The following is a 44382-nucleotide window of genomic DNA, read 5'->3' as shown; positions in this document are numbered from 1 at the left end:
AACACTAAGCGACTTCACGAAGCATTGGACTACGCCACCCCACAGGAAGTAGAAACCGAGTACTATCTCACCCAGCCCATCAACACAGGGCCGTAAAAGAAGCGGAACTAAACCCAGGACGCTTCATAGGAGTCGCCGAGTGCTACGTATTTGTCTCCAGGCTGGAGGGCTTGTGCGGTGGGGGCTAGGAGTGTGGTTGTTAGTGCTGCGGCGGCGAACGCTGTGCTGATTTTTGTGGTTTTCATAGGTGTTTTCCTTGTTAGACGAGAAATTCCCGTGCATTTTAGGGTTGCACGGGAAACTTTGTTGTTTGGGTTACTTAGCGAGGTTGTGTCCGATGAATTGGCCGTAGGCATGAGTGCCGTGAGCATTGAGGTGGAGAGGAAGATTGCCTGGTGCTGGTGGCATAATGTCGACGAGGTTTACCCACCAGCGGTCGGGGGAGCATGCGTCGTGGCCTTCGGACATTGGCCACGCGTCGAGGAAGGTGGCGTTGTTTTGTTGTGCTACTTCGCGGAGTGTGTTCTGTAGGCGCTGCTCGGTACCTGCAGTGTTGCCGGCCGGGATGGGGAAGGGGTTGGATGAGCCGAGTCCGCTGTTGTAGCAGGACATGTTGTTGAAAGAGATGTGGGGGTAGCCGACTACCATGACTTTGGCGTTGGGTGCGTGGTGGTGGGCGATGTTGATGGCATTGCGGAGGCCGTCGCGGATTGCGCGGTCTGATGCTTGGACGTCGGGGCCGTAGGGATAGGTGTCATTGGCTCCTGCGACGATGACCACGTTTTTTGTTTGTGGGTTGAGGTCACCGTGTTGAGCTGCGGTGCGCAGGGCATTGTCGATATGTACACCGCCGGTGGAAAAGGAGGCACCTGCGCATTGGTACTGGTCGACGTGTGCGCCGCCGGATGCGTTGGCGATTTCGTCGGCGATGGCCCCGTCTGTAACACAGCCGACACCGGTGTTTACTTTGATGTTTGCTTTATTCTTCCAGTAGTCAGGCACGGTTGGGTTGGCTACTACGCTGTCACCGGTGAGGACGGTGTTGCCTGGTGTTGCGGCGAGGGCGGAGGTCTGTCCTGCGATGAGAGCTGCGGTTGCGGCGGCTACTGCAGAGATTTTGGTGTAAGTTTTCATTTTCCGTTTCCGTTTAAATGCAGATGTTCCCTGCCAGATTTCTAGTTGGTCTGATAGGGAACCGTGCCTGATCTGCTAGTGGTTTTGGAGTTCTTGGGTGATGATTCGGGCCATGCCGTCGTGTCCTACATCTGTTGGATGCATGGGCATGACAGATGGCGCAGTTGGTGTTTGAACTGCTACAGCCCAGCGTTGGGAGGTGTCTGGCTGGCAAGTGTCATGGGTTTTGGCTTGGTCATGGAGATTAATGAAGTTAGCGCCGAGTGCGTGCGCAGCGCGTCCAATCTCTCGGTTGAATTCTTCTTCTGCGAGGGTGGCTCCTGGGAAGGAAATGGGAAGGATGTAATTGCCATGGTTAATGGCGCATAAAGTGTCATTCACGGTCATGGGGGTGTAGTTAACCATGGTGATGCGTGCGTTGGGGGCTACTTTGCGGATCTTGTTGAACTGGTAGCCGAGTAGTCCGCGGTAGTTTGATCCCTTGGGAATGTTAGGGAGAGTGGCATTAGCAAGGGCATCTACATAAGTGTCAGGTTGGAGGCCACCGTACATGAAGACAACTTCTTTGGTGTTTTGGCCAATGTTTCCAGTTTCGATGGCATTGTTGACGTAAGCGTCGAGCCAGTAGCTGGTCCCGTTGCAAGAATAGTCCGCAATAGAGTGGTTGAGGTTCTTGGCGGTTTGGTGTGCCCAGTTTCGCTTGTCGTTAAAACAAGGGTGGATGTTGATATACGGTTTGTAGGGGCTTGGGGCTCCGCGGTCGCCTGGAGCGCCTCCATTGGCGGTGAAAGAATCACCGAAAGTGACCATCTCTTGTCCCTGAGCAGCGTTAGCACTCTGGGCCATTGTTAGGCCGGTGGTGAGGGTAAAGAAGGCGGCGGCAATTTTTGTTTTTAAATGTTTCATATCTTCCGAGGGTAGGGGAACTTAGTTGGTGAAGTTCGTCGGGATCGAACTTTTACTGTAAGAATAATGAGTACCTGGGAATAGTACAAATTGAGCGGTTTGAAAAGTGTACAATATTAGTGTTATTAGTGTTATCGGAGTGACAATCGATCGTCATGTGGCTGGAGCGTCTCCTGTTTTGGGGTGAGGCTCGGCCGAGGGTGTCGTGTTTCTTTCACTGGGCTCTCAAATGGATGGTGCTAGGGCTTTCGTGAGGATGGCGCTAAATGGAATGGCGTTTCACTGTTATCTATTACGGTGGCATAGAAGAAATCCATTTCTCGGCAGGAGTTGACGAAGACAGTAGGAAATTTAGGAGTAGTTCCGCGGTTGCCAGTTCCATTTGGAAGTTGTAGATTTCTGCTCTCGATGCCAGTGACTTCGGAGAGAGGCTAGCGCGGGCGCCAAATAGTGCTGGAGCAGAGGTGTTAGCGTATAGCTGCTGAAGATACCAAGTATCCTGGGTTTGGTTTAGCTTCGTTTCTTTTCCCGCCCTGAGCTGACTGGCTGGGTGAGATTGTGCTCGGTTTCTAACGCTTTGGGGTGGCCTAATCCAATGTTTCGTGAAGGCCCGGGGCGTCCGATTGTTTGTGTGCGAGGGTTTGCTTTACGCTTAATCTGAGAAACGGCTGGGTTCGCCACTGCTAGTTGGTTAATGGCTTTTTCCATACGGCGGCTTTCGCCCCATTCAAAATTGCCCGGATCTAACGGGACAGATCCCGTCTCCTGATGCCGTTGCAGCCGAGTTGTCGCTGAACTCGAAAAAGTGCGTCTATGCTTGGTCTCAACGATTCCATGAGGAAGGAAAGTGGGGTTTGATGAGCGCTACTGAACGCAAACAGCCGAGCGTCTCAAGTTGTTTGTGTGTGGGGTTAGGTTTATAGGTATTGGACCTGACCCCTGTTTGGTAGACACCTGACATTTAGCTCGGTTGAGTTGGGAAGAAAGGTAATCGACCGCCCTGCCTAGGTTTTCCGAACAGTTCAAAGGTCATGCTGTGGCCCTCTATGAGAGTAATGGAGACTTCTCACTTCACGCGGCTTCAATAGAGCTTGGAGTCAATCGTTTCTCACGATATTTTTGGGTTGGATCGGTAAACGAGCCTGCACGAAGACCATGCACGATGAAGCCGGACCTGACAAGATTAGTGATCCGTTCCGATCGGGGTTGTCACTATCGAGGTAATAGTTGGTTCCAAGCCTCCCGAGACATCGGTTTTGCTCGTTCAATGTCGAAGAAAGGGTGCTCACCCGACAATTCGGTGTGCGAGGGGTTGTTCGGCCGAATGAAAAATGCGATGTTCTATGGGCGTGAGTGGCGCCATCGTGAAGAATTAGAGAAAGCGATTCATGAATATGTCGGCTCCTACAACGAACGAAGAACCAAGCTTGAGTTCGACAGATTAAGCATCAACTAACGCCGACGCAAGCTATTACTCTGAATATTCCTAAAAATGTCCGCATCCTCTTCTGCCCGTTAGCGCGCGAGTAGGAATCCTCATTAAAGGAAAACAAAAGTTGGGATAGAATCTAAAATTCTATCCCAACTAGAAAACTTGTCTCAGCAGCTTTTGGTGCAAATCACATATTTCGAAAGGACTGCTGATTACGTCGGTGGAATTTAGCCACCCAGGATGCTGCCTAGGGCGCTCAAGTCCAGTTCGGAGGACTGGAAATCATTCAGCAGTTCGGAAGAGCCGTTTTCGTTGAAGAAATCCGACGATCCGGTGCCGTTGAGCAGTTCCGAAGAGCCGGTTTCATTCAGGAACTCGGAGGAACCGTTATCGTTGAGGAACTCCGAGGAGCCCAGATCTCCGAAGGAGGATCCGCCTACTTCGACGTTAACTTCTTCTGGGTAGGTCGGAGAAGACATTGGAGGCAGTTCAGGGAGGCTTACCTCTGGCAAGGAAATATTAGGCAGTTTTATGTCAGGGAAGCTTCCTCCCGAGATGTGAACCAGAAGATCCTTGATGGGACCGGAAACAATTTCATTGATTTGGAGCAGTACGTCCATTGCAATTCCTTCAAATGCGTGGGTAATGACTCTGGTATATTAACAAGGGATTCATATGCTCGCAATAGCTGTAGGTACATATTCCACCGCCGTTGGGGCGGATTGGTTTTGCTTCTGAGTGGAAACGGACGGGCTAGCTAGAATCAGGGGCATTCTGCCAAAGTTTTGCCTAGTAAACATTTTGCTTCCAAGGTAAGGCGCTTTGGTATGCAAAAGGTGGGGTCGCACTCTCTGCGGACCACAGTCATAGTTCTGACGTGTTCATTCAAATTTGGAAAGACCCGAAGTAAAGCATTGCGGGAAGTGTGTTTTGAAGTTAAAAAGGGACCATGTTCGCTATTGAGAATCCAAACACAGGCAAAAGTGAAGACCAGTTTGAACGTATCGATGATTCACAGCGCGATGACATCCTAGACCGCTCCACCGCGGCCTACGAGGCATGGCGCCGCACTCGCATCGAAGAGCGCGCTGCGGTTTTGTCCCGCGCAGCTGATCTTTATGAAGAGCGCATTGATGAATTGGCCGATCATATCGGCCGCGAGATGGGCAAGCTGACCCGTTGGGCCAAGGCCGAGGTACAGATTGTTGCCGATATTTACCGCTATTACTCCGAGCACGCGCACGAGCTGCTTGCCGATGAGTACCTGCCGGCACAGAATGCCGACAAGACCGTAGTGCGCAAGGAGCCGATCGGCCCGTTGCTCGGCATCATGCCGTGGAACTTCCCGTACTACCAGGTAGCCCGCTTCGCGGCGCCTAATCTGCTGCTGGGTAACACCATTGTCCTCAAGCACGCTTCCATCTGCCCGCTTTCTTCCCAGGCATGTCAGGACATCCTGGAAGAGGCTGGTCTGCCGAAGGATGCGTACATCAACATCTACGCTTCCGGTTCCCAGATGGATGCTTTTGTAGCGGATAAGCGCATCAAGGGTGTTTCGCTGACCGGTTCGGAGGGTGCGGGCTCTGCCGTGGCCAAGACCGCCGGTGAAAATTACAAGAAGTCCGTGCTGGAGCTGGGCGGCAACGACCCGTTCCTGGTTATTGATGATGAGAACTTGGAGTGGGTACTGGATCAGTACAACCTGATCCGCATGTACAACACCGGCCAGGCCTGCAACGCGCCAAAGCGCCTTATCGTTCTGGAGGACTTCTACGACCGCACCGTGGAGTACCTGGAAAAGAAGATTGAGGCCATGAAGGTTGGCACTTATGACGACGAGAATGCCGACATTGGTCCGCTGTCCTCCATCGATGCTCGCGATGAGATTGTGGAGCGCCTGGAAAAGGCTACGGCCAATGGTGACGCCAAGATTCGCGTAGGCGGCAAGAAGATCGATCGCGAGGGCGCCTACATGGAGCCTGCGCTGCTTACCGACGTCGACCCATCCACCGACGTTGGCTGCAACGAGATCTTCGGCCCTGTGGCCATTGTCTACAAGGCCAAGGATGTTGAAGAGGCTATCGAGATCGCCAATAACTCGGAGTATGGTCTGTCCAGCTCCGTGTGGGGCACCGACCTGGATGCCGCATTCGAGGTGGCAAACCAGCTCAACGATTGCATGACGTTTGTCAACGAGGCGTCGGTAACCGCAGCAGGCCTGCCATTCGGTGGCGTGAACCGCTCCGGCTACGGCCGCGAGCTGGCACGCTGGGGCGTCGGCGAGTTTGTCAACGAGCACCTGTACCGTGTGAGCGGACAGGACACCCCGGGCAACTCCCCGGCAATGTAGCGGCGTGTCAGTCTAGCGTAAGTCTCAAGTTCAACTTAAACTTGAGCACACGATAGACAGCTCACGCCGCAGGCATCGGTCCGGGGGAGGGGAACCCTCGGAAAGGTACCGCGGCAAATCTTCAAGGACGTTTACCTATGCGCAAAAGCACTTCCCCGAGCAAAGCTCGCAAGGGCCTTGCAGTGGCCGCAGTACCTACCGCTATCGCCGTGGGTTTGGCGCTGCTGCCAAACGCCACCGCACAATCTTCCGTAGGCGATCTCTCTTCCGCAATCGGCGGCGATTCCAGCCTGTCCGACCACTTCGCACCGAAGGATCCGCCCGCTCGCACCCCGCTGAACACTGAATACCCGGATGTTAAGGGCCTGCCGGAGGGCGTGAAGATCAACCGTGTGGAGTACCTGACCAACCGCCACCTGATGGTCTACATCAACTCCGCAGCCATGCCGGATAAAGAGCAGAAGGTGCAAATCCAGCTGGCTCGTGACTGGTACTCCCACCCGGAAAAGAAGTTCCCAGAAGTATGGGCTCTGGATGGCCTACGTGCACGTGACGATGAGTCCGGCTGGACCATCGAGACCAATATTTTGAACCAGTACGCTGACCGTAACGTCAACCTAGTTATGCCGGTAGGCGGCGAATCTTCCTTTTACTCGGACTGGGAGCAGGCAGACCGCGGTAAGCACTACATGTGGGAGACCTTCCTGACCAAGGAATTGATCCCCATTTTGGACAATGAGTACCGCTCGAACCACAAGCGTGCGGTCACTGGCCTGTCCATGGGCGGCACCGCCGCGATGAACTTGGCTGAGCGTAACCCGCACCTGTTTAACTTCGTGGGCTCCTTCTCCGGCTACTTGGACACCACTACGCGCGGCATGCCGGAAGCCATCATGGCTTCGCAGCTTGATGCCGGCGGTTATGATTCCCGCAAGATGTGGGGCGAGCCGGGCTCTCAAAACTGGATTGACCATGATCCAAAGCTGGGCATTGAAAACCTGAAGGACATGAAGGTATACGTCTCTGCGGGTTCGGGCAAGGATGACTTTGGCAACGCCAACTCCGTGGCCAAGGGTCAAGCAAACCTCGCCGGCATGGGCCTAGAGGTCATCTCCCGTATGTCGACCCAGACTTTTGTTGATTATGCGAAGCGCGTCAAGATTGACCCCGTGACTAAGTTCCGCCCATCCGGTGTGCACAGCTGGGAATACTGGCAGTTTGAGATGCAGCAGGCATGGCCCTACATCGCAGATGCCCTCGAGATGGACAAGGCTGATCGCGGTGCGGACTGCGAGGCTATCGGTGCTATCGCCAAGGAAACCAAGAGCGGCATCATTGGCTCTTGCTTGAATAACGAGTACGACGTCGCCAAGAAGGGCAAGGCCCAGGACTTCGAGTCTGGTACCGCTTACTGGTCCCCGGATACCGGTGCGCACGCCCTCTTCGGCCGCATTGGTGCCCGCTACGCCGAAATCGGCGGGCCTACCTCCTGGCTGGGCTTCCCTAAGACCGGCGAGTCTAAGACCCCGGACGGCAAGGGTCGCTTCGTGCACTTCGAGCACGGCTCCATCTACTGGTCCCCGGAGACCGGTGCTTGGGAGATTACCGGCGATATGTTCCAGGCTTGGGGCAAGAACGGCTACGAAAAGGGCGACCTGAAGTACCCGACCGGCCCGGTTAAGAAGGTTGGTGAGGGCTACATGCAGGAATTCCAGAATGGCGTCCTGACCCGTAATCCGGACGGCTCCAACCAAGTAGTCCATGGTGCTATCGGCGCCAAGTACAAGGACATGGGCGGCGCTGAATCTGCGCTTGGTTTCCCGAAGTCCGGCGAGAACGCCGTTAATGGCGGCTTCTTCCAGGCCTTTGAAAAAGGCAACATCTACTGGTCCCCGAAGTCGGGCGCGCACTACATCATCAAGGGCAAGATCATGGACCGCTGGGGCCAGGCTGGCTGGGAGCAGGGCGAGTTCGGCTGGCCTACTTCTGACTACTCCGAGATTGCCGCTGGCGGCCTGAGCCAGGAATTCCAGCACGGCAAGATTAGCGAGGTCCTCGGCCAGGTTCGAACCGAGAAGAAGTAGCTATGCGCAAGCTAGTAGTTGCGGGCGCGGCGCTGTGCTTGGGTCTTGCGGGCTGCGATTCCGCCACGGTGGATAGCGAACCGTCGCAAGAGACCGAGGTCGCGCCTCTCGAGCGGGAGTCCGATGTCCCTTCCTCTTCGGAGAGTGCCACCTCTAAGTCGCAAGAAGACCGCGGTGCGCGTGAGATCTCTGAAATCCCGTCCGCTGAGATGCCGGAACCGGACGCCAAGTACTTGGACAAGCTCAAGGACGGCGGTGTTAACGTCGATGGCGTAGAGGATCAGCTCCTTGGAGCCGGCAAAGCGGCCTGTGACGAGAATGAGGTCACCATTTCTGCGGTTGCCGGCCAGCTCATCGAGCAGCAGCGCACCACGCAGAGTTTTGAGGAGCTTTCCCAGCTCATCAAGGATTCCGCACGTTCAGGGATTTGCTAGGTTTACCTGGTACAACTAATCCATGCGAAAAATTATTACCGTTGTCGCGGCCCTCGTCGTCTTAGCTGTCATTGGCGTGGGCGCGTCGCGTTACCTTAACCAAGGCACTGATTCCCCGGCTCCGCACACCACGGAGCAGGCTGCGCCGCCGCAACCGCAGCAGCCTGAGTGGTGCCCGCGTGTGGAGTTCATTTCTGCCCCGGGTACTTGGGAGTCAGCGGCTGACGACGACCCCATTAATCCTTCTGCCAACCCGCGCTCGTTCATGCTGTCTATTACGAAGCCGTTGCAGGAGGCCTACGGGGACGACGTAAAGGTCTGGACCCTGCCCTATACCGCGCAATTTAAAAACATTAATGCGCGACATGAGATGAGCTACGACGATTCCCGCAATGAGGGAACCGCCAAGATGAATGACGAGCTACGTAGCGTTCACCAAAGCTGCCCAGCTACCAAGTTCATTGTGAGCGGCTTTTCTCAGGGCGCCGTGATTGCTGGCGACGTTGCCGATGAGATTGGTGGCGGCCAGGGCGTGGTTCCGGCGGAATCAATCGCAGGCGTGGCCCTTATCGCAGACGGCCGCCGCCAAAATGGCGTCGGGCAAAACCCGGGTCGCAAGGTGGGTGGCGTCGGCGCTGAAATTGCCCTTCAGCCGGTATCCGGATTGGTTCAGCCCATCGTGCCGGGTGCTTCCATGCGTGGTGCGCGCCAGAATGGGTTCGGTAGCCTCGCGGATCGCACCTTCCAGATTTGCGCGCCCAATGATTCGGTGTGTGATGCCCCGCCAAACGTGACCAATGCACTTGAGCGCGCGCAGGGTTTGATTGCCGCGAATGGCGTGCATGCGCAGTACGCCTCCAATAGTGGCGTTATCGATGGCACGACTGCGAACCAATGGGTAGTGGGCTGGGCCCGCCAGCTTATCGACGCCGCGTAACAACCATTCCCCCAACTCCGATAGTTTTATTACCGAAACCATTTACCTAAGGAGAATCGATGGATCTGAAAGCGCAGATGGGGCAGTTTTTAGCGCCCGAGTTCACCTTGGCCCAGTTGGCAGAGAAGCTCTTTCAAGCGGAGACCGAACCAGACCGCGTGGTGATGCGCCAGTGGATCTACGGTGAGGAGGAAACCTGCCGGGAGCTTAGCCGCGCACAGGTCAATAACCGCATCAAGGTGGTGGCGGCGCGCCTGCAGCAGGTGGCAGAGCCCGGTACCCGCGTGGCCATCTTGGCGGGTAATTCGCCGGAATACGTCTTCGGCTTCTTGGGTGCTCTTTATGCGGGCATGGTGCCGATTCCGCTGTATGACCCCAACGAACCAGGGCACTCGGACCACCTTAATGCCGTATTTGGTGACTGTGAACCGTCTATTGTGGTAACTAACCGCGTATCGGCGGCGGCAGTGCGCACGTACTTTTCCGCTCAACGCGACCGCCCGCGCATCATTTCCCTCGACGCCCTTCCTGATTCTTTGGCGTCCTCCTGGACTCCTGTGGAGGGAACCGCAGAGGACACTGCCTTCCTGCAGTACACCTCCGGTTCCACCCGTACCCCGGCCGGCGTGGAGCTCACCAATCGCGCGATTATTACCAACGTGGCACAGATCTTCCAGGCACTGCAGCTGCAGATGCCTGCCCGCATCGTTTCATGGCTGCCGATGCACCATGATATGGGCATTATCCTGGCCGTATTCGTTACCATCTTGGGCCTCGACTTCGAGATGATGACCCCGCGCGATTTCATCCAGCACCCAGATCGCTGGGTCCGGCGCCTTACCGCCGGCAAGCAGGCTACCTATGCCGCCATCCCGAACTTTGCCTTGGAACTCGCCGCTCGCCATGCCGAGGATGCAGATTTCTCGCACGTGGTCGGCATCATTATCGGTTCCGAGCCGGTTACCGAATCTGCCGTGGATTCCTTCCTCGAAGCCTTCAGCGTGGACCGTTCCGTACTGCGCCCGTCCTATGGTCTGGCAGAAGCGGCGCTTCTTGTGTCTACCCCGCAAACTGACAAGCGCCCGGTCATCGCGCACTTTAACCGCGCGGAGCTAGCTGCAGGTCGCGCCGTCATCGAGGATAAATCCGAAGAGACCGTTGCCTACGCCTCCAATGGACAGTGCGTGCCGCATCAGCACCTCGCCATTGTGGATCCGGAAACTCGCGCCGAGGTGAAGGACGGCGTTATCGGAGAAATCTGGGTCCACGGTCCCAATATGGCCACCGGCTACCTCAACCGCCCAGAGGAAACTGCTGCGACCTTCCGAAATACGCTGGGTGAGCGTCAACAAGATGGCCTGCCGGAAGACGATCACTGGATGGCCACCGGAGACTTGGCAACCATCGTGGATGGGGAACTGTATATCACCGGCCGCCTGAAGGATCTCATCGTCATTGCTGGGCGCAACCATTATCCGCAGGATATTGAGGGCACGGTGCAAGCAGCTTCCGCGCAGGTTCGCCCGAATTCCGTCGCAGCCTTCTCCGTGGAAGGTAACGACTCTGAGTCCCTCGTCCTGCTGGTGGAGCGCGCCGATGATGCGCAGCCGTCCGACGATGCCGAGGCAACCGAGGCCATTCGCACCGCGGTCACTGCCCACCACGGCATCACTCCGGATGACATCGTGTGGAAGGCACCTGGCGAAATCAACCGCACGTCCTCCGGCAAGATTGCGCGCCGCGTAGCCAAGAAGAATTATGTGGGATTCTGATATATCGCTAACAAAGTGACAAAATATAGCGATATACCCCTTTGCTATTTAGTATTTTTCCGTAACGAAAGACCTTTTTATGACCATCGAGCAACTGCGAGCATGGCTGCGTGACTGGGTCGCCCAGGCCACCGGTGTTTCCGCCGAAGAGATCCTAGATTCCAAGCCTTTGGAAAATTATGGCCTCTCCTCGCGGGATGCTGTAGTGCTATCCGGCGAGCTGGAAAACCTTCTGGGCACCCGCCTCGATGCCACCGTGGCATATGAGTATCCCACCATCGAGCTGCTGGCGGACCGCCTGCTGAACGCACCGGCGGCGTCCCAGCCGGAAGAGCGCGCCCCGCGGATCGCGCAGGGATCCGACATTGCGGTCATTGGTCTTTCCGGCCGCTTCCCGGGCGCCAAGAATGCCCAGGAGTTCTGGTCTATGTTGGCGGAATCCCGCGCAGGCACCGGCCCGTTGCCAGTGGGTCGGTGGTCCGAATACTCCGCCGATCCAGTAATGAGCGAGAAGATCGCTCAGCAAAATACCGATGGCGGTTACCTTGAAGACATCGCCTCCTTTGATGCGGAATTTTTCGGGCTATCCCCGCTTGAGGCTGCCAACATGGATCCCCAGCAGCGCATCCTGTTGGAGCTGGTGTGGGAAGCGCTAGAAAACGCTGGTGTTCCCGCCAATGAGCTGCGGGGAACGCAGACCGGTGTGTACATGGGCTCGACCAATAATGACTACGGCATGCTCATCGGCGCCGATTCCGCCGAGATGCACCCGTATGCGCTGACCGGAATTTCCTCGGCTGTGGTTGCCAACCGCATTTCTTACGCCCTGGATTTCCGTGGCCCCTCCATCAACGTGGATACGGCCTGCTCTTCCTCCCTCGTAGCGGTGAACCAGGCGATGAAGGATTTGCGCACGGGGAGCGCGGACGTGGCGCTGGCCGGTGGCGTGAATATCTTGGCCGCCCCGCATGCGTCCACGGCTTTCTCGGAGTTGGGCGTTACCTCTCCAACGAGCGCCATTCACGCTTTTTCCGACGACGCCGATGGCATCGTGCGCGCCGACGCCGCCGGTGTCCTCGTGCTCAAGCGCTTGGAGGATGCGGAAGCCGATGGCGACGATATCTTGGCCGTCATCAAGGGCTCTGCCGTCAACTCCGATGGCCACTCCAATGGTCTGACCGCCCCGAACCCGGAGGCACAGGAGGACGTGCTGCGCCGCGCCTATGCTGATGCGGGCGTAAATCCACAGGACGTGGACTATATTGAGGCCCACGGCACCGGCACCATTCTGGGCGATCCGATCGAGGCCTCCGCCTTGGGCCGCGTGCTCGGTGCGGGCCGCGGGGTCGAAACTCCTATTTTGCTCGGCTCTGCCAAGACCAATATCGGCCACTCTGAATCCGCCGCAGGCGTGGTCGGCCTCATCAAGGTCATCCAGGCCATGCGCAATGACGTAATTCCGGCCAATATCAACTATTCGGCGCCGAATCGTTATATCGATTTCGAGGCCGAGCACCTCGAGGTAGTCGAGGATCCGCGCGAGTGGCCCGAGTACTCCGGGCGCAAAATCGCGGGTGTATCTGGCTTTGGTTTCGGCGGCACCAATGCGCACGTCGTACTCACCGATTACCGCGGTACCCCGGCCGAACGCGCGCCGCAGCTTTCCACCGAAACGGTCGCGTTGCCGGTCTCTGGCCTTTTGCCTTCGCGCCGGGCACGCGCTGCGGCCCTGTTGGCAGACTTCATTGAGGCGGAAAAGCCCGCGCTTGTCGACGTCGCCCGAACCGTCGCCCGCCGCAACCACTCCCGCTCCCGCGCCGTCGTGACTGCTAGCTCCACCGAGGAAGCGGTCAAGCGCCTGCGCCAGGTAGCTGAGGGAAAGGTTTCCGTTGGCATCGCCGCTGCGGATTCCCCGCAGGTTCCGGGACCCGTATTTGTTTACTCCGGTTTCGGATCCCAGTACCGCAAGATGGCTAAAGACATGATTGCGATCTCGCCGCAGTTCAAGGCTCGCTTGGAAGAGCTGGATGCCATCGTGGACTTTGAGTCCGGCTGGTCCATCCTGGATATCGTCAACGACGATGCCCAAACCTATGACACCGAGACCGCCCAGGTAGCCATTACCGCTATCCAGATTGCATTGACGGACCTGCTCGCTTCCTTTGGCGTGCACCCGGCCGGCGTCATGGGCATGTCCATGGGCGAGATTGCCGCGGCCTATGCCGCAGGCGGCATCTCCGCAGAGGACGCCATGGTCATTGCCTGCCACCGTGCGCGGTTGATGGGTGAGGGCGAGGCGTCGCTAAGCGATGCCGAGCAAGGAGCCATGGCCGTCGTAGAGCTCTCGGCCGAGGATATTGCCGCGCTCGACGGCAATATCGAACCCGCCGTGTATACCGGACCCGGTATGACCACCGTGGGCGGCCCCCGCCAAGAGGTGCTGGACCTGGTGGAAAAGCTCGACGGCGAGGGCAAGTTCGCCCGTGCGCTCAATGTGAAGGCCGCCGGGCATACCTCGGCCGTGGACCCCATCCTGGGCGAGCTGCATGCAGCCATCGCCGGCATGGAAGCCAAGCCGCTGCACACTCCGCTGTTTTCCTCCGTAGATAAGGGCGAGGTTTATCGTCCTGGTACCACCGTGCACGATGAGGACTATTGGCTGCGCATGACCCGCCACTCGGTCTACCTGCAGGATGCCACCGAGGCAGCCTTCAACGCCGGCCACACCCAGCTGGTAGAAATCTCGCCGAACCCGGTGGCGCTGATGGGCCTTATGTCCACCGCCTTCGCCGTGGGCAAGGCCGATGCGCAGCTGCTGTATGCCCTGAAGCGCAAGGTGGATGCCACCGAGTCGTTGCTGGACCTGCTCAGCAAGCTCTATGTCGCCGGCATGCCGGTGGATTTTGGAGCGGTCTTTGGCTCTGGCGCGCGCGTGGAGGCGCCCTATACCCAGTTCAACCGCCAGCGCTTCTGGACCAACGCGCGTCCGTCGGCCGGCGTATCCGGCCTGCCGGGCGCACGCGTCAATCTGCCAGAGGGCAAGGTTGCCTTCTCTACCAATGCGGATCAGGCGCCATCTGCGCTGGCCATCGTGGAGGCGGCGGCCGAGGCCGTCAAGCCTGGGGCGCGCATCATTGCCACCGAGGAACATGCCGACCTGCCACCGCGCGGTGAGGTCACCACGGTGGTAAGCCAGTCCATCGGTGGTATGTCCGTAGCCGTCTACGCCGTCCGTGGCGCACAGACGGAGCTCCTGGCGGAAGGCTTTGCCTCCGCCTTGGACTTGGGCGCGGCGCCTATCCCGGGCGTAGCCGATGTACCTGAAAGCGAGCCTGCAGTAACCGCAGAAGTTGATGCTGTGCGCTGGGATCCTGCGGAGGAAACCGTGGAAGACCGCCTCGCACTCATCGTGTCGGAATCCATGGGCTATGACGTCTCTGACCTGCCGCGCGAGCTGCCGCTCATTGACTTGGGCCTGGATTCCCTAATGGGCATGCGCATTAAGAACCGCGTGGAAAATGACTTCCAGATCCCGCCGCTGCAGGTGCAGGCGCTACGTGATGCCTCTTTGGCTGACGTCATTGCCATGGTGGAAGAGGCCGTCGCCGGCGGCAGCGTGGATACCAGCGACATTGCTTCTGCGGATACGCCTGCACCAGAAGAAGACGAACCCGGCCAGGGCGTCGGCGTTGCCCCGCGTGATGCCTCGGAGCGCATGGTCTTTGGCACCTGGGCCACCTTCACTGGAAAGGCAGCTGCGGGCGTTACCTCGGCGCTGCCTGAGGTAAGCGACGAGGTTGCCACCCAGATTGCCGAGCGCCTCACCGAGCGTGCCGGCATCGAGGTCACCGCCCAGCAGGTCCACGAGGCCGAGGCGCTAGAGACTTTGGCCGACCTCGTCCGCGAAGGACTGGAGACCGAGGTAGAAGGCAATATCCGCGTCCTGCGTGAGGCTGATGGCCCGGCCGTATTCATGTTCCACCCAGCCGGCGGCACCACTGTGGTCTACCAGCCACTGACTCGCCGCCTGCCCGAGGACGTGGCGGTCTACGGCGTAGAGCGCATTGAGGGCTCGCTGGAGGAACGCGCCGAGGCTTATATCGAGGACATTCTGCACTACGCGCGCGGCCGCAATGTCGTGCTCGGCGGGTGGTCCTTCGGTGGCGCGCTGGCCTACGAGGTGGCCTATCAGCTGCATCAGCGCACCCAGCGTGGCCAGGATTCGGCGGACGTGGCGTTCATCGCGCTGCTGGATACCACTCAGCCGTCGAACCCAGCGCCGGATACCCCGGAAGAAACCCGTGCCCGGTGGGAGCGCTACGCGGCCTTTGCCAAGAAGACCTACGGCCTGGATTTCGAGCCGCCGTACGAGATGCTGGAGACCATGGGCGAAGATGCGCTCATGACCATGTTGGCGGAGTTCCTCGCTACTACCGACGCCTCCGAGCACGGCCTTGCCGCCGGCGTACTGGAGCACCAGCGCGCTTCCTTCGTGGATAACCAGATTCTGGCTAAGATCGACTTCCATCGCTGGGCCGATGTCACCGTGCCGGTTCTGCTTTTCCGTTCTGAGCGCATGCACGACGGTGCGATTGAGCTGGAGCCGCGCTACGCTGAGATTGACCCCGACGGCGGTTGGGGAGTTATCGTTAAGGATCTAGAAATTGTGCAGCTGCAAGGCGATCACCTTGCAGTGCCAGACGAGCCGGCCATCGGCATCGTGGGCAAGCATATGGACGAATGGATCGAGGAGAAGATACGTGGCGGCCAAGCAGACAACCGCTGAGAAACTCGCTGACCTGCGCGAGCGTCTAGAAAAGGCGCAGGACCCAGGCAGTGAGCGCTCCCGCAAGCGCCGCGACGAGGCTGGGCGCACCACGCCTCGTCAACGCATCAATGAATTGCTAGATGAGGGTTCCTTCGTCGAAACCGGCTCCTTGGGTAAGACCCCAGGTGACCCTGACGCCATCTATTCCGATGGCGTGGTCACCGGCTATGGCCGCATCTCCGGCCGTCCCGTGTGTATCTACGCTCACGATAAAACCGTCTACGGCGGCTCTGTCGGTGTGACCTTTGGCAAGAAGGTCACCGAGGTCATGGACATGGCCATCAAGATCGGCTGCCCGGTCATCGGTATCCAGGATTCCGGCGGCGCCCGCATCCAAGATGCGGTGACCTCGCTGGCCATGTACTCCGAGATCGCCCGCCGTCAGTTGCCGCTGTCCGGCCGCAGCCCGCAGATTTCCATCATGATGGGCAAGTCGGCCGGTGGTGCCGTCTATGCTCCTGTGACCACGGACTTTGTCATTGCCGTGGACAAGGAAGCGGAAATGTATGTCACCGGACCGAACGTCATCCGCGAGGTTACCGGCGAGGACATTACCTCCGCCGAGCTCGGCGGCGCTCGCCAGCAGGAGCTTAACGGTAACGTCTCGGCGGTCGTCCCTACTGAGGATGACGCCTTTGATATGGTCCGCGATCTCCTCGACCACCTGCCGCTGACCTGCTTTGATGAGTCACCGGAGTTTGCTGCGCCTGCCGACGCCGAAGTGGCCGAAGACGAAGAGCTCAATGCCTTCATGCCGGATGACACTAATGCTGGCTACGACATGATGGACTTGTTGACCCAGTTGGGCGATGACGAGGATCTCATTGAGATTCAAGAGAACTTCGCCCCCAATATGATCACTGCCTTTGGCCGCATCGATGGCAAGACCGTTGGCTTTGTGGCCAATAACCCCATGCACCTTGCGGGCTGCATTGATGCCGACGCCGCCGATAAGGGCGCGCGTTTCATCCGCATCTGCGATGCCTATAATATTCCGCTGGTCTTCGTAGTGGATACCCCGGGCTACCTGCCGGGCGTGGAGCAGGAAAAGGTGGGACTTATCCACCGCGGCGCCAAGTTTGCCTTCGCCGTGGTGGAAGCCACCGTGCCGAAGGTCTCGCTCATCGTGCGCAAAGCCTACGGCGGTGCCTATGCCGTGATGGGTTCGAAGAACCTGACCGGTGATATTAACCTGGCGTGGCCGACCGCGCAGATCGCCGTGATGGGCGCGGCCGCTGCCGTGGTGATGATCGCCGGTAAGCAGCTCGATGCCGCCGAGACCCCGGAACAGCGCGAAATGACCAAGAAGATGTTCATGGACTTCTATGATGAGACCATGACCGCTCCTTATGTCGCGGCCGAGCGTGGCTATCTAGACGCGATGATTCAGCCGAATCAGTCCCGCTTGGCGCTCCGTCAGGCACTGCGCCAACTGGCCACCAAGCAGGAAAGCGATCTGCCGAAGAAGCACACTATTGCCCCGATGTAACGCCATGTGCTTGGATAGCATATAAAGAGCTAATCCTAGTGAAGGAGTTATCTATGATTCTGTCTAGTGCTATGGACATCGTCAGTGAACTTATCGGTTTCATCGTTGATATTCTCAATCAGGCCGGCGTACCGGTAAGCTCCAAGTAAGTGGAACAAAAAGAAGGAGGGTTAAACCCTCCTTCTTTTTTATTTGCGGGCGAAAAGCCGCCAGCCAAAGAAAAATAGTGCGGACATCACCGTCGCTACGATAAGGAAGCTCCAGTGCGGCAGGCGGCCGTTGACGAGCATCCACAGGGCCATGCCGCCCACGACGGTGCTCAGCCAGACGATGCCGCCTTCCTTCCACTTGCCCTGCGCTTTGGTAGCCAGGATGATGGCCCAGCCGATAAGCGCGCCTACGGACCAGGGCCAAAAGGCATCTACCCAGGTGGAAAAACTTAGCCCGCCGTGGGCGAGGCGGGCGGCCACGGCGAAGAGCATCAGGGCGATGATATCGATAACGGGGGCGATTCTCATGCGTTTTCCTTTCGGTTCAAGGCGGCGTAGGTAATGCCCTTGCGGGCATAGTGCCAGAAGTAGATTACCCAGCCAATGATGGTGATCAAGGCAAAGGAGATAAGGCGGTAGATGATGGCCGCGCCGGTAGCGTCCACCGCGGTCATGCCCGTGGCCACCAGGGTGGCGATGATGGCGGCTTCCACCGTACCGAGGCCGGCCGGCGTGACCTGAGCAGAGCCGGCAAGCTTAGCGGTGAGATAGGCCAGCGCCACGCCGGCCATCGTCGTGGTGTCCTCGCCCGCGTGCAGGGCGGGCAGGTGGCCGGTAACGGCCCACACGCAGCCCCAAAGCGAAACCATATCGATCAGCCGGTTGGCCAAGGAATAAAAGGATACCCAGGCGAATTGGCGGCGGGTAAGGTGAACTTCCTCCAGATTCTTGACCTGATCCACGATCGCTTCGCGCTTGGAGCCCTTAATGAGCTTTTGGCGGTTGAGCCAGCGGATGATGGTATCCGGATGATTGGTCAGCCAGAACAGGCCGCCAGAAAGCGCCAGCATGAGCACCAAGGTGCCGATGAGGGACCACAATGCCATGTCGGCATTGAGGAAAAGCACGCCGCCCAAGCCGATGAGCACGAGCCACATCGTGGAAATTGCAGAGGACAGCACGAAGAACCAGCCACACAGCATGACGGACGCGCCCCACGTGCGTTGCACGTAGAAGGTGAGGATGGCGGAAAAGGCAGGGCCGGCTGGCAGTGTGGTGGACCAAGCATTGGCGGCTAGCGTCAGTGCTGCGGTTTCTGAGGCTGGTACCTTGACGCCACCGGCGCGAATGAGCAGACGCATGACCTCGCCCATGGCGAGTACCGCCACGATGGCGGCGATGATTACTAGTGCTATCGCGGCCGGGTTGGAATCGGACAGCCGCGAGAAGCCTTCGCGCAAGAAGTCCAGCTCATCGCGGAAGACATACACTAAGACAAGCAGGACGATGAGCGAGGTGATGAGGCGCAGCCAATTCTTCACTTACTTACCCCCTTCGAGGCGTTGTTTGAGTTCAGTGAAGGGAACAGTTTTGCTGCGGTGGGTGGTACCGCCGGTCAAGGTGGTGGTGGCGTGGCGCAGCCAGCTGGGGGCCCACCAGTTATCCTCGCGCAGCAAGTGCATGACGGCCGGGACGAGGAGCATGCGGACAATGGTGGCGTCGATAAGCAGGGCAAAAATCATGCCGTAGGCAATGTATTTCATCATCACGATATCGGAGAAGCCGAATGCGCCGGAGACCACGATCATGATAAGCGCCGCTGCGGTGATGATGCCGCCGGTATGCGCGGTGCCGGCCGCAATGGACTCGTCGGTGGAAGCGCCGCGCCGGCGGGCCTCCACCATACGGGAGACCAAAAAGACCTCGTAATCGGTGGACAGGCCGTAGACAATGGCGATGATAAGCACCAAGATCGGGCTCATGAGCGGGCCGGGCGTGAAGTTGAGGATGTCCGAGCCCAAGCCGGCAACAAACATCAACGTCAGGATGCCCAGCGTTGCGCCCAAGGTCAGCAGTGTCATCACAATGGCCTTGAGCGGCAGTACGAAGGAGCCGAAGACTAAGGCCATGAGCAGGAATGTAGCCAGCACCACGTAGAGCGCCATCCACGGCAGCGTGTGGAAGAGCGCATCGAGGGACTCCACCTCCATGGCGGGAGTACCGCCCACGTAGAGGTTCACACCCTCAGGGGCCTTGACCTTTTCCAGTTCGTGCACGATCTTCGCGTAGTCATCGCGGTCTTCAATGCCGGCGGAAAGGACGGTAGTGCCGTCCTTGGTGGCGGTCGTCGGCGCCATGGGCTCGGTGAGGCCGTCGAGGCCGCGGACCTGCATGACGACGTCGACAAGCTGCTGGTTCGAGGCATTTTCCACCACGAGCTTGACCGGCTCCGTGCGGAAAGCTGGGAACTCTTCGTTGAATTTATCCTGGGCCACGCGGGTGTCCTGGTCGGGCGGCAGGTAGGACTCGTTGATGCCGCCAAAGGTGATGCTCATGACTGGCAGGGTGAGCGCGATGAGCAGGCCGCATACGGCGATGGTCAGTCCGCGGGCATGGCGCATGGCCCAGCGCGGAAGCTTATACCACCAGGTGTCCTGAATAGTGCGAGCCGTCCGCGAGGTACGGCGCACGGACCAGGTATCGATCTTGGGGCCGAGCATGCCAAAAATGGACGGCAGCACGGTGACCGAAAGGAGCGCGGCCAAGCCGACCGCAGAAATGGAGCCATAGGCCACGGACTTTAGGAAGGCCTGGGGGAAGAGGAAGAGGCCGGAAAGCGCAACGGCGACCATGGCCGCGGAGAAAACCACAGTTTGACCGGCTGTCGCGGTGGTGGTGGCCACGGCTTCCTCGGTGGAGCGGCCCTTATCCAGCTCCTCGCGGAAGCGCGAAACCATAAAGAGGCCATAATCGATGGCTAGGCCGAGCCCCAGCAGCGTGACGACGGCCTGGGCAAAGACATTGACCTGCGAGAAGCCAGCCAGGATGGACAGGATGCCCAAAGAACCCAAGATGGAGAGCCCGCCGACCACCAGCGGCATGCAGGCCGCAACGACGGAACCAAAGACCACCAGGAGGAGGATTCCTACCAGTGGAAGGGCGGCCTTTTCCGCGCGGGAAATATCGTGGGACATTCCCTCATCAAGGGCATCAGCAACCGCGGTGGCACCCGCAATCTCCACCGGTGCGGTGGTATCCGTGAGCGCGCTCTCGATGGCGCGGAAATCCTTCAGCGTCTGCTCGTCATCGCCTTTCAGGCCGATGGAGGCGAAGGCCAGCGAATGATCGGCATTGACCAGGTTCGGGTTCTTTGTATCGAAGTAGCTGGTCACCGAGTCAATCTGGTCCGGGTACTTCGATTTTAGCTGCGCCAAGTGCTGCTTGGCGGCGTCGAAGTTCTCATCGGGGGAATGGAAGAGCAAGATGACATCGCCGGAGTTATCGCGGCCGAATGCTTCCTGCTCAATCTGGGCCGCGCTTGTCGACGCCGCATTGGGATCCTCCCAGCCCTCCTGGCTCATGCGGTCATCGAGCTGCAAGCCAAAGCCGATGAAGAGCGCAAGGATTGCGGCGACGATGATGGCGGGGATGAGTCGGCGGTGCGCATAGGAAAAACGTCCCCATTTTTCAAACATTGGGGCAGCCTCCTAGCGGTTATTAAGCAGCGCAGCCAGGGGACGGAATGGCTGCAGCCATGCACCACCCTCGGGCAGGTTATCCAGGTTTACGCGCGGTAGCGGCTCGCGGAATACGCCCTCGATATCCTCCAGGTCCACAAAATTGATATCTGCGTGGCCTACGGCCCACGCGGCATGCTCGTGGAAACCGAGGACCGTCACTGGAAGGTCTTCCGCGCTGAGCTCTTCCAAAGGTTCCTGGAAATTCTGGCCATCGGCGGAGGCAACAATCACGCCGGCTAGATCTTCACGGAGGCTTTCGATGTGGTCGAGCATGTCCGGATCTACGTCATCGTCTTCGTGGATCTTGGGCTTGGCAAAAACGCCGAAGCCCACGTTGCGGATGGCTTCTACCCATGGGCGGATGACATCGGCGCCGCCCGGGGTGACATTAGTAAAGACATCGGCGCGCGGTTCCGCATCAACATCTTGGGCAAGGTGGACCAGCCAGCGGCCGATTGCATCGAAGCGCGGGCGGTGTGCGGCGGTGGGGCGGCCGCCGAGTAGGGAGCCTAGGCCCATGTCCATATTGGGCGCATCCCAGACAAGTAGGTAGGTGCTCATTTATTTCTTCTCCCAGAGGTACTCCGTGATGACGTGTTCTTTATCTAGGCCCTTGCCCTCAAACTTGGTGATGACCTGACGGTCCACTAACTGCGGGCACTCTGGCCACGGCCAGCCCTTGTAATCCAGGCTTGGCTCTACGTTCACAAGCTCATCGATCCACTCGGCGTATCCGGTGTGGTCGGTAGCAACGTGCAGCACGCCGCCCTTTTTTAGGCGGGAGGCAAAAAGGTTGAGTGTGCCCGACTGGATGATGCGGCGCTTGTGGTGGCGGGCCTTTGGCCAGGGATCCGGGAAGAAGACGCGGATGCCATCAAGGGATTTCGGCGCAAACATGCGCACCATGACCTCGATGCCATCGCCGCGAATCATGCGGATATTGTCGATTCCCTCGCGCTCGATCTGGCCCAATAGCTTGGCCAAGCCCGGCTTGTAGAGCTCGACGGCGATGATATTGGTATCGGCCTCCTTCGGCGCCATGGCGGCGGTAGAGGTACCGGTACCGGATCCGATTTCCACGATGGTCTTGGCGCCGCTGCGGCCAAACCAGGCCTCGAGGTCAATGACCTCGTTTTCCAGCGTGCGGCCTAGCTCTGGCCAGCGCTTTTCAAAAAGCGCATGCTGATTGTCGGTCAACGTGCCGCGGCGGAAGGTGACGTTGCCTAGGCGTGGGTAATCAAGATCGTTGTGGAATACGGCATTGAAGTCGGTCTGTGGTGGGCGCCCTGGAGGCATTTCTCCAGCGCGGGTGTTTTGAGAGTTATCTGTGTTATTCATTGCGGCCTATTTTTCCCTGCTTAGCCTTGCCAAGCAATACGCCGTGCCGTGGGTCACGTGTGGAGAGGTCAATCCTGGTATAACCAGTGGGCCCGGTTGGGGGTGGAAGATGATTGTTTAGGTTGCCGCTGAGGAAGGGGATAGACCCCCAGACAGGGGGATGGGAAAAGGCGATTTTTAACACAGTATCTGTGGTTGCGCTTGGTGAAGTTCTGGTAAACGCGATGGATATAACCGGTGTGACAAAATCTGCGCAAATTATTCGGACAAGCACGTTAATCTTGAGGTGGAAAGCACAGTTGGGATTTATTTCCCCAATTTTCACACCCACCCTCAGGAGAATTACTAATGACCACCACTATCCCAGGGCTCGTCGGAGAGCTGCCGACTAAAAACGAAAAGCTTATCGGCTGGATCAGCGAGAATGTTGAGCTTTTTCAGCCGGACCAGGTGGTCTTTGTAGACGGTTCCCAGGACGAGGCTGACCGTTTGGCCGCAGAGCTGGTGGAAAAGGGCACGCTTATCAAGCTGAATGAAGAAAAGCGCCCTAATTCCTACCTGGCTCGCTCCAATCCTTCCGACGTTGCCCGTGTGGAATCCCGCACCTTCATCTGTACAGAGAATGAAGATGGCGCTGGCCCCACCAATAACTGGGCCCCGCCAGCTGCGATGAAGGAAGAAATGACGGAGGCATTCCGTGGCTCCATGAAGGGCCGCACCATGTACGTGGTTCCTTTCTGCATGGGCCCTATTAGCGATCCGGAACCAAAGCTGGGCGTGCAGCTGACTGACTCCGCCTATGTGGTGCTCTCCATGCGCATCATGACCCGTATGGGTGCGGAAGCCTTGGACAAGATTGGTACCGACGGCGATTTCGTCCACGCCCTGCACTCCGTGGGCGCCCCGCTAGAGCCAGGCCAGGAAGATGTGGCGTGGCCATGCAATGACACCAAGTACATCACCCAGTTCCCGGAGACCAAGGAAATCTGGTCCTACGGTTCCGGCTACGGCGGCAACGCCATCCTGGCGAAGAAGTGCTACGCGCTGCGCATCGCTTCTGTCATGGCTAAGGAAGAAGGCTGGATGGCTGAGCACATGCTCATCCTGAAGCTCACCAACCCAGAGGGTAAGAAGTACCACGTTGCGGCCGCCTTCCCTTCGGCATGCGGCAAGACCAACCTGGCCATGATTACCCCGACCATTCCGGGTTGGAAGGCTGAGGTCGTCGGTGACGATATTGCCTGGCTGCATCTGCGCGAGGACGGCCTTTATGCCGTAAACCCGGAAAATGGTTTCTTCGGCGTGGCCCCTGGCACCAACTACGACTCCAACCCGATTGCTATGCAGACCATGGAGCCGGGCAACACCATCTTCACCAACGTTGCGCTTACCGACGACGGCGATGTCTGGTGGGAGGAAATGTCCAAGGGGGCACCAGAGCACCTCATCGACTGGACCGGTCAGGATTGGACTCCGTCTTCCTCCACTAAGGCTGCGCACCCGAACTCTCGTTACTGCGTTCCGATTTCCCAGTGCCCGAGCGCCGCTCCGGAGTACGACGATTGGCAGGGCGTGAAGATCGACGCCATTCTCTTCGGCGGCCGCCGCAAGACCACCGTTCCGCTGGTAACCCAGGCCTTTGACTGGAATCACGGCACCATGATCGGTGCCCTGCTGGCCTCTGGCCAAACCGCTGCAGCAGAAGGCAGCGTCGGCGCCCTGCGCCACGATCCGATGGCTATGCTTCCGTTCATGGGCTACAACGCTGGCGACTACCTGCAGCACTGGATCGATATGGGTGAAAAGGGCGGCGACCGCATGCCGTCTATCTTCCTGGTTAACTGGTTCCGCCGTGGCGACGACGGCCGCTTCCTGTGGCCGGGCTTCGGCGAGAACTCCCGCGTGCTCAAGTGGATCGTTGACCGCATTGAGGGCAACGTTGAGGCCGAGGAAACCGTCGTGGGCCACACCGCCCGCGCCGAGGATATCGACCTCGAGGGTATCGACTTTGATATCGAGGACGTTCGCGCCGCTCTTGCCGTCAACCCAGAGGACTGGGAAGGCGATATGCAGGATAACGCCAGCTACCTCAACTTCCTAGGCTCCCGAGTGCCATCGGAGGTGTGGGACCAGTTCCACGCCCTGAAGGAGCGCGTAGAAAACGCCTCTTAAAAACTAGGCTCAGCTAGCCCCCAGCGACGTCGGCGTTGCTGGGGGCTACTTCTGTAACACCAACGTCAAGTTAGACACCGCAAACTCCCGCACCCCTGGCACGCGGGTTAGCCACCATGCCCAGCTGGGATGGTAGCGGGGGAAGGCGAGTTGGAGCGCGCCGGTGCGCTGTGCCCAGTGGAGGCCGACGGAACAGGGGACGTCGAAAAGCGAAGTGCCATAGACATTCTTGGGCGGATGGCCGTGGCGGCGGGTATAGCGGTCGCGGGCAAACTCGCCGCCCACATAGTGCTCCCACAGGCCGGTCTCGTGGCCGCCAAAGGGGCCCAGCCACACCGTGTAACTCAGGATGGTCAGTCCGCCGGGGCGGGTCACGCGCAGCATCTCCTCGCCCATATCCCAGGGATTGGGGATGTGCTCGGCCACGTTGGAGGAATAGACCACGTCAAAGGAATCATCGGCAAAGGGCAGGTTGGTGCCATCGCCGCGCACGGAATTGCTCAGGTGGATGCCGGCCGCAGACATCTCGCCGGCATCCGGCTCCAATCCCACATAGCGGGCGCCGCGCCGAGAAAAGGCGTCCGCAAAATAGCCCGGGCCGCCGCCGACATCGAGCACCCGTGCTCCGAAAAGCTGCACGCCCAAGTCGCGGCCGAGGTTATCAACCAGCGCGGCCGTATCCTCCGCGAGCCCGCCGTAGAAAATCTCCGGGCGCGTCTGCTCAAAGCGGAAGGAATGCAGCAGCTGAATGGAGCGGCGGAGCGTGGCCATCTCACGGGTATGTCTCATAACCCACTAGGCTAATACCTCACGATGAAGATTCTTTTACTATGCTGGCGCGATTCCACCCACCCACAAGGCGGTGGTTCGGAGCGCTACTTGGAGCGCGTAGGCGAGTACTTAGCATCCCAAGGCCACGAGGTGGTCTTTCGCACCTCCAAGCACATGAATGCCGCCCACCGCGAGGTGCGCGACGGCGTGCGCTATAGCCGCGGAGGCGCCAAATTCGGCGTATATCCGCGTGCCTGGGTGGCGATGCTGGCCGGCCGCCTGGGGGTGGGAGACCTGCGCGGGGTGGATGCGGTAATCGATACCCAAAACGGCATCCCCTTCTTCGCTCGCCTGGTGTCCGGGGCGCCAACGGTGCTGCTTACCCACCATTGCCACCGCGAGCAATGGCCGGTAGCGGGCCCTCTCCTCGGGCGGCTCGGTTGGTTCCTCGAGTCCCGAGTGGCCCCGCGCGTCTACCGCGGCGCACCTTATGTGACCGTGTCTGAGGCCTCTCGTGAGGATTTAGAGGCGTTGGGCATTAAGGGCGCGCACATCATCGCCAATGGCCTGGACCCCGTTCCGGACCACGTTCCTTCCCTGGAACGAGAGGCCGAGGTGCACCTAGTCACGCTCTCGCGCCTAGTGCCGCATAAGCAGATCGAGCATGCCATGGATACAGTGGCGCAGACCCCGGGCGCGGTCCTGGACGTCATCGGCTCCGGCTGGTGGGAGGCTAACCTGCGTTCCTATGCCGAGGAGCATGGAGTAAGCGATCGCGTGCGCTTCCGCGGCCAGGTGACCGAGGACTATAAGCACGCTTTGCTGGCCCGTGCCGATGCCTTGCTGATGCCCTCGCGTAAAGAGGGGTGGGGTTTGGCAGTAATGGAGGCAGCCCAACATGGAGTTCCCACTGTAGGTTATATGTTTGGCCTGCGTGACAGCGTTATCAACGGCAAGACCGGCATCCTGGTAGAGCGGGAAGAGGACTTCGTGGCGGCCACTAAGCAGCTGCTTGCCGATGCCCCACTGCGCCGCACCCTTGGCTCCAACGCGCGGGATTTTGCCGCTAGCTTCTCGTGGGAGAAGACCGGCGAGCAATTCGCGGAATTGCTGCAAAGGCTAGTAGCGGACACGCCATCCACAGGGCGGTAAGCGCCCATGGAACCTGCGGCTGCGGCGCGTTCGTTTCCGCGGCTATAGCACCGCCCACCACGACCACACCAACGCCGAGCTCGGTCAGCTGGTTCATATCGTGCTCTTTCCACGCGCGCAGCGCCGCCCGGTACTGCGGCGAGGCTTGGTCCACCACGGTCCCGTCTACGCTTAATTCCCCCGATTCCACCATAGCCACCGCCTTGGAGTAGGGGTCGACGGCCACGCCGCCGGGAACTTCCACGAGGTTGGCGCGTTCTGGGAAGAAGGCCACGCGGCCGTCAATCGCGCGCACCAACTGCTCGTCTATCCCCGTATCCCGCGGCGCGAGCACCGCGAGTCGTCCCGGAACGGGCAGCAGCTGCACGATTGCAGCCACGGTTGCCAGTGCTGCCGGAAGATTCGGCAGCGCCCCCAGCGAGGCCACATAGAGCGGCAACGCCAGCATGGTCAGTTTTCCGCTATCGCGCAGCAGCGCCGCCCCCGGTACGTGATCGATGAACCACACCAGAGCACCGGGAACCAGCCAGAAGAATATCGCCCCGCCGAGACCAATCGCTGCGAGGATGCTCAACCGCGCGGGAACCCGCCACGCCCCGAGTACGGCGATGACCGCCACGATGACGCCGCACACGGCGAACCCGATTGCCGCCTCTGCATTCCAGATGCCGCCGAGCCGCAGCAGCGCGCCCGCAGTGCCGACGTAGTCTTCTGCCCGCGGGCCAAACGCGGCCACCGCCGCTTCGGTATCGCCGGGCGCGGCGGGATGGAATATGCCCGGAATGGCCCACGGCAAACACAAGACCACGCCGCCGAGCGCTACCCGCTTGCGGCAGGTCACCGCCGCGGTCACCACGGCAAAGAGACCACCCGTAGGGGTAAGCGAAGCTCCCCACATAGCCAGCCACGCCACCCAGCTGTGCCTTCTTCCTGCCCACGCGATGACCGGCAGCAGCCACGCGGCCACCGCAAGCGACCACTGGCCCTGCAGGAGACGCTCGATGACGAAGGGATTGGCCACCGCCACCGCCATCGCGCTCACCGCGGCGACTGTAGAGCGTGCCCAGCGCGCCGCAGTGAGCGCGGAGGACGCGGCGGCGGCAAAAATGAGCACCCGTGCCGCCCACGCGCCGCCCACGAGAGCAAGGAAACCATCTTGCGGTGCATTGCGGGCGGGCAGACTGCCGCCACCAAAGGCAGAAGGGGAAAGCGCCGGATGGTCAAGCAACGCCATATCGCGCCACAAGAATTCGCCGGGCAAAGCAAAGGGCCAGCACACCGCGGCCACAAGGAGGGCGCCCCAGCTAAGAAGTAAAAGACGCTTAGCCTTCACGGTGTCGGCGCATGTACATATAGGCGGCACAGAGCAATAGACCAACGCCGATGGCCTTGCCGGCCCAGCCGACCACCATCAAGGCGCGAATGGTGCGAATGACCGGGCGCACCTCATCAAGGCGCTCCGCGCGGGTCTCATCGGACCAGCGCAGATCGGCGGCAAAGATGGAGCGGTCCTCTGTATCGCCATTCGCCACCATGGTGCCAGCCTGCTTTTCGTCCGCCGCGAAGAAGATCTTGATGTTCTCGCGCAGGTCCACCATGGTGCCGGTGGTGGGTTCGACGGAGATATCGCGGCCGATGGTGTAGAAGGGCTCTACCGTGACTCGGTCAGTGGCATCCAGGCCGAGGAGTTCGCGCGACTCGGCGTCGTAGAACCGCTTCGCCGGTCCGGAGATACGAAAATCCTCGGCCGCTAGCTGCCTCTCACCGGTGCCAGTATCGACCTCGGCGGTAATGCTTTTGCGCATATCAGCCAAGGAAACGGGCTGGATATCGTGGTGGAAAGAATAGGTGGGGATACCGTCGAGCTTTTCCGTCGTGGTGAAGTCCACCGCCGTGGAGGATTGCGTCGCTAGGTCGAAAAACGGATAGGACCGCTGCTCGGTACCGGAGGGAAAGAAGTAGTTGATCCCATCGCGCTCGAAGTCGGTGCGGGCCATGCCGGTATCCAAAGCCGGTAGGACAAATTTCCATTTATCCTTTGGCGCCGCGACTGGGTAGGTGGACTCGCGATTCAACACGGAATGCTCCGTGATTTGGGCAAGGGGAGTATCCCCGGCGAGCAGGCGAGAGAGTGAATCGGAGTCAGCGAGCGCATCATCTTCTGCCACCTCGGAGGTGGTGGTATTGCGCTCGATAGTAAGCAGGTCGTGGTGCAGGTAGCACCACATGGGCGCCTGCTTTTCCTGGCACTGCGGGTCCTTGCTATCGCCGGAGGCTTTGGCTCCCGCGATGAACTCGGGCGCTTCCATCCACACGCCGGCCGATGGGGCGGTGACGGTGTTGATGTTTTGGTCGAAGGCCAGCGGCCGGGTCTGATTGTTATACAGTGGCGGAACCACGGTACCCAGCACCAAGAAAATGACGGCGGCAATGACAACCCACGCCAGTGGCGAGCGTGGCCAAAGGTAGCGTTTCATTGCAGTAATATGTCCAATCAGTTTCAGGTCGATCCGGGGTTAGGAGCAAGCGTGCAGCCGCAGGCATCTGTGAAAAGCGTACCCCAGCATCTGCCGGAGCTAGATGGTCTACGCGCGGTCGCCTCCCTTGGAATCATTGTCACCCACGTGTCTTTTCAGACCGGAACTGGGTGGGGGTTTGCTGGGCGCTTCGATTTTTTCGTGGCCGTTTTCTTTGCACTCAGCGCCTTCTTGCTGTGGCGCCGCCGTGGTTTGCACACCTTATCCGGCTACGCGCGCTCGCGCGTGGCGCGCCTTTTGCCGGCCTATTATGCCTGCGTGGTGGCGGTGATGCTCCTGCTTCCCGACGCCCACTCGCTCTCCCTCACCCAGCTGCTGAGCAACCTCACCTCCACCCAGATTTATGTGGTGGACGGGCTAGCGCCGGGGCTTACCCACCTGTGGTCGCTATGCGTGGAGTTCTTCTTCTACCTTGCTTTGCCTTTGCTGGCGTGGCTCCTTGGGGCACTGCCGCGGCGCTGGCGGGTAGTGGCCATTGTGCTGAGCGGAATCCTCAGCTGGGCGTGGGGATTTGTGCCCTTTGTGGCCGATTACACCAAGGATCAGGTCAATTCCCAGATTTGGCCGCCAGCGTACGCCTCGTGGTTTGCCGTGGGAATGCTGGCCGCGGAGTGCGAAGAGATCGGGGTTAGCCCGCGCGTGCAGCGCGTGTTGCGGGCGCGCTGGGCGTGGTGGCTCGTGGCCGCGGTGGTGCTGTGGATTTCCAGCCGCGAGTGGTTCGGGCCGCAGGGACTGGTGCACCCAGCACCGGGTGAATTTTCCCGCCGAATCATTGCCGGAGCTGCCTTTGCCGCAGTCGTGGTGATACCGGTAGCTCTTGCCCCACGGGATAAGTCCTGGCTGACCAGCCCGCTTATGCAGGCACTCGGCGCGTGGTCTTATTCCATTTTCTTGTGGCATGTGGCCATCTTGGGCCTAGCCTTTCCTCTTACCGGGGTGCCGCTCTTTAGCGGAAAACCCCTGGACTTTTGGGTCATTTTAGCCGTAACGGTGGTGGGCACCGTGGTGGTCTCGGCCGCGAGCTATACGCTCATCGAGCGTCCCGGCCGGGATCTTCTCCTCGGTCGGAGGCGAAAAGACAGGCCACGCCCGCGGCACACAAGCAGCTAAGCAGGAGCGAATCGCCCGCATAGGAGCCCGATGTCCACGGCGCGCGGGCGAGGATCGCCCCGGCCGCCGCTACAACACCGGGCGCGAGGTAGGCGCGCGGGATGGTGGTCCAGCGCAGCACTAACCAAGCGGAAACGGCCGCGACCGCGGCCGGCCAGCCAGTCAGGGCCATCGCGCCGAGTGCGACCACGGCCGAGGCAGCGCCGCCGCGCGGCGCGCGCCAAGTAGGTTGGGACGGGCGGCGTCCGGCCGCCAGGATGCACAGGCCGAGGGCAAGTAACCCCAGCGCACCGCCGAAGAGGAGGGTGGCGCGGTAAACCGGTTGGGCGCTAAAGGTCATGCGGAAGTCACCGGAGCGGCCGGCCGGAATGACAAAAGCTTGGGTGGCCGCATCGATCTCGCGCGGGGCGAGCTCTTCCTCGCCTAGGTAGCCGCGCAGGCCCTTATTGAAGGCGCGACCGGTGACCAAGAGGCGATCCTCATCAGCGGCTGCAATCGAGTACCCGGTGGGCTCGGAAGAGCCTGCTGGTTGCCAGCCCTCCTCGCGCAGGCTCACCCACGGCCCAGTGGTGCGTACGCGGTGCGTGCCAGGGCTAAGGGTGAGGGATTCGCCGGGGGAGTAGCGGTGGGCATCGATAAGCACGGGCTTGGTGGAATCTACCTTTACCCGCATGGGGCGCGGTGCCGTGAAATCGCGGATGAGCACGCCGGTATCCTGCAGCATTTGCTGGAAGAAGAATTGGTGCACGTCAGGGGAGGTATCCGGGACGGTCACCACGCGCTCGACCGGTTGGCCTTCTACCTCTAACTCCGCGATGCCGGTGCGGTGGGATAGCTCTACGCGGATGGCTTCGGTATCGCCGCCGGGAACGCGGACTTCCTGCGAGCGGAAGGGCTGTAAATCCACGTCTACGGCCGCGCTGCCTGAGTGCACGGTTACCGTGGTGGCGCTGGTGGCCATGAGCTTGAGGCGCGGCTGGGTGAAAGAACCGCGCAGTTCAATCCACCCGGCGTCATCGCCCGGCGCGGGCCACCAGGCGGTGGAGTTCTCCCCGTCCACGGCGGCCGTGGCGGACTTTTTCGGCTGGGCCCCGCCAAAGGCCGTGGCATCGGCAGCCGAGGAGGAGACCGCTACGGAACCGCCGTGGGTTTCCACCTGGGTAAGGGGCCCAGCGGAGGGATAATCGCGCAGGCGGTTATTCACGTGGCTGGGATCGTCCGCGGCCAGGGGCGCGGAGATAGGGCCATCGAGGGTGCCGTAGTTGCGGTCCGTGAGCGCTGGGGTATCGGTGACGATATCGGCGTCGCGATCGACGAGCTGGCGGGTGGTGGGGGTGGAGTGGGCATCGAGAAGCGCCAAGGCTTCACCACCGCCGGCCACGCGCACTGGATCTGTAGGTCCTAAGGACATGCCGGCGTGGTTGAGCAGGATGACATCGACTTCGCCGAAGCGATGGACTTCGCCGCCAAACTCGCTGGCTAGGGCCTCATCCTCCCCGGTGAAGAGATCGTGGCGCACCATGACCGCGCCGATGCCCAGGCGCTGCAGGGAGCGCACGCCGGTGGCTGGGTCCTCCTTGAGCGCGGCCATGACGCCGTCGAGCCCGCGGATGGCCTCTGGTGGCACGAGCGGAATGGCATCGCGCACGGCCCAGGGGACATCGAGCAGCGGCTGGGCCGGCTCGTCGCGCGTCCATCCCCAGGTCTGCCGGGCAAAGGACGCCTCCGGGTAGATGAGGGTGCGGGTATCGGCGGCGTGAGTATTGATAAAGTCCGTGGCCTCGTGCCAGTAGGAGGGTACCTCTTTATAGGCACCCAGCGGCAGCAAGCGCTGTGACCATGCCGGGGAAACCACCGCGATGCACAAGAGCAGCGTCAGTGCACCCACCGTCTGCCTCTTGGTGGGGCGCAAACTCCTCGGTAGTGGAAGATGGGCGCAGGCGCGCGCCACGCCTAACAGCAGCGGGATACGCACCAGCGGATCGAATTTATGCAGGTTGCGCAACGCGGCCAACGGGCCATCGAGCGCATTGAGGTACCACGCCACCTGGCAGCCCAGCACCGCGATGCCCACCACCAGCATGACGGACCACACGCGCGGCAGCTTGGTGAGCCCGTAAATGCCCACGGCCGCGATGCCCATGGTGACCAGCACAAAGAAGGACTCGGTGGCAAGCTCATAGCCGGCCACGCGCTCGGTATCAACAAACGGCGTCCAGCTCGTGGTTCCGCGCAGAATCTCTGGCAGGTTAAGCCAGCGCGTGGTCACGCGAGCGGATTCGATGAATTCCGTAAACGGCGGGGCATAGCGGCCAAGCACGATAAGGGGACCGATCCACCAGGCCGATACCGTCAGGCACCCCAGGAGCCAGGCCGCGCCGGGCTTGAATGCACGGCGGTAGAGCAGGATTACTGCGGCCGGAGTACACGCCGCGATGGTCGCAGTGGCATTGACCGCACCCATCAGCGCCACGGGGATGGTGGCCGCGGCGGCATCGCGCCAGGTGAGCTTGGCATTGAGGAAGGGCAGGATAACCCAGGGAGCGAGCATAACCGGCCAGGTCTCAGAAGAAATGGCGGTCAGGGTAGAAAGCGTGCGAGGCGAGAGCGCGTAGAGCATCGCCGCAACCCAGACCCACCAGCCACGCAGGCCCACCTTGCAGGCGAGCTTATGGAAGCCGATGAAGCCGACGCTCAAGACCAGCAACCACCACAGGCGCTGGGCCACCCAATCGGGCAGGGGCTGGGTTAAAACGAAGAATGGACCCTGGGGAAAGAGATAGCCATAGGCCTGATTCTGTAGCTGCCCCAGGGTAAAGGTATCCGTATAGGCGCTTAGCGCCCCGCGGAGAAAGTGCAGCGGATCGGCCGCCAGATCATGCTTAGTATCGGCGGCCGTCAACCCCCACGGCTGCACGAGGAGGATAAGTGCTAGGGCAAAGATCCCCAGCGGGTAGGGGCGGGCAAGCCGCCCGCGGAGGGTACGCACACCTAGTTGCGGGATCCGTACTCAGGGCCGCCCAAAACCGCATCGGAGGCAGAAACCGCATTGCCTTCCGGCACGGTATCGGTGCCGGAGAATTGTGCGATGCCGATGATGGTGATGACGCCGAGCGCGATGCCCACAACAGCGCTACCGATGGCAGGGCCAAGGGTGCGCTTGTTCAAAGAATCGGTTTCCAGAGCCATGGCTAAAGATACTAGCAGCTATTTAGAAGTATTCTGCTTCATCATCGTCCGCGTCATCTTCGTTTTCCTGCGGCACGATGAAGACGGGAAGTCCGGCATTGCGCACAATCTGGTCGGCGGTGGAGTTAGTCCACCAGGCACGGAAACCGGTCAGGGCGCGGGTGCCGGTGACGATGACGTCCACGTCTAGCTCGTGTGCTGCATCAATGATGGCGGAGGAAATGGTGGTGGCGGATTCCACCAGGTGGGCGCGGCCGGCTAGGCCCAGGCTTTCGGCCAGCTCGATGCCCTGGCGGCAAATCTTTAGCGCTTCTTCATAGGCCGGATCCTCTTCGACGCCATCCGGGGAGACGGTGGACTGGTGCATTCCGGTGCGGCTGACGGCGCGGGCGGTTTGCCGGGCTACCGGCTCCCAGGCGGTGAGGATTTCTACCGTGGTGGGCCGCAGCAGCTGGGACGCGTACTCGAGGGCGCGGCCGGCTCGTTCGGTGCCATCGTAGGCAATTAGCATTGTCTCGCCGTTACTCATGTCACTAGTCTACCCACCGCTTCAGACAGAACGCGAGGAATATTGCACACTAGAAGGCATGAAAACTCCGCGCATCCTTGCCAGCCTCGCCCTCGTGACGGCCTTGGGCGCCTGCTCTACCTCCACCCAGGAGGACAATGAGAGCCACAACTCCACCACTCCGGCTGCGTCGAGCTCACCTGCCGCAACGCATGAAACGCACGAAGAGACCTCGCAGGAGGCCGCCCCGCAGCAGGATATCCGCGCCATGGCTGCCTCCGTCTTGATGCCGCCGGTCACCAACTACGACGACGCTAAGGCCAAGTTGGAGGCAGGAGTGGGCGGAATCTTTATCCCCAGCTGGGCGGATCCCAACCTGCTGCAGGAAGAGGGCGGCGATATTAATGCCCTGCGCCAGGAGGTGGGCCGCGATTTTGAAGTCTCCATCGATTTTGAAGGCGGGCGCGTGCAGCGTTTCTCGGAGGTGTTGGGCGAGTACCCCGCACCACAGCAGATGGCGGCCGAGCGTTCCCCGCAAGAGGTGGAACAGCTGGCTCACGAGATCGGCACCAGCCTCAAGGCGCACGGCGTCAACGTGGACTTTGCACCGGTGCTCGACGTCGATGGCAACGGCCTAGAGGTGGTGGGCGATCGATCCTTTTCCACCGATCCGGTCCAAGCAGGCGAGTATGGCGCGGCCTTTGCACGTGGCTTGGATTCCGCCGGGGTCAAGGCAGTATTCAAGCATTTCCCGGGCCACGGCCGTGCTTCTGGCGATACCCACCTGGCCGAGGCCGTTACCCCGCCGCTAGAAGAACTAGAAGGCCACGAGTTCATTTCTTTTAAGACCGCTGTTCCCCAAGCGCCCAATGCCGCGCTCATGATGGGCCACCTCGCCGTGCCCGGCTTGGGCGATGGTCAGACTCCCGCTTCAATCCTGCCGGAGGCCTATGGCCTAGCCCGCGAGACCCTGCAGTACGACGGGCCCATCTATACCGATGACATTGGCGGCATGAAGGCGATTGCGGATTCGCTCCCGCTTGCCGACGCCGTCGTGGCCTCCCTCAATGCCGGTGCCGACATGCCCCTGTGGTCCACCGAAGGCGACATTAATGCGGTGATTGACGCCGTTGTTGGCGCCGTCGACCAGGGCCGCCTGCCACTCGAACGTCTTGCGGACGCCGCTCGACATGTCAGCGCTCCCCCGGCCGGCGCTGCACCCGAGCCCGCACAGGACTAGGAAAAATGCCACTAAAACCGTTAACCTTTAAGGCGTGAAAAAGGCAGAAGGAAAAAACGGTGCTAAAGGCTGGCTCATCGCGCTCGGCGCATTGGTCGGCCTTGTCCTGATCGCGGGCATTGCTTATGCCTGGGATGTCGCAGCAAACCAGGACAAGATTCCGCGCGCCGTGTCCGTCAACGGCGTGGATATTTCCGCCATGGATCGCACTGCCGCCGTGGAGAAGCTCGAAGACGAGCTCGCGGGCGTAGAAACCGAGCCCGTGAGCGTTACCTCCGGCGACCTCCACACGGAACTCGTTCCCTCCGAGTCGGGCCTCGCCCTGGATAACCAGCGCGCCGTAGACAATATTGAAGAGCCTTCCCTCAATCCTTTTACCCGCCTGTATAGCTTCTTCCGCCCCACCCGGGATATTCCGGTGGAGACCAACGTGGATGAGGCACAGCTGCAACCGGCTCTGGACCGCGTGAAGAAGGATCTCTCCACCGATCCAGTCGATGGCATGTTGGAGCTCAACAATGGTGAACTCAAGGTCACCGACCCCAAGCTCGGCCAAACCGTGGATGCCGGCACCCTGCACAATGCGGTTACGGAAAATTGGCTCGATTCCGAGGGCGTAAACGTGGACCCAGAAGAAGTAGAACCGGCCATCAATGATGCGGCTATCGAGGCCATGCGCACCGGCGATGCCGCCAAGGCGCTGGATAATCCCATTACCTTGAAGGCCAAGAATAATGTCAGCGCTACCCTGAACAAGCCGGAAATCTCCCAGTTCACCAGCATTGAAAAGAAGGACGGCAAGCTTAAGCTCGCCGTGGATACCAACCGCGCGCAAGAGCTGCTGGCCGAGCGCTCCGAGGGCGCCGATGTCCCCGGCGTAAATGCCAAGATTTCCTTCAACGGCAACGACAAGCAGATCACCCCGTCCGAAGATGGCGAGATCATCGACTGGGAGCCGACCATGAAGGACTTTGACAAGCGCGTGACCGGCGATGACCGCGAGTGGGATGCTACCTACAAGCCGGACCCAGCTGAGTTCACCACCGACGATGCCAAGAAGGCGACCTTCAACGACACCGTGGGCGAGTTCACCACCGAGGGCTACTCGGCTGCCTCCGGCAAGAATATCGAGCTGGTAGCCCAGCAGGTCAACGGTGCCGTGGTCAACCCGGGCGAGACCTTCTCCCTCAACGGCCACACCGGCCCGCGCGGCACTGCCCAGGGCTACGTGGAATCCGGCATCATTATTGATGGCCACTCCGGTTCCGCTGTCGGCGGCGGCATTTCCCAGTTCGCCACCACCTTGTACAACGCTGCCTATTTTGCGGGCATGGAAGATACCGCCCACACCCCGCACTCGTACTACATTTCCCGCTACCCCGCCGGCCGCGAGGCCACCGTGTACGAGGGCGCCATCGACTTGCAGTTCACCAATACCTTCAATACCCCGGTCCGCATTGAGACCGACTTCGGCGGCGGCAAAATTACCGTGCGCTTAAAAGGCACCAAGACTGTCGACGTCGAGTCTGTGAACAACGGCCGCTGGGCAAAGACCTCCCCGCAGCCCATGTCCGTCCCAGGCAGCGACTGTTCGCCATCTTCTGGCGCGCCGGGCTTTACGACGTCCGATACCCGCATCATCAAGGACCTCAGCGGCAAGGAGCTTTCCCGCGAGACCACCACCACGGTCTACGACCCGCAGCCCATCGTCCGCTGCGGCTAGTAGACTCGGCGCCATGAAAGAGCGAACCCTTACCACGCTCATATTCGGCAACGTGGTCATTGAATCTAACCTGCGCGGTGCAGAACTTCGCATCTACAGCGAAGACTGGCGCGCCTATCAGCTCCGGACTGATCTGGGAATGACGTTCCGTGCCCCGCTGGATGAAATCCGCGGCACCGTGCCTGAGCGCGATCTAGCCGCCCTCACAAAGAAGTTCTTCGAACCAGCTGCCGCAGAGTTGGAAGCACACTATCCAGGCGGGGTAGAACGAGCACAAAAAGAGCTGGCCCAGTGGCTAAGTGCCACTGACTAGCACGATATTGTCCCCTGAAAATTGGAGCCGACGACGGGAATCGAACCCGCGCTAGCAGCTTGGGAAGCTGCAGTTCTACCATTAAACTACGTCGGCACAGCGCACTTGTGCGCTCCGACCTACTATACACCTTGGTCTTAGACATGAGTAGAATTGGGGCCGTGCTTCTTTCAGATCGTGATATCCGTGCCGCCATTGACGCCGAAGAATTGGGCATCGAGCCCTTCGACGGCGAGCTCATCCAGCCCTCCTCGGTAGACGTGCGCTTGGATAAATATTTCCGCGTCTTCAATAACTCCCGATATACGCATATCGACCCCAAAGAGGAAATGCCGGATCTCACCACCTTGGTGGAGGTAGAGGAAGATCAGTCCTTCATCCTCCACCCAGGCGAGTTCGTGCTCGGTGCTACGTTGGAAAAGTTCACCCTGCCTGCGAACTTGGCTGGCCGCTTGGAGGGTAAGTCTTCTCTTGGCCGCCTGGGATTGTTGACCCACTCCACCGCGGGCTTTATTGACCCAGGTTTTTCCGGCCACATCACGCTCGAGCTTTCTAATACCGCCAACCTGCCCATTGCCCTGTGGCCGGGTATGAAGGTGGGGCAGCTGGCGATTTTCAAGATGACTTCAGCAGCTGAAAGCCCTTATGGCACGGGTTCGCTGGGGTCGAAGTACCAGGGCCAGCGCGGCCCGACGCCATCGAAGTCTTACCTGAACTTTCGATAGGCTTAAACCGGCATTCACATAGAGCCTCTAATATGGGGCTTTATGCGTATGACTGTAATCGGCACCGGATACTTGGGTGCAACCCATGCTGCCTGCATGGCTGAGCTCGGCCATGAAGTACTAGGCGTGGACGTAGATGAAAATAAGATTTCCGCTCTCAAATCGGGCAAGGTTCCATTCTATGAACCGGGCTTGCCAGAGGTTCTAGAGCGCAATATCGAGGCCGGCCGCCTTGACTTCAGCACGGACTACGAAGAAGCAGCCGCGTTCGGCAACCTGCACTTTTTGGGTGTAGGTACTCCGCAGCGCCGCGGTTCCTATGCAGCGGATATGACCTACGTGAAGGCCGTCATCACGGATCTGGTGCCCAAGCTCAAGGGCGATCACATCATCTTTGGTAAGTCCACTGTTCCGGTGGGAACGGCTGCGGAGCTCCAAGAGCTGGCCAATGAGCTTGCCCCAGAAGGCACCACCGTGGAAATCGCGTGGAACCCGGAGTTCCTGCGTGAGGGCTACGCCGTCAAGGACACCATCACCCCAGACCGCATTGTTCTCGGCGTGCGCGAGGGTGAAAGTCGCGCCGAAGAGGTAGCACGCGAGGTCTATGCGCAGCCGCTATCGCAGGACACCCCATTCATCGTGACGGATTGGCAGACTGCAGAGCTGGTCAAGGTCTCCGCTAACGCGTTCCTTGCCACCAAGATTTCCTTTATCAACGCCGTTTCTGAGATCTGCGAGATTGCAGGCGCGGACGTTACCGCTCTTGCCGATGCCATTGGGCTCGACGAGCGCATCGGCCGCAAGTTCCTTGGCGCCGGCCTCGGCTTTGGTGGCGGTTGCCTGCCCAAGGATATTCGCGCCTTCATGGCGCGCGCGGGTGAGCTTGGCGCCGACCAGGCGCTGACCTTCCTGCGTGAGGTGGACGCCATTAATATGCGCCGCCGTGACCGCGTGGTGGACCTAGCCAAGGAAGTCTTCAATGGCTCCCTGCTTGGCCACCGCGTGACCGTGCTGGGGTGCGCGTTCAAGCCGAATTCCGATGACGTGCGCGATTCGCCCGCCCTTGCCGTGGCCGGTTCTTTGTCTTTGGCTGGTGCGGCAGTAACAGTCTATGACCCAGAAGGCATGGACAATGCCAAGAAGGTATTCCCCACCTTGGATTACGCCGCGGACACTGACGATGCCCTGCGCGAGGCAGAGTTGGTGATCCTTGCTACCGAGTGGAAGCAGTTCAAGGAATTGGATCCGCAGCAGGCGGGCCAGCTGGTGGATGATAAGCGCATTATCGATGGTCGTAATGTGCTACCTGTCGCAGATTGGCAGCAGGCAGGCTGGAAGGTTGAGGCCTTGGGGCGCACCCTCTAGGCCCTCTACTTCTGAGATACAAAGGCTGAGCAGTGTGATTATTTCGCTGCTCAGCCTTCTGCATAAGGGCCCTAAGCTTGTGCGCGCTGTGGCACTGTGAAAGCTGCAATGGCTGTAGTGATGGGAACCGCGAGGGTCAATGCCATCGCACCTACTCCGGAACGCAGCAGCTCCGTTGCGACGAGATCGCTGCTTAAAATCTGGCCTGCGGGGCGCTCCGCTGCGGTGATCAGCATGAGCAGTGGCAAGGTCGCACCGGTATAGGTCAGAATTAGCGTATAAACCATTGAGGCAATATGGTCGCGGCCCACCTTCATTGCGGAGAGGAAAAGCTGTGAAGGGCGGGCATCAGGGTCCGCTCCGTGGAGTTCGGTAATGGTGGATGCTTGGGCCACGGCGACGTCGGCAAGGCTGCCCAAGGCACCGACCACAAAACCGCATAAGAGCACGCCCACGATGGACACGTTGGGCATATAAAGAAGTAGCTTCAGGTTGTCCTCGGAACTATAGCCTTGTAGCTGCGAACTATCGATTGCGGCCCACGCTAACGCTGCTGCAAGAATGAGAGCGATAAGGGAGCCGCCCACCGCCGATGCCGATTTCCAATTCAGTCCGTGGACGAGAGGTACGGCGAGCAGGATGATGGCGGAACAGGCGACAAGGGCGGACCAGAGGGGGTTATGGGCGTCGATAAGAGCGGGGACGAGGAACCCAAAGATCACGCCTAGGCTGAGCGCCAAGCCGATAAGGGCGCGCACGCCATGCCAGGCCGCAAAAGCGATAATGACGACGGCCACGATAACCGCCCACAGAGCTAGGTTTCCGGTGCGCTGATAATCAGCGAAAGCATAGGACACAGCACCGGAAGGGTCATTAGCCTTGGAAAGAATAATTTTGTCGCCCGGTTTAAGCTGCGGATCGCCGGCATTGCCGTGGGTGACCAATTGGGTCATACGTCCTTCGTCCTCGCCGGAGGTGATGTTGACCAGGGCACGGTCGCACTGCACTTCCTCAGTCCCGGGAATAAGTGGCGGCGTATCGAAGGCCTGCCCAGTAAGTTCCGATTGGCAAGCCGAGTGGTCTGTCGTATCAACCGTGCCCTCGACCTGTGGGTGGTTGAGGGCATAGGTTTGCTGAAAATCAGTGGAGGTGTGCTCGGAGGCGGGACTCTGAGGCCACAGCAATGCCATGCCCGCAATGGTGGCAATAAGCGCTGTAACGAGCACGCCGAGCAAAGTTAATCGCCATGGATGCTGAGTTATCGAAGTAGAAAGCCGACGCCATGAACTAGGTGTCGGCTGAGGCTTAGGTGCCGCAGAATGTCTTCCCATGCACCATATTGTTATGGATTATCAGTATCATTAGCAACTGGTGGGGGAGAAAGCTACTGCTTATAGCTCACCAGGAAGTTGCCAAGACGCTCGATGGCGTTTTCGATCTGGGATGCCCACGGCAGCGTGACTACGCGGAAGTGATCTGGGTTCGGCCAGTTGAAGCCGGTTCCCTGCACCATGAGGATCTTTTCCGCCTTCAAAATATCCAGCATGAGTTTGGCATCATCATGGATTTCATACACATTCGGATCCAGGCGCGGGAAGAGGTAGAGCGAGCCCATAGGCTTTACCGCGGAAACGCCGGGAATCTCATTGAGCTTCTCGTAGGCGATATTGCGCTGGCGCAAAAGGCGCCCGCCGGTACCGGTGAGCTCGTAGATGGACTGCCGGCCACCTAGCGCCACCTGGATAGCGTGCTGCGCTGGCACATTCGGGCACAGGCGCGTTCCGGCCAGAAGCTCAAGGCCTTCGATGAAGCCACGAGCGTGGTGCTTAGGGCCGGTAAGTACCATCCAGCCGGCACGGTAGCCACACACGCGATAGGCCTTGGATAAGCCATTGAACGTGATGGTGAGAAGGTCAGGGGCTAGCGAAGCGATGGAGATGTGCTGCGCGCCGTCATAAAGAATGCGGTCATAGATCTCATCGGCCAAGATGAGCACGTTATGATCGCGGGCGATATTGACGATCTTCTGCAGCACTTCGCGCGAGTAGACCGCACCCGTTGGGTTATTCGGGTTAATGACCACGATGGCCTTGGTTTTATCCGTAATCTTGGACTCGATGTCCTCGGTGGATGGATTCCAATCATCGTCCTCATCACACAGGTAGTGCACTGGGGTGCCACCTGCCAGGGACGTAGCTGCGGTCCACAATGGATAATCCGGTGCCGGGATGAGAACCTCATCGCCGTTATTGAGCAGCGCTTGGGTGGTCATGCTGATGAGCTCGGAGACGCCATTGCCCAAGAAGACATCGTTGATATCGAAGGGCGGGAAGTCCTCCAGCTCGTAGCGGGTAACGATGGATCGGCGGGCAGGAATGATTCCCTTGGAAGTGGAATAGCCCTGGGAAGTAGGCAGGGCAGCGATCATATCGCGCATGATGACATCGGGTGCTTCGAAGCCAAAGACGGCCGGGTTACCGGTGTTGAGTTTCAAGATGGTGTGGCCATCGAGCTCCATGCGTTCCGCTTCCGCAGAGACCTCGCCGCGGATGTCATACGCGACGCCCTTGAGTTTGTCGGACTGGTCAAAGATGCGGTGTTTGGGAGAAGTCATGGAAATATTGTGCCACGATTCACAGCTACACAAAATGCTTCAACACCGGCGATGACTATTTTTTATTCCACTCGCTGAACTTCCGCTTGGCCAGATCCATGGCTTGGCCGGTAATTTCGCCAGCTTGCATACGGCGATCGGCCCACATTTTTTCCTCGATCATTTTTTGCTGCGCGCGCTCATGCGCTGTGAGGGCACGAATCTCGCGCAACTGCTGCCGCTCAATCTGACGCACGGATGGGGCGTGCCAGGAAGACGGACCCACCTTGGCCGCGTAGAGCATGATCCACAAAATTGGAATGAGGGCGGCTGTCACCGCGCCTCCGAGCAGAAGCCATGGGTTGCTCATGGTAGCGCTCATTAAGATAAGCGTAGGGCTTGCTACCGCAAGCACCACAGAGCCGGAAAGGGCAGTCGCAAACTTCGGTTTCTTGCCTGCATTATGCGCGCGCGTGACTTCTCCCTGAGAATAAATCTTGACCTCGTGGGAACCACGCGCCGGAATGTCTTGGAAGACGGGCACGAGATCTTGGTGGGTGCTGGCGCGCATGACATCGTCCGAGCGGTCCTCGAACTCCTCCATGGTTAACCGGCCTTCACCCACGGCGCGGGCGAGGTCATTGATGGCATCGTTGCGCTCGGAATCGGACAGGCGCAGCGTCCGATTGATAGGGGAAGAACCAAAGTTATTACTCACATCTTCCAGTCTAGGAAAATTCTGCCCTTGTAGGGACGTGCTCTCAGCGAACGCGGCCTATAGGTCCTTGGTTTCAGCGTTAGGGGTCTTCTCGTCCTTCTTTTCTTGCTCGTTTCCGCCCACCAGGCTGGCCAGGAATGGGAAGATGGCGACGGTAAGTGCGCCGCCGGAGACAAAGATGGAGGCATTTTCGGGTTCCATAATCTTCGAGTTCACCGCCAAGGTGGTCACTGCCACGATGATTGGCAGACCGGTGGCGGAATACAAACCTACTTGGAGGCGCTGGCGGAAGGTTTCAATATCAGATCCGGTATGCCCAACATTTTCGCGCAAGAAGACGGGCAGGCCACGGGTTACCAAAATGAGAGCTGGAATGCCCAGTACCTTCCACGGATTATGAGCGATGGTATCCCAGCTAATGCTCATGCCAGAAACCACAAAGAAGACTGGGATAAGCATCGAATAAAACACCACATCGAGGCGGTGCTCAAGGCGGCGGTGGAATTCATCCGGGATGATGCGGTTCAAAATAATGCCAGCGGCAAAGGCACCGAGCACAATATCGAGTTCAAAGACTGCCGTAACGGCCATAAGAATGGCCAGAATCAGGATGATAAGACGCAAAATCGTCTGATTGGTAGAGCCCGCACCAGAGATAAAGGCGGTCTTCACCCAAGGGATGGTCGAGGCGATGGCCGCTGGCATGACGGCGACGGCAACGGCGATGATGATGAAGAACAACAAAATGATCATCGTCGTCAGCGTGGAACGAGTACCCAGTAAGAGTGCCATTGCGGTAATGGGGGCGACCTCACCAATGGCACCATGAATCATCACGGAATTGCCCACCTTGGTGCCCAGAATGCGGTCCTGTTTCAGCATCGGTGTGAGCGTGCCCAGCGCCGTTGATGTAAGCGCCAAGGCGACGACGATGGCACCTGGCACGTTATCCACCAAGAAGTAGGCGCCTACCCCACAGGCGAGGGCACAGATTGCCCAGGTGGATAGCGCCGTTCCGGCTTCCTTGGTTTTGAGGGTAGAGATTTGAATCTCAAAGCCGGCGAGGAGGAACAGCGCGCCCACGCCGAGTTCCTTGAGCATTTCGATTCCTTCGTCCTCGGCCGCGAGGTCGAGGACGGAAGGGCCAATAATCATGCCGAAAATCAGCAAGAGGGCCACCGACGGCAGGCGGTAGCCCAACATATAGGAGACCAGCGGCGCGAGTAGAGCCGCGGCCATAATCCAGGCGAAAGAGACGAGGGAATTTGTATTTTCGGTTGCTCCTGCCGCCAGCAGCAGGGCATCGGTGGGGAGTCCCGCATTAAAATGCATGGACTACAGCGTACGCACCAATGCCCCTGCGCGCCTACTCAGATTCAGGTGGCTTGGGCACGCTTTCCGACGCCGGTGGTGCCGGAGCCGCCGGCGGTGCCGGCGGGGTACTTGGCGGGGTAGGAGCGCTCGGTGCAGCGGGAGCTGCTGGTGATGCTGGAGCACTAGGTGGGGTAGGTGCGCTTGGCGGTGTTGGAGCTGCTGGTGCCTTTGGCGCAGGTGCTGCTGGAGCACTTGGAGGGGTGGGAACGCTCGGTGCCGCGGGAGCGGCTGGTGCCGCTGGTGCTTGGGGAGCTGGTGGCGCAGCTGGTGCGGTCGGGGCCGCGGGCGTTGTGGGCGCGCTTGGTGCTGTGGGAGCTGCCGGTGCTTGGGGAGTCTGCGGTGCAGCTGGCGGGGTCGGCGTCGACGGAGCAGGTGGTGTACTTGGTGCGGGCGCAGCCGGCGCTGCGGGTGCGGCAGGTGCTGCAGGCTGTCTCTTATACACATCTCCGAGCCCACGA

General features: G+C 59.8%; 35 protein-coding genes and 1 tRNA gene. 17 read left to right on the top strand and 19 right to left on the bottom strand.

Features of this window, described 5'->3' with window-relative positions; all coding sequences use genetic code 11:
• Positions 1 to 315 precede the first annotated feature (315 nt).
• Both QP934_RS08795 and QP934_RS08790 read right to left on the bottom strand, forming a co-directional pair.
• Positions 316 to 1134, bottom strand: a complete 819-nt coding sequence (locus QP934_RS08795) for a GDSL-type esterase/lipase family protein (RefSeq protein ID WP_419127337.1) — start codon at positions 1132 to 1134, stop codon at positions 316 to 318.
• 75 nt (positions 1135 to 1209) lie between these two features.
• The gene (locus tag QP934_RS08790) at positions 1210 to 2040 is read right to left on the bottom strand and encodes a GDSL-type esterase/lipase family protein (protein ID WP_419127336.1); all 831 of its coding nucleotides are present in this window, start codon (positions 2038 to 2040) and stop codon (positions 1210 to 1212) included.
• A 1162-nt stretch (positions 2041 to 3202) separates the two neighbouring features.
• Between QP934_RS08790 and QP934_RS08785 the strand changes: the two genes are divergently transcribed.
• Positions 3203 to 3496: an IS3 family transposase gene (locus QP934_RS08785; RefSeq protein WP_419127335.1), complete on the top strand. Its 294-nt coding sequence runs from the start codon at positions 3203 to 3205 to the stop codon at positions 3494 to 3496.
• A gap of 203 nt (positions 3497 to 3699) precedes the next feature.
• Here the strand turns inward: QP934_RS08785 and QP934_RS08780 are convergent, their stop codons facing one another.
• The gene (locus tag QP934_RS08780; RefSeq protein ID WP_284769112.1) at positions 3700 to 4092 is read right to left on the bottom strand and encodes a hypothetical protein; all 393 of its coding nucleotides are present in this window, start codon (positions 4090 to 4092) and stop codon (positions 3700 to 3702) included.
• A gap of 329 nt (positions 4093 to 4421) precedes the next feature.
• Between QP934_RS08780 and QP934_RS08775 the strand changes: the two genes are divergently transcribed.
• From QP934_RS08775 to QP934_RS08745, 7 genes are all read left to right on the top strand, one after another.
• Positions 4422 to 5822 carry an NAD-dependent succinate-semialdehyde dehydrogenase gene (locus QP934_RS08775; RefSeq protein ID WP_419127334.1) on the top strand — a complete coding sequence of 467 codons (1401 nt, stop codon included), beginning with the start codon at positions 4422 to 4424 and terminating at the stop codon, positions 5820 to 5822.
• Between the two features lie 137 nt (positions 5823 to 5959).
• A complete protein-coding gene (locus QP934_RS08770; protein WP_419127333.1) occupies positions 5960 to 7906 on the top strand; it encodes an alpha/beta hydrolase-fold protein in 1947 nt (648 codons plus the stop codon).
• A gap of 2 nt (positions 7907 to 7908) precedes the next feature.
• Positions 7909 to 8340 (top strand): hypothetical protein, encoded by a 432-nt coding sequence (locus tag QP934_RS08765; RefSeq protein WP_337888905.1) that lies wholly within the window; start codon positions 7909 to 7911, stop codon positions 8338 to 8340.
• Between the two features lie 22 nt (positions 8341 to 8362).
• Complete coding sequence (locus QP934_RS08760) at positions 8363 to 9277, top strand: cutinase family protein (protein WP_284788799.1); 915 nt, start codon at positions 8363 to 8365, stop codon at positions 9275 to 9277.
• A gap of 59 nt (positions 9278 to 9336) precedes the next feature.
• Positions 9337 to 11049: an AMP-binding protein gene (locus QP934_RS08755; RefSeq protein WP_419127332.1), complete on the top strand. Its 1713-nt coding sequence runs from the start codon at positions 9337 to 9339 to the stop codon at positions 11047 to 11049.
• A 79-nt stretch (positions 11050 to 11128) separates the two neighbouring features.
• On the top strand, positions 11129 to 15835 hold the full coding sequence (locus QP934_RS08750; protein ID WP_419127331.1) for an alpha/beta fold hydrolase: 4707 nt from the start codon (positions 11129 to 11131) through the stop codon (positions 15833 to 15835).
• A complete protein-coding gene (locus QP934_RS08745) occupies positions 15810 to 17366 on the top strand; it encodes an acyl-CoA carboxylase subunit beta (protein ID WP_419127330.1) in 1557 nt (518 codons plus the stop codon). Before QP934_RS08750 ends, QP934_RS08745 begins: the two co-directional genes overlap by 26 nt.
• A 188-nt stretch (positions 17367 to 17554) precedes the next feature.
• Here QP934_RS08745 and QP934_RS08740 read toward each other — a convergent pair whose 3' ends face one another.
• Genes QP934_RS08740 through trmB form a run of 5 tightly spaced genes read right to left on the bottom strand, consistent with a single transcriptional unit; the run spans position 17555 to position 22434 of the window.
• A complete protein-coding gene (locus QP934_RS08740) occupies positions 17555 to 17884 on the bottom strand; it encodes a DUF3054 domain-containing protein (protein ID WP_419127329.1) in 330 nt (109 codons plus the stop codon).
• Positions 17881 to 18897, bottom strand: a complete 1017-nt coding sequence (locus tag QP934_RS08735; protein WP_419127328.1) for a lysylphosphatidylglycerol synthase transmembrane domain-containing protein — start codon at positions 18895 to 18897, stop codon at positions 17881 to 17883. The genes QP934_RS08740 and QP934_RS08735 overlap by 4 nt, the downstream gene beginning before the upstream one ends.
• The gene (locus QP934_RS08730; RefSeq protein WP_419127327.1) at positions 18898 to 21051 is read right to left on the bottom strand and encodes an MMPL family transporter; all 2154 of its coding nucleotides are present in this window, start codon (positions 21049 to 21051) and stop codon (positions 18898 to 18900) included. It lies immediately after the preceding gene.
• 12 nt (positions 21052 to 21063) lie between these two features.
• Positions 21064 to 21657: an NYN domain-containing protein gene (locus tag QP934_RS08725; RefSeq protein ID WP_419127326.1), complete on the bottom strand. Its 594-nt coding sequence runs from the start codon at positions 21655 to 21657 to the stop codon at positions 21064 to 21066.
• Positions 21658 to 22434: a tRNA (guanosine(46)-N7)-methyltransferase TrmB gene (gene trmB / locus QP934_RS08720; RefSeq protein ID WP_419127325.1), complete on the bottom strand. Its 777-nt coding sequence runs from the start codon at positions 22432 to 22434 to the stop codon at positions 21658 to 21660.
• Positions 22435 to 22782: 348 nt separating this feature from the next.
• Between trmB and QP934_RS08715 the strand changes: the two genes are divergently transcribed.
• Positions 22783 to 24606 (top strand): phosphoenolpyruvate carboxykinase (GTP), encoded by a 1824-nt coding sequence (locus tag QP934_RS08715; protein ID WP_419127324.1) that lies wholly within the window; start codon positions 22783 to 22785, stop codon positions 24604 to 24606.
• A 45-nt stretch (positions 24607 to 24651) separates the two neighbouring features.
• Here QP934_RS08715 and QP934_RS08710 read toward each other — a convergent pair whose 3' ends face one another.
• A complete protein-coding gene (locus tag QP934_RS08710; protein ID WP_337888876.1) occupies positions 24652 to 25395 on the bottom strand; it encodes a class I SAM-dependent methyltransferase in 744 nt (247 codons plus the stop codon).
• Between the two features lie 24 nt (positions 25396 to 25419).
• Between QP934_RS08710 and QP934_RS08705 the strand changes: the two genes are divergently transcribed.
• Positions 25420 to 26529 (top strand): glycosyltransferase family 4 protein, encoded by a 1110-nt coding sequence (locus QP934_RS08705; protein ID WP_419127323.1) that lies wholly within the window; start codon positions 25420 to 25422, stop codon positions 26527 to 26529.
• Here the strand turns inward: QP934_RS08705 and QP934_RS08700 are convergent.
• Both QP934_RS08700 and QP934_RS08695 read right to left on the bottom strand, forming a co-directional pair.
• Positions 26444 to 27862 (bottom strand): hypothetical protein, encoded by a 1419-nt coding sequence (locus tag QP934_RS08700; RefSeq protein WP_337888878.1) that lies wholly within the window; start codon positions 27860 to 27862, stop codon positions 26444 to 26446. The genes QP934_RS08705 and QP934_RS08700 overlap by 86 nt on opposite strands.
• Complete coding sequence (locus tag QP934_RS08695) at positions 27852 to 29006, bottom strand: DUF3068 domain-containing protein (protein ID WP_419127322.1); 1155 nt, start codon at positions 29004 to 29006, stop codon at positions 27852 to 27854. The genes QP934_RS08700 and QP934_RS08695 overlap by 11 nt, the downstream gene beginning before the upstream one ends.
• A 9-nt stretch (positions 29007 to 29015) precedes the next feature.
• Between QP934_RS08695 and QP934_RS08690 the strand changes: the two genes are divergently transcribed.
• Complete coding sequence (locus QP934_RS08690; RefSeq protein WP_419127321.1) at positions 29016 to 30176, top strand: acyltransferase family protein; 1161 nt, start codon at positions 29016 to 29018, stop codon at positions 30174 to 30176.
• On the opposite strand, the gene QP934_RS08685 is transcribed toward QP934_RS08690, so the two are convergent.
• Genes QP934_RS08685 through QP934_RS08675 form a run of 3 tightly spaced genes read right to left on the bottom strand, consistent with a single transcriptional unit; the run spans position 30097 to position 33894 of the window.
• The gene (locus QP934_RS08685; protein WP_419127320.1) at positions 30097 to 33165 is read right to left on the bottom strand and encodes an alpha-(1->3)-arabinofuranosyltransferase domain-containing protein; all 3069 of its coding nucleotides are present in this window, start codon (positions 33163 to 33165) and stop codon (positions 30097 to 30099) included. The genes QP934_RS08690 and QP934_RS08685 overlap by 80 nt on opposite strands.
• A gap of 2 nt (positions 33166 to 33167) precedes the next feature.
• Positions 33168 to 33365, bottom strand: coding sequence for a DUF2613 domain-containing protein (locus QP934_RS08680; protein ID WP_005325448.1), 198 nt, complete (start codon positions 33363 to 33365; stop codon positions 33168 to 33170).
• A 22-nt stretch (positions 33366 to 33387) separates the two neighbouring features.
• On the bottom strand, positions 33388 to 33894 hold the full coding sequence (locus QP934_RS08675; protein ID WP_225746322.1) for a universal stress protein: 507 nt from the start codon (positions 33892 to 33894) through the stop codon (positions 33388 to 33390).
• 58 nt (positions 33895 to 33952) lie between these two features.
• Here QP934_RS08675 and QP934_RS08670 point away from each other — a divergent pair, with 58 nt between their 5' ends.
• Genes QP934_RS08670 through QP934_RS08660 form a run of 3 tightly spaced genes read left to right on the top strand, consistent with a single transcriptional unit; the run spans position 33953 to position 37149 of the window.
• Positions 33953 to 35113 carry a glycoside hydrolase family 3 N-terminal domain-containing protein gene (locus QP934_RS08670; protein ID WP_419127319.1) on the top strand — a complete coding sequence of 387 codons (1161 nt, stop codon included), beginning with the start codon at positions 33953 to 33955 and terminating at the stop codon, positions 35111 to 35113.
• Between the two features lie 34 nt (positions 35114 to 35147).
• The gene (locus QP934_RS08665) at positions 35148 to 36836 is read left to right on the top strand and encodes a VanW family protein (protein ID WP_419127318.1); all 1689 of its coding nucleotides are present in this window, start codon (positions 35148 to 35150) and stop codon (positions 36834 to 36836) included.
• 13 nt (positions 36837 to 36849) lie between these two features.
• On the top strand, positions 36850 to 37149 hold the full coding sequence (locus QP934_RS08660; RefSeq protein ID WP_419127317.1) for a hypothetical protein: 300 nt from the start codon (positions 36850 to 36852) through the stop codon (positions 37147 to 37149).
• 22 nt (positions 37150 to 37171) lie between these two features.
• Here the strand turns inward: QP934_RS08660 and QP934_RS08655 are convergent.
• A tRNA-Gly gene (locus tag QP934_RS08655) sits at positions 37172 to 37245 on the bottom strand.
• Between the two features lie 65 nt (positions 37246 to 37310).
• Between QP934_RS08655 and dcd the strand changes: the two genes are divergently transcribed.
• Both dcd and QP934_RS08645 read left to right on the top strand, forming a co-directional pair.
• Positions 37311 to 37874: a dCTP deaminase gene (gene dcd, locus QP934_RS08650; protein ID WP_419127316.1), complete on the top strand. Its 564-nt coding sequence runs from the start codon at positions 37311 to 37313 to the stop codon at positions 37872 to 37874.
• 42 nt (positions 37875 to 37916) lie between these two features.
• Positions 37917 to 39239 carry a UDP-glucose dehydrogenase family protein gene (locus QP934_RS08645; protein ID WP_419127315.1) on the top strand — a complete coding sequence of 441 codons (1323 nt, stop codon included), beginning with the start codon at positions 37917 to 37919 and terminating at the stop codon, positions 39237 to 39239.
• Between the two features lie 71 nt (positions 39240 to 39310).
• Here QP934_RS08645 and QP934_RS08640 read toward each other — a convergent pair whose 3' ends face one another.
• From QP934_RS08640 to QP934_RS08625, 4 genes are all read right to left on the bottom strand, one after another.
• Positions 39311 to 40474, bottom strand: a complete 1164-nt coding sequence (locus tag QP934_RS08640; protein ID WP_419127314.1) for a YibE/F family protein — start codon at positions 40472 to 40474, stop codon at positions 39311 to 39313.
• A 149-nt stretch (positions 40475 to 40623) separates the two neighbouring features.
• Positions 40624 to 41853, bottom strand: coding sequence for a pyridoxal phosphate-dependent aminotransferase (locus tag QP934_RS08635; protein ID WP_419127313.1), 1230 nt, complete (start codon positions 41851 to 41853; stop codon positions 40624 to 40626).
• A gap of 55 nt (positions 41854 to 41908) precedes the next feature.
• Positions 41909 to 42511, bottom strand: coding sequence for a DUF1707 domain-containing protein (locus QP934_RS08630; protein WP_419127338.1), 603 nt, complete (start codon positions 42509 to 42511; stop codon positions 41909 to 41911).
• Positions 42512 to 42607: 96 nt separating this feature from the next.
• Positions 42608 to 43882: a cation:proton antiporter gene (locus tag QP934_RS08625; protein WP_419127312.1), complete on the bottom strand. Its 1275-nt coding sequence runs from the start codon at positions 43880 to 43882 to the stop codon at positions 42608 to 42610.
• Positions 43883 to 43902: 20 nt separating this feature from the next.
• On the opposite strand from QP934_RS08625, the gene QP934_RS08620 reads away from it, so the two are divergent.
• Positions 43903 to 44382 (top strand): hypothetical protein (locus tag QP934_RS08620; protein WP_419127311.1); only part of this gene is annotated, 480 nt, incomplete at its 3' end.

It is taken from the genome of Corynebacterium sp. MSK122 (assembly GCF_030229435.2).
In the GTDB taxonomy this organism is placed as follows: Bacteria; Actinomycetota; Actinomycetes; order Mycobacteriales; family Mycobacteriaceae; genus Corynebacterium; species Corynebacterium marquesiae.
This window is presented reverse-complemented; position numbering and strand designations above follow the sequence as displayed.

Bases quoted from the DNA above. Each gene is read 5' to 3' on its own strand.
- QP934_RS08795 (WP_419127337.1), bottom strand. From the start codon at position 1,134: ATGAAAACTTACACCAAAATCTCTGCAGTAGCCGCCGCAACCGCAGCT.
- QP934_RS08790 (WP_419127336.1), bottom strand. From the start codon at position 2,040: ATGAAACATTTAAAAACAAAAATTGCCGCCGCCTTCTTTACCCTCACC.
- QP934_RS08785 (WP_419127335.1), top strand. From the start codon at position 3,203: ATGAAGCCGGACCTGACAAGATTAGTGATCCGTTCCGATCGGGGTTGT.
- QP934_RS08780 (WP_284769112.1), bottom strand. From the start codon at position 4,092: ATGGACGTACTGCTCCAAATCAATGAAATTGTTTCCGGTCCCATCAAG.
- QP934_RS08775 (WP_419127334.1), top strand. From the start codon at position 4,422: ATGTTCGCTATTGAGAATCCAAACACAGGCAAAAGTGAAGACCAGTTT.
- QP934_RS08770 (WP_419127333.1), top strand. From the start codon at position 5,960: ATGCGCAAAAGCACTTCCCCGAGCAAAGCTCGCAAGGGCCTTGCAGTG.
- QP934_RS08765 (WP_337888905.1), top strand. From the start codon at position 7,909: ATGCGCAAGCTAGTAGTTGCGGGCGCGGCGCTGTGCTTGGGTCTTGCG.
- QP934_RS08760 (WP_284788799.1), top strand. From the start codon at position 8,363: ATGCGAAAAATTATTACCGTTGTCGCGGCCCTCGTCGTCTTAGCTGTC.
- QP934_RS08755 (WP_419127332.1), top strand. From the start codon at position 9,337: ATGGATCTGAAAGCGCAGATGGGGCAGTTTTTAGCGCCCGAGTTCACC.
- QP934_RS08750 (WP_419127331.1), top strand. From the start codon at position 11,129: ATGACCATCGAGCAACTGCGAGCATGGCTGCGTGACTGGGTCGCCCAG.
- QP934_RS08740 (WP_419127329.1), bottom strand. From the start codon at position 17,884: ATGAGAATCGCCCCCGTTATCGATATCATCGCCCTGATGCTCTTCGCC.
- QP934_RS08730 (WP_419127327.1), bottom strand. From the start codon at position 21,051: ATGTTTGAAAAATGGGGACGTTTTTCCTATGCGCACCGCCGACTCATC.
- QP934_RS08725 (WP_419127326.1), bottom strand. From the start codon at position 21,657: ATGAGCACCTACCTACTTGTCTGGGATGCGCCCAATATGGACATGGGC.
- trmB (WP_419127325.1), bottom strand. From the start codon at position 22,434: ATGAATAACACAGATAACTCTCAAAACACCCGCGCTGGAGAAATGCCT.
- QP934_RS08715 (WP_419127324.1), top strand. From the start codon at position 22,783: ATGACCACCACTATCCCAGGGCTCGTCGGAGAGCTGCCGACTAAAAAC.
- QP934_RS08710 (WP_337888876.1), bottom strand. From the start codon at position 25,395: ATGAGACATACCCGTGAGATGGCCACGCTCCGCCGCTCCATTCAGCTG.
- QP934_RS08705 (WP_419127323.1), top strand. From the start codon at position 25,420: ATGAAGATTCTTTTACTATGCTGGCGCGATTCCACCCACCCACAAGGC.
- QP934_RS08695 (WP_419127322.1), bottom strand. From the start codon at position 29,006: ATGAAACGCTACCTTTGGCCACGCTCGCCACTGGCGTGGGTTGTCATT.
- QP934_RS08690 (WP_419127321.1), top strand. From the start codon at position 29,016: ATGTCCAATCAGTTTCAGGTCGATCCGGGGTTAGGAGCAAGCGTGCAG.
- QP934_RS08680 (WP_005325448.1), bottom strand. From the start codon at position 33,365: ATGGCTCTGGAAACCGATTCTTTGAACAAGCGCACCCTTGGCCCTGCC.
- QP934_RS08675 (WP_225746322.1), bottom strand. From the start codon at position 33,894: ATGAGTAACGGCGAGACAATGCTAATTGCCTACGATGGCACCGAACGA.
- QP934_RS08670 (WP_419127319.1), top strand. From the start codon at position 33,953: ATGAAAACTCCGCGCATCCTTGCCAGCCTCGCCCTCGTGACGGCCTTG.
- QP934_RS08660 (WP_419127317.1), top strand. From the start codon at position 36,850: ATGAAAGAGCGAACCCTTACCACGCTCATATTCGGCAACGTGGTCATT.
- QP934_RS08645 (WP_419127315.1), top strand. From the start codon at position 37,917: ATGCGTATGACTGTAATCGGCACCGGATACTTGGGTGCAACCCATGCT.
- QP934_RS08635 (WP_419127313.1), bottom strand. From the start codon at position 41,853: ATGACTTCTCCCAAACACCGCATCTTTGACCAGTCCGACAAACTCAAG.
- QP934_RS08625 (WP_419127312.1), bottom strand. From the start codon at position 43,882: ATGCATTTTAATGCGGGACTCCCCACCGATGCCCTGCTGCTGGCGGCA.